The following is a 56,992-nucleotide window of genomic DNA, read 5'->3' on the forward strand; positions in this document are numbered from 1 at the left end:
TAAAAGAAAAAGGCAAGCCATGTCTGCGTGGCTCGGCTTAGCGCAGTTCGATGTTCAGCGCTTGGAAGTCGTCGGCTGCGTGGCGGCCCACCAGCAGGCGGAAGCTGCCCTGCTCGAAGTTCCAGCCGCCGTCGTAGTGGCCGAATGCCTTGGCAGGAATTCGGACCTCAACTGAGGCCGCGAATCAGGCTCACCGCTCAAAGCTTCCGGATCAGGGCTCGCCGGCGCCGGAATCGCCGGCCCCCTCCTCGTCCTCAGCATCATGGTGCTCGGCCTTGTGGCGGGCCTCCTGGAGGTGGTGCTCCAGCTTCTCCTCGGCGTCCCGCCGGCGTTGTCCGACGGTCCTCATCTGCTGGGTGGTGGGTGCTGCGTGTGCATGCTGGTGCGGACCAAGGTCCCGCGGGTTTCCTCGGCTGGTGTCGCTCATAAGGGCATCGTCCCACCACAAAGGCCGTTCAGGAAGACCTGCTGCACCCGCCTTCAAGGACGTCACATCCGATTCCACTAGTGCACTCAAAGTGCAGTATGCTGCACTCATGGACAAAAGCACATCTGCCCTTGCGGCGGCCATCGGCAACCGCGTGCGCCAGGAACGGCAGGCCCGGGGTTGGACCCTCGACCAGCTCGCAGACGCCGCCGGTGTGAGCCGCCGCATGGTGGTCAACGTCGAGCAGGGCGCCGCCAATCCCAGCGTGGGTACCCTGCTCCGGATCAGCGATGCGCTGGGCATCGGACTGCCGGCGCTCGTGGATGCCCCGCGTCCAAAGCCCGTGACCGTCACGCGGAGTGGCGACGGGGCCGCCCTGTGGAGTTCCGCCGCCGGCGGCCGGGGCGTGCTGGTGGCCGGGACGGATTCACCGGATGTGGTTGAGCTGTGGGATTGGACGCTGGGCCCGGGCGACAAGCATGAGAGCGAAGCCCACGCCCCGGGAACCAAGGAACTGCTTCAGGCCCGCCAGGGGTCCCTCACTGTGGTGGTGGCTGGCGAGACCTATGTCCTGGAGCCGGGCGACGCTCTTTCCTTCCCCGGCGACGTGGACCACTCGTACTCCAATGCCACCCCGGAGCCAGTGAGCTTCTCCCTGGCTGTCTTCGAGCCGGGCGTGGGTTCGGCCCACCACAAGGAGGCCCCCAATGCCTGACGTCAAGGTGCTCCAGGAATTTTTGGCAGGTGCGTGGGTTGATCCCGCCGTTTTCTCCCTGCGGCCGGATTACCGTGCCGTCCTGCTGGCGGTGGACGGGCTGGTTCCGGGTGCCAGTAACGAGGCTGGTGAAAAGCTGCTGCAGGAGGCAGAGGCTGCAGCCCGTGCAGCACTGGACGGGCGGGGCATTGAGGAACTGCCGCATGTGGCCGCCTGGCGTGAGGCGTACAAGTCCTTCGGCGCCAAACCGCAGCGCACTCGCAACAGCCTGGAGGCATTGCTCCGCCGGGCATCTTCCGGCCTGCCGCGGGTAAACCGGCTGACCGACCTTTACAACGCGGTTTCTGTGCTGCACCAGGTTCCGCTGGGCGGCGAGGACCTGGCCGGCTACGCCGGAGCACCCCGGCTGATCCGCGCCGCCGGCACGGAGTCCTTTGACACGGTGACCGGCGGGGATGAGGTGCTTGAGCATCCGGAGCCGGGCGAGGTGGTGTGGGGCGATGACGACGGCGTAACCTGCCGGCGCTGGAACTGGCGGCAAGGCCGGCGCACCCAGCTCCGCGACGGCACTACCAAAGCGTTGTTTATCCTGGACGCCCTCGAGCCCATGACCGACGCCGCCCTCGACTCAGCCGCCGACGACCTGGCTGCCCGGCTGAAAAATCTTGGCCTGGACGTTGCCATTGCCCGCCGTCGTCTGGCCGCACCCCATCACTCCAATGAAGGAAACTGAGATGACCCAGCGCAGCGCTTCATTTAACGTCCCGGTCCCGCCGTGGGGGCTGGCGGTCACGGCGATCCTGTCGGTCCAGCTGGGCTCCGCCCTGTCCGTGAACATGATCGATGCTGTGGGACCCGGCGGCACTGCGTGGTTGCGCCTGAGCATGGGCGCAGTCATTCTCCTGGTGATCGGGCGCCCGCCGCTGCGCTCCATCCGCCGCCCGGATGTGCTGCCGTTGCTTGGCCTCGGGGTCACCACCGGCGTGATGACCGTGGGGTTCCTCGCCGCGGTCGAGCACATCCACCTCGGCACCGCCGTCGCCATCGAATTCCTCGGTCCCTTGACCGTGGCGGCCCTTCGCAGCCACAACCGCAAAGCCCTCGCCTGGCCCGCTTTAGCGCTGGTGGGCGTGGTGCTGCTGACCCAGCCGTGGCAGGGCGACTTCAACCTCGTCGGGGTTGCCTGGGCAGCGCTGGCCGCCGTCGGCTGGGGCGTCTACATCCTGCTGACGCAACGGATCGGCGACAGGTTCACCGGCATCGGCGCGCTCACGCTCACCGTGCCGATCGCCGCGGTGGCGGCCGCCGTCGTCGGAATTCCCCAGGCCGCCGGGCACCTCAGCCTGGACATCCTGGCGGCCGCGGCAGGACTGGCCATCCTGCTGCCGGTGCTGCCGTTCGCGCTGGAAATGCTGGCGCTGCGGAGGATGACGCCTGCCGCGTTCGGAACGCTGATGGCCCTCGAACCCGCCGTCGGCGTCCTGCTCGGGCTGCTCATCCTGCACCAGCAGCCGTCGGCCGTCCAGGTCGTGGGGATCCTGCTGGTGGTCTTCGCCGGGGCCGCCGCCCAGCGGGGCGGCAAGCGCCCGGCCAAAGAGCAGGAAGCCAGCCCCGCCGATCTCGACTTCGTGGGCTGAGCCGATGTTCACTGGCCTGAGCGCCTTTCCCCTAACCCCGTTGGCCAGCGATGAGGTGGATGAGGCAGCTTTCGTGCGCCTGGTTCAACGCCTCGCAGCGGCCGGCGTGGACTCCATCACCGCGCTCGGCTCCACCGGTTCCTACGCTTACCTCGGCGGAGACGAGCGACGCCGGGTGGCCCGGCTGGCAGTGGAGCATGCGGGTCCAGTCCCCGTGATCGTGGGGATCGGCGCGCTGCGGACATCGCAGGTTCTGGCCAATGCGGAGGCCGCCGGGCAGGCCGGCGCGTCCGGGGTGCTGCTGGCGCCGATGACGTACCAGCCACTGACGGACGACGACGTTTTCGAGCTGTTCCGTACGGTCACGGCGCACTCGCCGCTGCCCGTCGTGGTCTACGACAACCCGGCCACCACCCGCTTCACCTTCAGCACGGAACTGTACGGACGGATCACCCAACTGCCCCAGATTGCCTCGATCAAAATTCCGGGTGTTCCCGGCGGTCCAGAGCGGGCCCGGGCGCGGGTCCAGGAGATCCGCGCGGAAGTACCCGAACATGTGAGCATTGGCATCTCCGGCGACGCCTATGCCGCCGCCGGCCTGGTGGCCGGGTGCGACACCTGGTATTCGGTCATCGGAGGCACGTTGCCTGCGCTTGCCCTGGGCATCACGCAGGCCGTGCAGGAGGGCAGGCTGGCCGACGCCCTGGCCGAATCGGACCGGCTCGCCCCGCTGTGGGGTCTGTTCGCCGAGTTCGGGGGCAGCATCCGGGTGGTTGCCGCGATTGCTGAGCACCTCGGCCTGGTGGATGCGTCCTGCCTCCCGCTGCCGATCCAGGGGCTGACGGCGGACCAGCGCCGCCGCGTGGCTGACGTTATCGGTTTGCTGGGGCTGGGCTCGTAAGGGTTCCACGTGTCCTTGTGCTGTCCGCCGCCTACTACCATCGAGGTATGGAATCCGCGGAACAGGTGCAGCAGCCCGCGCGTTCGCGGCGGATCACCGCGGCCATGGTTGCCGCCCGGGCCGGTGTCTCCACCGCCACCGTTTCGCTGGTAGCCAACGGCAAGACGGCGGGCCGCGTCTCCGAGGACAACATCTCCCGCGTCCGCGACGCCATCGCCGAGCTTGGCTATGTGGTGGACGGGATCGGCAGTTCGCTGGCCAAGGGCGTGAGCTCGATCGTGATCCTGGTGGCGCCGGATATCTCCAACCCATTCTTCGCCAAAGTGATCGCCGGGGTCCGCGAATCCCTGGGCTCGCAGTACCAGCTGCTGCTCTCCGTCACCGAGGCGGGCGAGTTCCCCGAGGCCGACGACGTCCGGCGGCTGATGTCGCTTCGTCCGGCCGGGCTGCTGGTGGACGCACCCAACGCAGGATTCCTCGAGGACCTCGCGTCGCCGTCGCCCCTTGTCCTGCTGGACGCCCCCGGGCTGGCGGGGTATGCGCCGTCGGTGAACCTTGACGTGGCCAGCGGGGCGCGGGAACTCGCGGCGCACCTGGCCAAGGCCGGGCACCGGGAGGTGGCGTACGTGGACAGCGTCACCGGCACTGAGACCTTCGCCCTCCGGCGCGAGGCCTTCCTGGATGAGGCCGCAACCCGGGGCATCAGCGTGGGTGCGGGGCGCATCATCAGCACCACCATCGACGTCGGCGCATCGGCTGCCGCGTTCGCCGACGCCTGGCCGGGGTGGCAGCGCGAGGGGGTGACCGCCGTCGTCTGCGGTACAGATACGCATGCCTATGGCGTACTGCAGGAGGCGCGGGTGGCCGGAGTGCGGATTCCGGAGGAGCTGGCGGTGGCCGGTTTCGATGACCTCCCCTATTCGGCCACGAGCAATCCCGGCCTCACCAGCGTCCACCTGCCCGCCACTCCCCTGGGCCTGAAGGCCGGGGAGCAGCTGCGCCGGCTGATGGAGGGGAAGCCGCTGGAGCAGGACGAGGTCACGCTGGAGAGTTCGCTTGTGGTGCGTGGGTCCACGGCTGCCGCGGAACGCTGAAGTACTGCCGCCGTCGTTCTGTCAGTGCCCGGCCGTAAGCTGGGATTATGCCAAGTAACTGGGAGAACCTGGACGCGGACCTGCGCGAGTCCGTGCAGCGGAACGTGGAGATCTACGAACGCGTCCGGCCTGCCCTGAAACTGGTCACGCGGGATGTCCTGCTGCAGATGCGGGACATGCTCAAGGACAGTGAGGTCACGCCGCTGTTTGTCACCGGGCGCACCAAAACGGTGGAATCGTTCAAGGAGAAGATTTCCCGGATTGAGGAGCCGCTGGAACCGGGCGGCCCGCCGGTCCTGAAGTTCCCGGACCCGTTCCGGACGTTGAACGACATGGTGGGCATCCGGGTCATCACCAAGCTGCCGGCGGAGAACGCCGCGGTGGCCAACATCATCAAGCGCCAGCGCCAGCTGTTCGACTGCCGCGGGGACCGGGAGAAGGACATCGGCTCCATCGAGTCCGGCACGTACGGGTATTCGAGCCGGCACCTGATCCTGCGGACCATCCAGAACGAGGCCGTGAAGGAATACCAGCAGGTCTTCAACCCGGACGCCCAGCCCAACGGCAGCTACTTTTTCGAGTGCCAGATCCGCACGATTTTCGCGCACGCGTGGAGCGAGATCGAGCACGATATCCGGTTCAAGGCGGAGGATCCGCGTGCTTGGACCCCGCACTTCGACCGGCAGTTCACCGCGACTGCCGCGATGCTGGAAACGGTGGAAACCGCTTTTGCCGACCTGCATGAACGGTATGAGGAAGTGCGCAGCTTCTGGGACACCGAGGGCGAGGGCGCGGCGCCGCTGACGCCCAACCGGATCCGGGACGTGTGGCGCACCCTGCTTCCGCACGTGGACCGCAAAGTGGACGACGATTGGGGCTGGGCCGCGGAGCTACTCGCCGCGCACGGCCTCAACCAGACCATGCAGCTGGCAGGGCTGCTCAGCGCCAACCGCATCACCGAAGTGCGCAAAGCCCTGGACCACCGCTACTCCCCCGGCCCGGACCGGCTGCTCGACGACCTGCTGCTGTGGCAGTACGGCACCAAACACATCGACCTCACCGCCGAAGAGGCCGACGCCGTCCCGCACCCCCGCCGGGACAGCCTCCTGCGCCGGCTCAAGCAGATTGAGCGGTACAGGCTCACGAAGAAGTAAGAGTTAGGTAGGTCAGCGCTTGTCGCGGTCGGCGAATTCCTCGTCCAGTTCGTAGTGGCGGAACTCGGTTTCAGGGTTCGGTTCGCCGTCAACAACCACTTCGTGGTCAAGCTGGCGTTGGACCTGGCTGTCGAGTACCTGCAGTTCCTGGTCCGGTACGCTTTCCAGGTCCTCCGGGAACGCGTCTGCCGGGGTAAGGTGCAGCTTTTTATTCATGTGAGCCCGCCAATTTCATGCTGGGAGTGGTTGGTTCAGTGTAGCGGTGCGGGGGTGAAGGACAGCCCCTTTTCTGCTCCGGATTAACTGGCCTCCTTTTCTTCCCTTAAACGCGCTGCCTCGACGCCGGCAATCCTGACACACGCGGCCCAAGCACCTCCCGCAATTCCCGCCGAGGGTCACCTTCCACGCGTGGCTTCTCGTCCAGGATCATCGTCCTGCGCTCGGGCCCGTAGTCCGGCCAGTCAGGCAGGCCAGGAGCCGCGGGCTGGCCTGTTCTGGCAAAGCCTGACCAGGCGGTGCTCATCATGTCGCTCAAGCCCTGCGGTGCCGTGCCGCGGGTGAGGAACTCCGCTTCGGGCGAGGCCAGTTGCCGGAAGACAAACGGGATGTCCAGGGCATGGCAGGCGCCTAGCTTGCCGCCCATGGCCGGGCTCCGCCACGCGAAGAGATAGGCGAAGTTGTTCCCGGCGGAGCCTTGCCGGGCATCCAGCAGCCGGTTGCTGGGCTGCCGGTAGACGACGTCGGAAATGGCGGCTTCCAGCAGTTGCTTTCCACTGGGGTCGGCACCTAAAGCCGAAGCGAGCGCCCGGGCATACTCCTCCTCGCGGCCTGGAGCGCCGGACTCGGCCAGCACCGCTGCTGCGCGTTCCGCATGGGAGGGCTCCGACGGGTTCTTCGGCCGCATCTCCACGGCAAAGGACCCCTCGTTCAGGTTTGTCCCGATCAGCAGGTCAACCTCGGAATTCAGCCCGCTCCGCACCCCTTCCAGCGGCGGAACCGGCAGCAACGGCGTCCCCACCGTCGGCTGGAACGGCAGCGGGACGGTGAACGTTTGCGCGCCGAAGCGCTGCACGAGTTTCTCCTGGGCTTCGAGCAGCTGCCCAACGGGAAGCGTCAAAAGGTCCCGAGCCTGTGCCGCGTCCAGCCCGCACAGGGCCACGAACTCACGGCTGATCCGGGAAGAATCCTCAGCAGTCCGGTACCTTTCGGCGGTTCCGCTTTGCATGATCGCCCGCCGGAACAGCCCCTTCGAAGCAGGCATTCCCAGCAGTGTCCCCACCGCCGCAGCACCCGCCGACTCACCAAACAGGGTCACATTGTCCGGGTCACCCCCGAACTCCGCGATGTTCCGCTTGACCCATTGCAGTGCCTCCAGCACATCAAGCAGCGCAACGTTCGATGAGTCGCCATACTCGGTACCCAGCAGCTCAGCCAGGTGCAGGAAGCCCAGCGCGCCCAGCCGGTAATTGATGGTCACCACAACGGTGCCGGTGGCAGCGGCGAGATTGCCGCCGTCGTACATTGCGTCACTGCCCGAGCCCGAAACATACGCACCGCCGTGGACCCACACCATCACCGGCAGCCCCGAACCGCCCATCTCTGGCGTCCAGACGTTCAGGTTCAGGCAATCACTCTCGCTCCATGCGCGGGGCTTGCGCCCGGGCGGAGCCGGAACCTCCGGGGTCTGCGGCGCCGCGGGCCCCGGCAGCGTGCCATCAAGGACACCGGTCCAGCCCACAGCAGGAGCCGGGGGCTTGAACCGCCGCGCACCCGCCGGAGAACCTGCATAGGGAATTCCGAGGAAGCGGCTGACCTCCAGCCCTTCGAGGATGGATGCAGTGCCGCGGATGCATCCTTCGGCGACGGTGACGATGGGAGAAAGGCTCATTCCGGCAAAACTCCTGGTGGCGTAGGTTCAACTGCCAGCATCGCAGCTCGCCAAGGAGCAGCACACTGGCCTTTCATCCATTGGAATCCCACCTCCTGCGCCGCGCAAGCTCAGGCAATGATGGAGGTCACATTCCGGCGCAGCCGGACGACTGGAAAGAAGGAACCATGTCCCTCAGCGTGGAGGAAATGAACCAGCAGCTGCCGGTGGCCAACACCCTGCCCGGCGAAGCTGTCCCCTACTACATGGCCTCGGGCGAAGGCGCGCGCTATGAGATCAACGGCCAGCTGGTCACCGTTATCGCCCGCGCGGCGGACACCGGCGGCATCTTCAGCGCCGCCTACGTCTCCGGCGGCATGGGTGCCGAATCGCCGTTCGTCAGCCACACGGTGGAACACAAGACCCTCTACGTCTTAGATGGCATCCTGCACGTCTGGCTCCCCGGCGAAAGCCGTATCCTCACTCCCGGCGACTCCGTGGTGATTCCGCCCAACACGCCCCACGCCTACCGCATGGCCAGCCACTACACGCGCTTCCTGAACTGGATGACGCCGGGCGGCGCCGAGGCCTACTACGAGCGGGTCGGCACCCCCATCGACTCCCACATCCCGCCCGTCCGCGCCGGCCGCACGGCCAGCCTGCAGCAACAGGCTGAGGTTGGCGCCGAGTTCGGAATCACCTTCCCCGACGTTGAGCGGGTGGAGCCTTCCTTCAAGCACGACGCCGGGCTGCCGCCCACGCTGAGCCCCTACTTCCTCAGTGCGCACGAGGGTGAGCGCCTGGTCAGCTACCAGACCATGTTCACCTACCTGTCCCGGCCCGCCAACACCGGCTCGAACTACTTCGCCGTGCACACCAAGGGCGCCAAGACCCCATACATTCCGCTGCACTTCCACGAGCAGCACACGGAGAACTTCCTGGTCACCGAGGGCCGGATGTGGCTCTACGCCAACGGCCGGGAAATGCTGCTGACCAAGGGCGACTTCGTCCACGCCCCGGCCGGCACCATCCACTCCTTCGCCCTGGACTCGCACAACACCCAGATGCTGGGCTTCCTCACGCCGTCGGTCTTCAACGGCTTCTTCGAGTACTTCAACAAGCCCACCGAGGACCACATGTACACCGAGGGCGGCGAGCCCTACATGGACATGGAAGGCTTCGGCCGCGCCCAGGCCGAGATGGACCTCACCGTGGTGGGCCCACCGCCGCAGCGCCGCGTGGCCCTGGAAATCTCCTAGCAAAGCCAACGCGGGGTCACTCCCGGCCCAATAAAGTCGATTTATCGGGCCGGAAGTGACCTCGCGTTGCTTTTTCCTAGCGGGACAGGTGCTGTTTGACCAGTTCGCGGCCGTAGTCGTTGCCGTTGGGTGTCCGCACCACGGTGTGCATGTGGAACGGGGCGGGCTCGTCGTTGTTGAGGAATACTCCGGTGTGGTGGTCGAGTTCCAGGACCACCACCGGGCTCTGCAGCCTGAAGTAGAAGGCCTCTTCGCCTTCCCAGCCGCCGATCCAGCTGAAGTATGTCTCGCTGTACCGCTCCTGGATCTCCCGGCGCCGGGCAGCCCGAGGCCCGTCCGGCAGGTAGGCGATGAAGTCCTCCACCACGGCGTCGAGGATGGTCCGGGCTTCGGTTGGCATGTCGGCCACCGGGATGCCCTCGTACGGGATCACCCGGTTGTCCTGGAAGCAGCCGCCCAGGTGCCGCTCGTCGCCAGGGTGAAGGCGCCCTTCGGGCATTGCCGGGTCCACCATGGATTCATACACGGTGGCTTCAGCCCGCAGCTCGGAAGGCAAGGCCGCCATCAGCTGCCTGGCCAGGGCGATGCGCTCCTTGAACACCACCACTCCCTGGTACGGCCCGGCGTCGATAACATCAGGTTCGGCACCCATAAACACGGGCGAGATCACCAGCTGCGTTCCGGCCACCAGGCAGTTCAGCGCAGCGTGGTGGCCGAACAGCTGCCACCCCCACGGCTCCGTCTCGGACGGTTCACCATACAGGGCGAAGTTGTAGCTGAACTCGTTCATCAGCAGCGGCAGCTCCACCAGCTCACCGAGGAAGCCGTTGATCCGCATGAGGTTCCGGATCAGCTCAAAACCGGCCGGGCTCAGTGATGCTTCCACCACGGCGAACACGGCGTCCCGCACCGGCGCCTCCAGCTCGTCGAGGCGGAGGCCGGTGTCGTGCTGCATAAACTCCGGGTTCGCCCAGCTCTGCCATTCGGGCGCGTCCACGGCGTAACTCAGCCGCGACGCCTGCTCCGCGGTCAGGGCGCCCACCAGCTTGCGGGCCGCGGCCGCCATCTCAAGGGTGGGCGCCTCCTCCCCGGCCCGCGCGGGAGCGAGCGGAAACAGCCCGGGGCGGAGGACGCCGTCGTTCGTGATGCCTGTGAACGGCTGCGGATACAGCTTCTTCCAGCCTTCGATCATGGGCCCGGCGAACGAATCCCTGGTTGCTGCCTCGGCGTACCCGCGGGCGTTTAGGCCGCGGATCTCAGCTACGCGGGGGTGGTCAGGGGCAAAGAGGTAATCACGGAACGACGACGCGGACACGGGCCTTCCCTTCCTGTTCGCTGTGCTGGTTCTGGTCCAGGTCTTCTGCCGTGCGCCGGCCGGCCGCCACGGCCAGGGCAGCCGCAGCCGCCTCCACCGAACTCCCCCGCCACGCCACGTGCTGGTCCGGGCGGACCAGGACGGCGTCGCCTCCCCATAGCTCGGAGGGTTGGGTCCCGTCATCGAAACGTCCGACGGCGGCAATCGCCACCGGGATGCCCTTGCGTTTCCCAGCGCCGACCACGGCGGCAAAGACGTCCTCGGCCCGCCTGCCGGCGAGCGCATCTTCATCCACGAGCAGCGTGAAATCCTGGCCCAGAAGGTCGTAAACCGAGGCGGACCCGTCCAGCCAGGCGTGCGGCAGCAGGGCCCCCGGGCTGGCTGACGGAAAGTACACGATGGGGTCCTCCACCGGGGCCGGCGACCCGTCCGGGACCACCGCCGGCGAGTCCCCGTAGGCGTACCCAAGGACCAGGCCCAGGGAATCGAATTCGCTCTGCTTCACGGCAAGGGCTTCGTGGGCGGCGGCCCTTGCGGAAGCGCCGGCAGGGCCGTCGGCCAGGAGCTCTGGATCAGCGAAGTGGTAGGCAAGGGCCTTGCCGTTGGCGGCGGCGTCGCTGATGGTGCGGGCTGCCACGGGACGGCGTTCCGCTTCGTAACTGTCCAGCAGCTCTGAGCCCGCCCAGCCCGTGATCACCGCGGCCAGCTTCCAGGCCAGGTTGGCGGCATCGCCCACGCAGGTGTTGAAGCCGTGCCCGCCCCAGGGCGGGTTGAGGTGCGCGGCGTCGCCCATCAGGAACACTCCCCCGCGGCGGTACTCCGGGGCCAGCAGCATGCGGGCCGTCCAGGGATCGGTGGCCAGGACCTCGATATCGACGTCGGCGCCCACCAGGGAGCGGACCATACCGCCGGCTTTGGCGGTATCCACGGTCTCCTCCGGATTGACGCCCTGGATGATGGCCCACCAGGTTCCGTTGAGGTCCATCGGCCCCAGCATGCCCGAGGTGTTGGCGCCGACCACCCAGTACTGCACGGCCGGGTCCAGGTTCACAGCTGAGGCCAGCCGCTCGGACCGGAACAGGATGCTGATGTTGGACAGGGCAGCGGAACCGCCTTCAAGCCGGATCCCCAGGCTCCGGCGCACGGCGGAGGTGGCGCCGTCGGCACCGATGACGTACTCGGCAGCGATGGTGCGCTTGGCACCGGAGGCATCGGAGACCACGGCTGCGTAGCCGGCATCGGAATCATCGACGGACTGAACGCTCCAGCCCGTCACCATTGTCACCAGCGGCGAGTCAACAACGGCAGCCCGCAGCACTTCCTCGAGCACGGGCTGCGGGACCTGCTGTCCGCACTCCGGCTGCGGGCTGTAGCGGCCGGGCTCGAGCTGGAAAGCTTTCCGGAACCGGCGCAGTTCATAGGCACCGGGACCGGTGAGTCCGGTGCAGAAGATGACGTCCTGGGCGTAGTCCACCGGAAGCGGGGAAGCCGCCCGAAGGGCATCGGCAAGGCCGAGCCTGCGCAGGTGCGTCATGGTGCGGGCGTTGGTGGTTTTGGCGCGCGGGCGGGCGTGGTCCACCGCATCGCGCGGCTCCACCACCAGGCTCGCGATGCCGCGGGAGGCCAGGTCCAGCGCCAGGAACAGGCCGCTGGGACCGCCGCCGGCAATCAGGATCTGCACCTCCGCGGGGATGTGCTCCGGGGAGGCGAAACGGTGGGCGACCATCAGGCACGGCTCCGCAGGGAGGCTTCGCCTACCGGCGTGGCCAGTGTGCCGAGCTTCTCGATTTCCACCTCGACGGTGTCGCCGGGCTGCAGCAGCCACTGCGGAGTCCGCGCGTAACCCACTCCTTCGGGGGTGCCGGTGGCGATGACGTCTCCGGGGTGGAGCGTCAGGGTCTGGCTGATCAGCGAGATGATGGCCGGGACGGAGAAGATCATGTCCCGGGTGTTGCCGTTCTGGACTTCGGTGCCGTTCACGCGGGTGCGGACCTGCAGGCCGTCCCGGAGGTCACCCACCTCGTCGACGCTGACCAGGGGTCCGAGCGGGCCGGTGAAGTCGCCGTTTTTGCCCACCGTCCACTGGGTGGTGAGCTTCTGGGCGCGGCGGGCGGTGAGATCGTTGAAGGTGGAGTACCCGAAAACTGATTCCGCAGCCTGGGCCTCGTCCGCGGATTCAACGCGGCGGCCGATGTAGGCCGCCACTTCGCCTTCCCAGTCCAGCCCGTCCTCCCCGGCCGGCACGGGAACAGGGACGTTGCCCACGGAGAGCGACGCGGTCCAGCGGCCGAACAGCGTGGGATAGGGCGGCAGGTCCTGGTCCTTGTAGCTGCCTTCGGCGGCGTGGGCTTTGTAGTTCAGCCCCACGCAGATCACGCGGGCGGAGGCGGGGACGAGCGGCACTTCGGTGACGCTTCCGCGCTCCAACGAGGTGCCGGCGTCGGCCGTCAGGGTAACGGCTTTGTCCTGCCAGCCGGCGGGGTCCGCCCAGAATTCGGTAATGGGCGCGAGCGGGACGAGGCGCGAGTCCACGAGGGCCGCGGCCCAGGATTCGCCTTGGTGAGTGATGCCAACAAACTGCATGGGAGGGCCTTTCAGGTCTTGCCCGGGGCTGGGTGCCCGGGATGTCTTAGGTCAGGGTCTGAATGCCTGGCGGCGGAAAAAATCGAGGGTGGCGTCGGCGGCCTTTATCGCAGCGGCAGGGTCCTGCCCCGGCAGTTGCCACATGTGGTCGGCGCCTTCAATCAGCAAAAGTTCGACGTCGGCGCCCGCCGCTTCCAGCGCCGCGGCCAGGTTGGCGGACTGTGCCGGCGGGACGAAGCGGTCCGCGGTGCCGTGCGCCAGGAAGAACGGCGGGGCATGGTTGCCCGCGTAGGTGAGGGGGCTTGCGGCGGCTGCCTTGTCCGGCGCTTCGGCCGGCTGGGCCCCCAGGAGGAGCGCCTCGCGCGAGCCCGGATCGTCGGCGCTGGCGACGGCGTTAGCGAGGCGTTGTTCACCCATGTGGAGAAGGTCGGTGGGCGGGTACCAGGCGGCGACGGCCGCAACGGCGTCGCTGATGCCCGCCTCATCACCCGCGTATTCCGCTGACCCGGCGGTCAGTCCCACAAGGCTGGCCAGGTGCCCGCCGGCAGAATCACCCCACGCGTAGATCCTGTCCGGGTCCATATTGTAGGAGGCGGCATTGGCGCGGACCCAGCGGACCGCAGCCTTGGCGTCCAGCAGCTGGGCCGGAAAGTGGGCCACGGAACTCAGCCGGTAATCGGCAGAGGCGACCACAAAACCGGCGTCCACCAGGCGTTCGATGGGGCTCAGGTCCAGCGCATCCGCCTGGGGGCCAAGGGAGGAACGGCCGCCCACCCGCCAGCCGCCGCCGTGGAAGTGGACAATAGCCGGCAAAGCAGCGGACTGCTCCGGGCTTGCGAGGAGGTAGAGGTCAAGCAGCAGCGGCGCTGAGCCCTCGGGGTGGGCGAATTCAACGCCCTTCAGAACCCGCCCTGCCGTCATCGTTGACTCCATGTCTTACCGCGCCGTTTCGTTCATGCGCCGGGCCACCAGTGTGGACCGCGTCACTACTCAACATTCGCGCACAGGGAGTCCGCTCCGCATGGCTGCTTTCACTGAATGAAACAGCTTCGGGGCTTCCTGCTGGTCAGCCCTTGCTGTCCCCCAGCGGGCGGCGGGCCAGCCATGCGGCCACGATGGCGCCGGAGATGTTGTGCCACAGGGAGAACACAGCCGACGGCAGGGCAGCGAGCGGGCTGAAGTGGGTGGTGGCCAGCGTCGCAGCGAGGCCGGAGTTCTGCATACCCACCTCGAAGGCCAGGGCGCGGCGGGCCTTGCTGTCCAGGCGGCCGATCTTGCCGGCGAGGTAGCCCAGGCCCAGTCCGAAGCCGTTGTGCAGCACCACGGCCAGGAACACGATGGCGCCCGCGGCCACGATCTTGCCGGCGCTGCCGGCCACCACAATGGCCACGATCAGGGAAATCACGACGGCGGAGGCCCAGGGCAGTGCGGGCAGCACCTTGGCCACGAGCTTCTTGAGGAACAGCCGGGCCAGCAGGCCGGCGACCACCGGCAGGAGGACTGTCTTGGCGATGTCCAGGACCATGCCTGCGGCGTCGATCTGGAGGTAGGACCCGGCGAGGAACAGGACCAGCAGGGGCGTAACGATCGGGGCGATCAGCGTGGAAACGGAGGCAACAGCCACAGACAGGGCAACGTCGCCCTTGGCCAGGAAGGCCATCACGTTGGAGGCGGTGCCGGAAGGCGCGCAACCCACCAGGATCAGGCCCACGGCCAGCTCCGGCTCCAGGTTCAGCGCGAGGGCGATCAGCCACCCGGCTCCCGGCATGATCACGTAGTGCGCCACGATGCCCAGTGCCACCGCCCACGGGCGCTTGGCCACGGCGGCGAAGTCCGGCGGGGTCAGCGTGAGGCCCATGCAGAACATGATGATCCCGAGCAGGTAGGGCACGCTGGGCGCCATCGGCTTGAAGACCCCGGGCGCCAGGAAACCAACGATGCCCGCGGCAACCACCAGCAGCGGAAACACCGTCACCGCGATCCGGGCGATCCTGCTTTCGGCGGCCAGGGCCGGGTTCAGTGGCGTTTCTGCAGGGGTGTTTTGGGATTTGGTTGCCTCAAGCATCCAACCATGCTCGCACCAGGCGGTAGTCCTGTGCCAGTTCGTGACTCCACCCGGTAATAGCCGCGCTACAGCCTCACCAGTCGTGGACCGTTCCGTCGATGAGGCGGTTGTAGGGCAGGTAGGCCTGCTGGTAGGGGTAGGCCGCGGCGGCTTCTTCGTTGAACTCGACGCCGATGCCAGGGTTGTCGCCCGGGTGCAGGTAGCCGTCCACAAACGTCTTGGACTGTTCGAAGACCTCGTTGGTCTTGTCCGAGTGCTGCATGTATTCCTGGATGCCGTAGTTATGGATGGCCAGGCCCACGTGCAGCTGCGCGGCAAAGCCCACCGGGGAAATGTCGGTGGGACCGTGGAAGCCGGACTTGATCTGGTACTGAGCGGCGAAGTCCATCACCTTCTTCAACGGGCTGATCCCGCCGAAGTGGGTGGACGCGGCCCGGACGTAGTCGATCAGCTGTTCCTTGATCAGGGTCTGGAAGTCATACACGGTGTTGAAGATTTCACCGATCGCCAGCGGGGTGGTGGTGTGCTGGCGGACCAGGCGCAGGCCTTCCTGGTTCTCGGCCGGGGTGCAGTCCTCCAGCCAGAACAGGTCATACGGCTCCAGCGCCTTGCCCAGCTTCGCGGCCTGGATCGGGGTCATCCGGTGGTGCCCGTCGTGCAGCAAAGGGATTTCCGGGCCGAACTCGTTCCGGACCGCCTCAAACACGGTAGGCAGGTGGCGCAGGTAAGCCCGGGTGTCCCAGTCCTCCTCCACCGGAAACGCCCCCCGCCCGGCGGGTTCGTAGTCATACCGCTCCCCCGAAGCCTGCGCCTGCGCCGCCACCCCGTACACAGCCTTGATACCAGGCACGGCGGTCTGGATCCGGATCGACTTGTACCCAAGCTCCAGGTGCTCCCGGACCGAATCAAACAAAGACGGCAAATCAGCGCCCGAGGCGTGCCCGTACGCGCGCAGCCCGTTCCGGGACGCCCCGCCCAGCAACTGGTACACCGGCATGCCCGCCATCTTGCCCTTGATGTCCCACAACGCCATGTCCACCGCCGCGATCGCTGCCATCGTCACCGGGCCCCGGCGCCAGTACGAGGAGCGGTACAGGAACTGCCAGGTGTCCTCGATCCGGTGCGGGTCCTTCCCGATCAGCAGCTGCGCAACGTGCTCCTTCAAGTATGCGGCGACGGCGAGCTCACGGCCGTTCAACGTGGCGTCACCGATACCGGTCACGCCATCCTCGGTGGTGATCCGGAGCGTCACGAAGTTCCGGGAGGGACTGGTCACAAAGACGTCAGCAGCAATGATTTTCACAGCAGATACAGGCTTTCTTGATCGGAAGGGGTCAGGATGCGGGGGTCAGCGTTGGGTGGTTCCGCTGGGGGTGGTGCCGAGCAGGGCGAGCTCTGCCCGGCGGGGAAGGCCTTCCCAGTCCCCGGCAGTGCTGACGGCGAAGGCCCCCATCAGGGCCCCCCGCTGCAGCCGGCCGGCCACGTCCTCGCCGTCGAGCAATGCGGACAGGTAACCGGCGGTGAAAGCATCTCCGGCACCCACCGTGTCGATGCTGGTGACAGGCACTGCCGGGGCTTCCCAGCGGCCGTCCCGGGTGTGGACGCACGCGCCGGCGGCACCGCGCTTGACCACAACTTCGCGCACTCCCAGTCCAAGGAGTTGGCCAGCCATAACCCCTTCCTGCGTCTCAGGGTCCTGGCCGCCGTCGGGCGGGATGGCTACCAGGTCAAGTTCGTCGTCGGAAGCAATCAGGATGGTGGCGTGCCGGACGAGCGGAGTGAGGGCCTCCCGGGCCTCGTCCCGGGACCACAGTTTGCTGCGGTAGTTGACGTCGAGGGACACCACCAGCCCGTCGGCAGCGGCGCGTTCGGCCGCGAACTCCACGGCCTTCCGCGACTCTGGGCTGAGCGCAGCCGTGATGCCGGTGAGATGAAGGATGCGGGCGCCCTGTTGCAGGGCACGGTCCGCATCCTCGCGGCTGAGCGTTGATCCGGCGGACCCGGAGCGGTAGTAGAAGGCGCGGGTGACGTCCGCCGTGCGTTGTTCGAGGAACATCACACCGGTCGACCGCGATGGGTCCTCGCGCTGCTGCAGTTGCACGCCCTCTGCCCGGAGCTGGCGGAGGATGAATTCGCCATGGGGATCTTCACCCACCACGCCTGCCCATCTTGCGGTGTGGCCCAGCCGGGCGACGGCCGCGGCCACGTTCGATTCGGCTCCGGCAACATGCATGGCCAGGGCGCCGCCGGCGGACAGCGGCCCGGTTGAGCGCAGCGAGACCATGGACTCACCGAAGGTCAGGAGGTCCACGCCAGGGAGGCCGGCGTCGGCAGTCACCGTTGGCTCTCCATGGCCCCGCCGCCGGAACCGGCAGCCAAGGCAGCAAAGCGGCGTGCCCGCTCCCGCATGGCGGCGAGGTCGCCCCCGGATGCCGAATCACCGAAAAGCGGGCCGCCTAGTCCGACGGCGATGGCACCGGCGGCCCAATATCCCGCCGCTTCATCGAGCCCCACGCCGCCTACCGCTATAAAGGGGATGTCCGGGAACGGATCGCGGACTGCCTTGAGATACCCGGGTCCCCCAATGGAGGCAGGGAAGAGCTTTACCGCCGTGGCACCGCGGTTCATCGCTTCGAAGGACTCGCTCGGGGTCAGGGCACCGGCCAGCACGGGGATGCCCCGGCCCGCTGCTTCTTCGATGGACGGCGCGAGGGACGGCGTGACCATGAACTGGCCGCCCGCGGCCGCAACGTTGTCCACGTCCTGTTTTGTCAGCACCGTTCCGGCACCTACGAAGCAGCCGGCAGGCGCCGCAGCCCGCACCTCACTGATGGCATCGAGGGCCCCGGGAGTGGTCAGGGCGATTTCGACATATTGGAAACCCTCCTCCATCGCGGCGAGGGCCGCCTTCCCGGCTGCCGTACCGTCGTTTCCCCGTACGATCGCCAGCAGCCGTGTCCGCCGCACGCCGGCCAGCAGTTCCTCGGGGGCCAGGGTGTTCTCCATCAGGGCCTTCTCCTTCATAGGGGTTGCTCTTCTCAATACCCGTGCTTTTGGCCGTCACCATTCGGCAAAGGCACCGTCCGGCTGGCGCCAGACCGGGCCGCGCCAGGCATGCCCGCGCTTGTCCGCGGCACGGACTACGGCCTCATCGATTTCAATGCCCAGGCCGGGGCCGGTAAGGCGTTCAATGTGCCCGTCCACAAACTTCAGCGGCGACTTGTCCACCACGTAGTCCAGGACTTCCGCGCCCTGGTTGTAGTGAATGCCGATGCTCTGTTCCTGGATGAGGAAATTGGGAGTCGCAAAGCCCACCTGCAGGCACGCGGCGAGCGCCAGTGGACCCAGCGGGCAGTGCGGCGCAAGCTGCACGTCGTAGACCTCGGCCAGCGAGGCGATCTTGCGGACCTCGGTGATGCCTCCAGCGTGGGAGAGATCCGGCTGCGCCACGGCGATGCCGGCCTGCAGGGCGGGCAGGAATTCCTGCCGGTTGTAGAGCCGCTCGCCGGTGGAGACCGGCGTTGTGGTAGACGCGGTGAACTCCCGCAGCAGGTGCGTGTTTTCCGGGACCACTGGTTCCTCGAGGAAGAAGGGCCGGTACGGTTCCAGCAGCGGTGCCACGCGGCGGGCGTTGGCAAGGCTGAAGCGGCCGTGGAAATCCACGGCGACGTCCCGGTGCTCCCCCAGGACCTCGCGGGCGGCAGCCACCCGGCGGACAACGCCGTCGAGCTCTGCCACCGAGGCGATGGGGCTCATCCGGCCGCTGGCATTCATTTTGACTGCCGTCAGCCCCACCTCCAGCTGGGCGCTGATCTGGTCCGCTACCTCGTTGGGTTCGTCTCCGCCCACCCAGCCGTACATCCGGATCCGGTCACGGACGTGCCCGCCAAGCAGCTGGTGCACCGGGGTGTTGAAATGCTTGCCGGCAATGTCCCACAGAGCCTGGTCCAGGCCGGACACGGCGCTGGCCAGGATAGGGCCGCCGCGGTAGAAAGAGCCCTTGGTCATGACCTGCCAGTGGTCCTCGATCCGGAGCGCATCATTGCCGATCAGGACTTCGGAGAGTTGTTCGACGGCGGTGCGGACCGTTTCGCTGCGGCCCTCGCAGGTCGCTTCGCCCCAGCCGACGATTCCGCTGTCGGTCTCGATGCGGACGAACAGCCAGCGCGGTGCGACGAGGAAGGTTTCGATCCTGCTGATGAAAGTCACTGTTGCCTAGCCCTTGGTGGCACCGGCGGTGAGGCCGGAGACGATGTACTTCTGCGTGAAAAGCGCAATGATCATGATGGGAATGGTCACCACTGTGGCCGCCGCCATGAGTCCGCCCCAGTCGATGCTGGCGTAGGAGACGAAGTCGAAGATGGCCACGGGCAGTGTTTTGGTGTTGGAGCCGGAAAGCACCAGGGCAAACATGAAGTTGTTCCACGAGAAGATGAACGACAGGATGCCCGCGGTGGCGATGCCGGAGACGGCGAGCGGCAGCGTGATGAGGCGGAACGCACCGATCGGGGTGAGGCCGTCCACCTGGGCGGACTCTTCCAGCTCGAGCGGCAGGGAATCGAAGTAGCTCATCATGATGTAGACGATCAGCGGCAGCGCCACGAACATGTGGCTGAGGATCAGGACCTCGAACTTGCCCACCATCCGCAGGTTGGAGAACACGTAGTACCAGGGCACCAACAGGGAAACGCCCGGGATAACGCGCGCCATCAGCACCACGAGAGCGGAGCGGTACATGGTGAACCGGCTCATGGCATAGGCCGCGGGAACGCCAAGCACGATTGACAGCGCGGTGGAAACGAACGCCACCCAGAAGCTGTTGAAGATGAAGATGAAATAGTTGTTCCGCTGCAGAACGTTGGCGTAGTTCTCACCCGTGGGCGAGAAGATCAAGGCCTTGGCGGTGTCATAGATGTCCACATTGGTCTTGAAGGAAGCCAGGAGCATCCAGAACAACGGCGCAATCAGGAACAGCACCACCACGATGAGGGCCACAACACGGAAGACCTTATAGAGGCGGGTGGGCAGGGGCTTCCGACGGCGGCGGATCACCTGGGGAGCCGCGGCGGAGGTTTGGCTGGGGGTTGTAACGGTCATTTGCTTACCGCTTTCTTGCGCATGGTCAGCAGCCACATGGAGCCGATGATGATCATGAAGAACAGGATCAGCACCGCTGAGGACAGCCCGTACTGGTTGTAGTCGAAGCTCAGGCCGTAGGCGTAGACGTTCAGGGTCTCCACCTCGTGGAAGGACCCGCCGCCCTTGCCCTTGGTGGCGTACAGGATGTCGAAGGTCTTCAGGGCGTCGATGCCGCGAAGCAGGATGGCGACAACAACGGTAGGCATCATCAGCGGCAGGGTGATGAGGAAGAAGCGCTGGAAGGAGTTGGCGCCGTCCACCCGGGCAGCCTCATCAGGCTCATCGGAGAGCGAGGTCAGGCCGGCAAGAAGGATCAGCACCACCATGGGGGTCCACTGCCATACGTCCATAAAGATCGTGGTTCCCAGCGCGGTGTCCTGGCCCGAGAGCCAGGGCTGAGGCGGGATGCCCACCATGCCCAGCAGCTGGTTGGCGAAGCCGATGTTCGGATCGAAGATCAGCCGCCACATCATTCCCACGGCAACCGGCGTGGCCACCAGCGGCAGCAGGATCGCCACCCGAACCCACTTTTCACCGCGGAACGGGCGCCAAAGGAGCAGCGCGATGCCCATGCCGAGCACCACCTCGCAGACCAGGGCCACGCCGGTGAATGACAGCGTACGGGCCACTGCCGGCCAGAAACGTTCTGTGTCAGTGAGGACTGTCAGGTAGTTTTCGAACCCAATGAAATCCGTTTTGGCGCGGACAGACCCCTGCGAATCCGTGAGGCTCAAGTACAAGGTCCACGCCAGCGGAAAGACAATCAGGACGCCGACAAAGATCATGGCGGGTGCGGCAAAAAGCCATTTGCGGTGCCGGTTCGCCCAGGCGGAGAAATTTCCACCCATGCTGGGAGGGCGTCCTGCGCTTCGGGCCGGGGCGCTGCCTGGCGCGTTCATTACAGACATGGTTCACCTAAGAGTTTGGGGTGAGGCAAGAGCGATGACCCGGCGGGACGGCAACGGGGTACCGTCCCGCTGGGCTCTGATGCGCTTTAGGGGTATGAAGCGCGGCGGCTGTTACTTCTTTTCGCTGTCCAGGAACTTCTGGAAGGAGTCATCGGCCGAGTCGGCTGCCGAGGAGGCGTCGGCGCCGGTGATGCTGGCGACGATCGGCTCCCCGACGATTTCGCGGGCCTTGCCTACCGTGACAACCTCGGGCCGGTCGTGGCCAATACCGTTCTTGGCGCTGACCGCAATGGCATCGGCCAGGTCCTTGGGGTACGTCGAGGTTCCTTCCGCGTTGGACCAGACGGAAGCGCGGGGTCCGGGGACGCCGGCCTTCTGCGCGGCCAGGGTGCGTTCCTTGCTCGTGGCCCACTGGATGAACTTCCAGGCGTTGTCCTGGTTGCTGGAAGCCTCGTTCACGGCCAGGCCCCAGGAGGGGATGTTGTAAGGCTTGGAACCCGCGGGACCTGCGGGCAGCGGCGCAAACCCTACCTTGTCCGCCACTTTGGATTTGGCCGGATCTGTGGCGTTCTTGTAGAGCGAGTCCGCCTCGGTGTAGAAGGCCGCCTTGCCCTGCGTAAAGATTGCCATCGCCTCGGGCCAGCTCATGTCGGTGCTGACGTTGGCGGGACCGTAGTTCTTGATCAGACCGCCGTAGTAGGCGTAGGCCTTCTTCGCGGCGTCCGAGTTCACAGCGGACTTGCCGCTGGAATCCGTGAAGTCACCGCCGAAACTGTAGAGGAAACTGGAGAACTGCGTAACCGCCGCGGACTTGCCGGTGCGGGCAACAAAACCGGCTACGTCCGGGTTGGCTGCCTTGATGGCCTTAGACGCAGCTTCGAGCTCGTCCATGGTCTTGGGAACCTGGAGTCCGGCTGCCTGCAGCAGGTCCTTGCGGTAGTAGAGGACTTCGCGTTCGGTGATGATCGGGACGCCCACAACCTTGCCGTCAACAGTAGTGGCCTTGACCGGGCCCTCCTGGTAGTCCTTCCAGTCCCAACCTGAGTCTGCGGAGACCTTGTCCGTCAGGTCTGCCAGGTAGCCGTTCTTCGCGAAGGCTTTGCCTTCCTGGAGCGGGCGGTACATCATCACATCGATCTCATCGCTGCCGGCGTTGAGCTTGACGTTGTACTGGTCCGAGAGCTGGTCTTCGCCGAGCTGGGTCAGCTCGACCTTAAGGCCGCTGGACTTCTCAAACTCCGGAATAGCTGCCTTGATGCCTTCAGTCCAGACGTGGTTCGCCAGGGTCACCCGGACGGTGCCGGATTCCTTGGCATCGCTGCTGCCGCCGCCGCCACTGCAGGCGGTCAGTCCGAGCGAAAGCGCCGCAGCGACAGCCGCGTACTTCACTACAGAACGTCGCTTCATTACGACTCCCTTGCTTCGAGAGGGCTGGACAAAAAAGTCAGCCCGCTTACAGATGCATCTTTACATCTGCTTTGGGAGTCAGCATAGACAAATAAAACAGACATAGACAAGGCCTTGGCAAGCACCCGTATGATTTATCTATGAAAACCCCAAAGGCGGAGTCTCCAACAAACCTGCACGCTTCACTCGTGCAGAGTTTGGGGCTTGCTATTGCTGAGGGGCGTTTTCCCGCGAACTCAGTCCTGAGGTTGGATGAGTTGGAGGCACAGCACAACGTGTCCCGTTCCGTGGTGAGGGAGGCCGCCCGCGTGCTGTCCTCCAAGGGCCTGCTCGAGTCACGCCGCCGGTTCGGCACAGTGGTGCAGCCTGAAGCATCCTGGAATCTCTACGATCCCGAAGTGATCCGCTGGCGCCTTGCCTCGTCCCGTCGGCTTGAGCAGCTGCAGTCACTCAACGAACTCCGTGGAGCGGTGGAACCGCAGGCAGCCCGACTTGCTGCCGAGCGGGCATCGTGGGACGCGGGCAGCGAGCTGGTAGCCCTCGCGGCCCGGCTGTGGGCAGCCGGCCAGCGTGGAGACCAGGAAGAGTTCCTACTGCTGGACGTGGAGTTTCACGCGGCCGTACTCAATGCTTCGGGCAACGCCATGTTCGCACAGTTGCAGAACCTGGTGACGGAGGTCCTGACTGGCCGCACGCAACATGGCCTGATGCCGCACCTCCCCCATCACGAAGCGTTGCAGCTGCACATGGATGTGGCCAGCGCCATCCAGCGCGGGGAGGCGGCCGCAGCTCATGCCGCCATGAGCAGGATCGTGGAGCAGTCCACCGAAGAGATGAGCCAGATCTGGTCCAGCAGCCACTACGGCGGCAATGCGCCGCCTGCCGCTTCAGGCAAGGCAGGAACCTAAAACCTCAGACCCGCGGCGTCGCGGGGAGCGGGCCGGGACGCCGCTGTCTGCGGTTGTTACTGTACCTTCGCGGACGCCAACTCCTGGGCCAGGAAATCCAGGACGGGCTGCGCCTCCGGGCTGCCCGCCGCGTGGTTGAGGTGCCCGTGGACGGCGCCGCGGGCCAGGAAGTAGGACACCGGAACACCGGCCTGCTCCAGGTTGGCGGCGAACAGCTCGGAGGAGCCGCGGACGTCGTCGTACTCGCAGGCGACGATGGCCGTCGGCGGCAGCCCTGACGGGTCGGCATAGCCAGGCATCGCGTAGGAGGACGCCATGCTCACGGGACCGCCCACATAGTTCTCCGCATTCCGCAGGCAGTCCTCGATCGTAAAGCGGAGGTGCCGCGGCAGCGTCGCCATCACCTCCTCGTCCAGTCCGCCCGCGGGCGGCGGCAGTTCGGCATGGAGGAAGGGATACGCCAGCAGGAGCTTCGCGGGGAGCGGCTTGCCGGCGTCGGTCAGGTAGAGCGCGGCGCCCACGGCGAGGTTGCCGCCCGCGCCTGCGCCGCCCAGGCACAGGAGATCCGCATCCAACCCGAGTCCGGCGGCGTTCCGGCGGATCCAGAACCATGCCGCCAGCGCGTCCTCGTGGGGCACCGGAAAGTGCACTCCGTCGCGGGCCAGCCGGTAATCGACGGACAGCACCGGGATCCCGCTTGCGGCGAGTACGCGGCCCAGATAGTCGGATTCGGGCATATCAAGGCCGCCGCTGACGAAGCCGCCGCCGTGCAGCCACACCAGCGCTGGCCCACCGGTGGAGGACGGCTCCCCATAGATCCGGATATCCACCGGCCCGCGCTTGCCCTCTGCGATGACAGTGCGGATGGGCACGTCGGGCCCCATCTGGCTGGGCAGGGTTTCCGGACCTTCGGGTGCCGCCATGTACAAGGCGAAACCAGCGTCAGGCGCGAGCGTCCCGCCGTCGGACGGCACGGACGATCCCCCCTGCCGGGCTGTCATGACCGGCCCAGCTTTTCGGTGAAGAAACCGACGGCGGCCGCGAGAATGTTGTCCAGCTGGTCTTCCGCGCCGAAGAAGCAGTGGTCGCCGCCCTTGATGGTGACCACTTCATGCTCAACGCCTGCTGCCGCGAGCGCCGCGGCCAGGAGGTCGGTCTGTGAGTGCGGCACCAGGCCGTCGCTGTCGCCGTGGATCAGCAGGAACGGCGCCGCGCCGGCGGTGACGTAGCTGACCGGGCTTGCCGCAGCCAGCAGCGCGGGATCGTCCGAGCCGCCCACCAGCATGTACTCGGGCTGCAGGGACATTCCGGCCGGAACAGCTGCGGTCAGCGCCGGCGGGAAGAGCCCGTCAGGGGTGTTCATCGGCGGGATTTCCACGAGCGAGGAGACCCCGTAGAAGTCGACGACGGCGCTGACGCGGCTGGAGTGCCCCTGCGCACCGAGCCCGCCGTGCAGGTCCTCCCTGGCGCCAGTCAGTCCGAGCAGCGCGACAAGGTGCCCGCCGGCGGATTCGCCCCAGGCGCCGAACCGTTCCGGGTCCACGCCGAGGTCCGCCGCATATTCGCGCAGGTAGCGGACGGCCGCCTTCAGGTCGTGCAGCTGCGCCGGGAACGGCGCCTCCAGGCAGTGCCGGTAGTCCACGGTGGCGCAGGCGATTCCGGCCTCGTTGAGCAGCCGGAACACTGAGTCCGGTGCAAAGGTGGGCGGCAGTTCGCGGCGGTCGCCCAGCTGGAAGGCCCCGCCGTGGACCCACACCACCAGCGGCACGGGCGCGGCGGCCTGGCGCGGCAGCCAGATGTCCATCTTGAGCGGCCGGAACCCGATGGCCCGCGCATACGTGACTTCACGGTGGACGGCGGAGATGTCCGAGACGTTTTCGGGCAAGCCCGGGGCGTCGAAGACAGGGAACGGGGGAACGTCCACACCACCGGGCCGGGCAGAATCGAAGGGTTTGGTTTCGTAGACCTCGGTGGCTTCGTTGACACTCATGGTGCGCTCCTTACAAGTTGGGGGTCTTTGGCAAGCTGGGGCGTTTCACCAGTGCCGCCGCGGGCGGCGGCAAAGTGGTGCTTTCCAGGTCCGACGACGGCGGGAGGCTGGCCGGGCAGGCGGACGTCGGCGATGGTCCCGGCCGGGACGGTGGCACTCAGCTGCAGGCCGCCGTCGTCCGCTGTCCACTCCACTTCAATCAGGCCGTGAGGTCCCTGATGCGAAGTGGCCGCGGAGGCCAGGCCGGCGCCGGGGCGCGGTTCGATGATGATCCGTTCGTAGCCCGCGCTGCCGGGAGCCTGGCGGAGGCCTGCGGTGTAGCGGTGCAGGAAGGACACCACAGCGCCCTTGCTGTAGTGGTTCAGGGACTGGTGCGGGGTGCCATCGGCGTCGATGCCGTTCCACAGCTCCCACATGGTGGTGGCGCCGCGGTCGACCATCACCAGCCAGGAGGGTTCAGAGTCCTGCATCAACAGCTCGTAGGCGAGCTCCAACTCACCATTGTCAGCCAGGACGGGCAGCAAATAGGGCGTAGCCAGGAAGCCGGTCCCCACGTGCGTTCCTTCGGCCCTGATCAGTTCGACGAGCTGGGCCGTCACGGCGGCGCGCCGTTCCGGGCTGACGAGGTCAAACGCGAGGGCACGGACGCAGTTGGCCTGGCTGGATTGGGTGACGTGCCCGGCGGCGTCGACGTATTCCGTTTCCCAAGCCTGCCTTACGTTCTCGGACAGTTCGGCGAGCGCGGCGGCTTCCTCCTCGCGGCTGAGAACATCGGCAATCCTGGCCAGCAGGGCGGTGGTGTTCCGGTAGTAGGCGGTGGCCACGATGCCGTGGTCGGCGGAGCGGGCGGCGAACAGGTCCGGTTCCGGGCCGTCCGGTTCCATCCATTCGCCCCAGTGGAAGCCTGTGTCCCAGAGGTACTGCTGGTGTGGCGCCGGTGTTGGACTGGCGGCCTGGCGGTCCTGGTGCCGGCGGGATTCCGCGGAGGTCCGGACGAAGTCCACCCAGCGGTTCATCGCGTCCCAGTTCTCGGCGAGGATTCCGGCATCGCCGGTGGCCAGATACAGCTCCCACGGCACCATGACAATGGCGTCTCCCCAGCCGGCTGAACCGTTAATAAAGGCCATAAAGTCCGCCGACGTGACCTCGGGACCGGGCGACGGAGAGATGTTGGCAATAACGCCGTTCTCCCATTGGTCGGCGCGGACGTCGTTCAGCCATTTGCGGGAGAACCCGGTGACGTCGAAGAGATATGCAGCAGTGGGTATAAACAGCTGCCAGTCCCCTGTCCAGCCCGCCTTTTCCCGCTGCGGGCAGTCGGTGGGGACCTCACAGGCGTTGTCCCGGAAGCTCCACTGCACAATCTCGTGGAGCTTGTTCAGCCGCTCATCGCTGCAAGTGAAGGTGCCCAGGGGCTCCAGGTCCGTCTGGACCAGGCAGGCGGTAATGTCCTCCCGCGCGAGGTCCGTCGTGAGGCCGCGCAGTGACACGTACTGGAAGCCGTGGGTAGTATGCCGCGGTTCGAATACTTTTCCCGGATCGCCCGACGCCGCCACCTCGTCAACCTGGCCTGCGGACAGGAACTGGCCAGGGTGGCGAAAGTCGAGCGGGCGCAGGTGGTCTTGGGTCACGTCACCGGAGGGGCCGAGCGCCTCCCCGTACACAAGGGTGACCTTCTCCCCCGGCGCGCCAAGCCTGGTGAGGCGCACCCAGCCGTGGATGTTCTGGCCGAAGTCCACCACCTGGTGGTCGTCTGCCAGGCGGGTGATGGACATGGGCTCGAGCACTTCCACCACCCGCGTGGCTGGTGCCACGGGCCCCGTCAGCGTTTCGTAGCTTCCGTCTCGGGCGACGGCGGCGCTCACCTGGGGCGCGTTTGCTGCCGGCACCCGGAAGTCCACCCGCTGGCCGGCCATCAGGTCCGCGCTGAGGATCTCCGTTGGCGAAACCAGCCAGGACTCATCGGTGCCGATCACCGTCCTGCTGTCCCCGGACTGCAGCTCCAGCTGCGCAAGGAGGGCTGTGTGCGTGCCGTACATGCCGGCGTCGCGCGTGAAACCGAAGGTCCCGCGGTACCAGCCGTCGGTGAGCACTGCGTGGAGGGTGTTGGTTCCGGGGCGCAGCAATGCGGTGATGTCGTAGGCCTGGACCTGGAGGGTGGTGTTGTAGCTGGTGGAGCCAGGGGTGAGTTGCTGGTCGCCAACCCGCTGTCCGTTGAGGAACAGCTCGTAGATGCCGTGGGCGGTGGCATAGATGCGGGCTGACTCCGGGGTGACCTCCAGCCCGAAGGTTTTGGACAGGCGGTAGCCGGGCCGTTCCCCGGGAGCGGGAACAGCCCGCTCCTCCGGCCCGATCCACTGTCCGGTCCAGTCAGAAGGGTGCAGGAGTCCCAGTTCCACCGGCATCGGTTCGGACCAGGCGCTCTCCGTTTCGATGCCGTTGGCATCCGCGGCCCACGTCCGCACGCGCCATTCGAACCGGCTGCGCGACTGCAGCTCGGGACCGGAGTAGGGCACCAGCAGGTGCTGCGCAGACTCCATCCGGCCGGTATCCCAGCCATTGCTGGCTGTGATCTGGTATCCGGTCTGGGCTGTTGCGCCGTCGGGGAGGGTCCAGCTGATGCGCGGCCGGGTGGTGGTGATGCCCATCGCCTCGCGGAGATGCTCCACGCGAAGCCGGGTGGGGCTGGCGGAGGCGAGGAGGGATTCCTCGACGCCGGCGTCGAGACTGGTGGAGGTCATGCAGGAGGCTCCTGAACGTGGGGCAGCTGGAGTTCCAGCTTCGTTTCCGGCGGGCCGCCTTCCACAGACATCTTTCATTGGTTGGAATGATATTGTGTTCCAGCTCACGGACTCCGGTCCGCACCTCCAACCGCGCAAGGACCTTCGGCCATGACTGTCACCCCGGACACCGACAGCACTCCCGCCCGCGGGAAGCGGCCCAAGCAGGGCGAACCGGTGATTGACCGGGCGCTGAGCCTGCTCGCGGTCTTTTCCGACCGCCGTCGCGCTTTAACCCTCTCGGAACTGGCCCGCCACGCCGGAATGCCCGCGCCCACCGCGCTGCGCCTCATTGCCCGGCTGGTTGCATGGGGCGCACTGGAGAGGCTCGACGACGGCCGTTACGTTGTGGGGGTCCGCCTATGGGAGGTGGCATCCCTGTCACCGCGCGGCCACGGCGTGCGCGAGATCGCGCTGCCCTACCTGGAGGACCTGTTCGAAGTGACCCGCCACCACGTCCTGCTGGCCGTGCGGGACAACGAGGAAGCGGTGTTGATCGAGCGGCTGTCCTCGAAGGACGCCACGGAAGTGGCGTACCGGGTGGGCGGACGCGCGCCGCTGCGGAGCACTGCCGTCGGGCTGGTTCTCCTGGCCGGCGCGGACCAGCAGTTCCAGGAGGCCACGCTGCGGAAGCCGCCGGAGCACGAACCCGGCGTGGAGCACATGCCCGAAGGCCAGCTGCGCCGGACCCTGTCTGATGTGCGGCGCACCGGGATTGCCATGATCCGCCGCTCCGCACCCTCGAAGACGGTGTCCGTGGCGTCGCCGATCTTTGACGCGCAGGGGTCCGTGGTGGCCGCCCTGTCCATCGTGGTGCCGGACGGCTCAACACCGCCTAACGTGCTGGCCCCGGCGGTCCGGGCCACGGCGCGTGCCGTGTCCAGGAACCTGGGCCACCTGGCCGAAGTCAGCCCTGACGTGCGGACACACTCGGAGGGGTAGGCGGCGGAAATGCTCGGTGTGGGCCGCCGACTTGGTCAGTGGTGCAGCTGCATCCGCTGGAGGACAGTGGCGGAGATTTCTTCAACCGACATTGACGCGGAATTTACGTAGGGCACGTGGTTGACCCTGTACATGTCCTCGGCGTTCCGTAGCTCATAAGTGCACTGGCCCAGCGAGGCGTAGTCGCTGCCCGGCCTGCGTTCCTGGCGAATCTGGCTCAGCCGGACGGGCAGGGAGGTCAGCCCAAAGCACTTGTTCACAAAAGGCAGCAATGGTTTCGGCAGGGACAGGCTGCCGAAATCTTCCTCCACCAGGGGAAAGTTGGCGGCGAGGATGCCGTGCTGCAGCGCCAGGTACATGGTGGTGGGGGTTTTTCCGCACCGCGAGGGAGCGATGAGGATCAGTTCGGCCCGCTCTAGCGCACGCACCGACTGGCCGTCGTCGTGCTCGATGGCGTACTCGACGGCGGCCATGCGGGACTGGTAGCGGACTGCGTCACCGACACCGTGGGCCTGGCCGGGCTGCCCGCTGGCGGGGACGTGGAGTGCCTGTTCCAGTTGGCCGATATGTGCGCCGAAGAGGTCGAAGAAGTGCCCTTGGCTCCGGGAAAGAACGGTGCGAATATCGTTATCGACCGTGGTGGAGAAGATGATCGGCCGGGGTCCGGCGGCGGCCAGCCGGTCGATGACGGCGACCACTTCGTCAGCCTGCTCCACCGTGGTGATGAACGGGATGGTCCGCCGCTCCAGGTGCCGGGTGGGAAATTGCGTGAGCAAGGTATTGCCCAGCGTTTCGGCGGTGATGCCGGTGCTGTCGGAAAGGAAGAACACCGTGGGGGCGGACGAGCTGCCCGCCCCCACGGTATCCATCCGGTGTTGGTCCGCCACTTAGACCGCTGAGCGCGTTCCGGAGCGGGCCAGCCGCAGCCAGGTGTCGGTGACGGCGTCAGGGTTCAGCGAGATGGAGCTGATGCCCTTTTCCAGGAGCCACTCGGCAAAGTCCGGGTGGTCGCTGGGGCCCTGCCCGCAAATGCCGACGTACTTGCCCTTGGCACGGCAGGCGGCAATGGCCATTTCCAGGAGCCTGGTTACCGCCGGGTTCCGTTCGTCGAAGCCTTCGGCCACCAGTGCCGAATCGCGGTCCAGGCCCAAGGTCAGCTGGGTCAGGTCGTTGGAGCCGATGGAGAAGCCGTCGAAGTACTCGAGGAACTCATCGGCGAGCAGGGCGTTGGCGGGCAGTTCACACATCATCACGATCTCGAGATCGTCCTCGCCGCGGCGCAGCCCGTTGGCGGCTAGCAGCTCGGTCACTCCCCGGGCCTCGTCCAGGGTCCGCACGAACGGGACCATGATCTTGATGTTGGACAGGCCCATTTCGTTGCGCACGAACTTCAGGGCTTCGCACTCAAGCTCGAAGGCCTGCCGGAACGAGTCCGAGAGGTACCGGGACGCGCCCCGGTAGCCGATCATCGGGTTCTCCTCGGTTGGTTCGAATGCGGGACCGCCCAGCAGGTTGGCGTACTCGTTGGACTTGAAGTCCGAGAGCCGGATGATGACGGGTTCGGGGGCAAACGCCGCGGCGATGGTGGAAATGCCCTCGGCCAGGCGCCGGACGTAGTAGTCCCGGGGCCCGTCGTAGGCAGCCGTCTTCTCGCGGATCTGGCGGACGGTGTAGTCCGAGAGGCTGGCCGGGCGTTCGATTTCTCCCGCCACTGCCAGCAGGGCATTGGGGTGGATACCGATCTGGCGGTTGATGATGAATTCGAGGCGGGCCAGTCCAACACCGTGGTGCGGAAGCCGGGCGAAGCTGAAGGCCTGCTCGGGGGTTCCCACGTTCATCATGATCTTGACCGGCGCCGGCGGCATGGTGTCCAGGCTGGTCTCGTTCAGTGTGTAATCCAGCAGGCCCTCGTAGACCAGGCCCGCCTCGCCCTCGGCGCAGGAAACAGTGACCGGTGAGCCGTCAGCCAGGACCCGGGAAGCATTGCCGGTACCGACGACGGCCGGGATGCCAAGCTCGCGGGCAATGATGGCTGCGTGGCAGGTGCGCCCGCCGCGGTCGGTGACGATGGCGGCGGCCTTCTTCATAATGGGTTCCCAGTCCGGGTCCGTCATGTTGGCCACCAGGACGTCCCCGGCCTGGAACGAGGCCATCTGGTCGATCGAGGTGAGGACCCGGACCTGGCCGGCGCCGATGCGCTGGCCGATGGCCCGGCCCTCCACCAGGACGGCCGAGCGCTCGTTCAGGGTGTACCGGGAGATGGTGCCGGTGGCCTTCCGGGATTCGACGGTCTCAGGACGCGCCTGAAGGATGTAGAGCTCGCCGTCCACCCCGTCCTTCCCCCACTCGATGTCCATGGGGCGGCCGTAGTGCGCCTCGATGGCCATCGCGTGGCGGGCAAGCTCCTCGACTTCTGCATCCGTCAGGCTGAAACGGCGGCGAAGGTCCTGCGGCACAGGAACGAAGTCCACTGTCCGGCCCACCTCGCGGGATTCCGTGTAAGTCATCTGGACTGCTTTTTCACCGAGGCCGCGCTTGAGCACCGCCGGCCGACCGGCGGCCAGGGCGGCCTTGTGGACGTAGAACTCGTCGGGGTTGACGGCGCCCTGGACCACGGCCTCGCCGAGGCCGTAGGAAGAGGTGATGAAGACGGCGTCGTTGAAGCCCGTTTCGGTGTCCATGGTGAACATCACCCCGGAGGCGCCGACGTCGGAGCGGACCATGCGCTGGATGCCGGCCGAGAGTGCAACTTCTGAATGCGTGAAGCCGTGGTGCACCCGGTAGGCGATGGCGCGGTCGTTGTAGAGCGAGGCGAAGACATCCTTGATGGCGAGCAGGATGTTATCCACGCCCCGGATGTTCAGGAAGGTCTCCTGCTGCCCGGCGAAGGAAGCATCCGGCAGGTCTTCGGCCGTGGCGCTGGAGCGCACTGCCCAGGACACGTCACCGCCGTGGTTGTCCGTCAAACGGTGGTAGGCGGTCCGGATCTGCTCCTCGAATCCGGCTGGAAAGGGGGTGCTGCTGATCAGGTCCCGGATTTGCTTCCCGGCCAGGGCCAGGGCGGTCACATCGCCGCTGTCCAGGTCCTTAAGGATCTCTTCGATCCGGGTGTCGAGGCCGGACCCGCTCAAGAAACGCCGGTAGGCGTCTGCTGTGGTGGCGAAACCGTCCGGGACCTTGACCCCGGCGGAGGCGAGGTTTCGGACCATTTCGCCGAGCGAGGCGTTCTTGCCGCCGACTTGATCGAGATCGGACAGGCCGAGGTCCGAAAACCAAAGAACGTCAGTCATAGGTGGTGCTCCTTCGTTGGGCACGCTCTGACAAGCGCTGAAAAAAGATGTGATGCAAGGTTGGGCGGGTAAGTCGCCCAGAAGCAACTGCATGTGACCTATGCGACACTCTGGCCATGTAACGAAGAGTCACCAAAGAGGCTAATTCGTGCTTGCTGTCGCGTGGCACACCGACAATGTTGGCGCGCACATGTGATGTCGGTTTCAGGGATCCAGACTTGCCAGGGTCTTCGCGCTGGACTGGGCCGCCCCGGAACTGGGGCGGCTCAAGTCCTGAACGTCCATCCTGATCAAGTCCACATACGCGACGGCCCGTGATGGATGCCAGCCGGAATGCGGCAGCGCCGAAACCGCGTGCCGCCGCACCCCCGCCTAGAACGGTGGTGGCTCTGGCTGTTGGAGCATATTGAGGACTTTTCCGTGGTCCGCTGGTTCGGTGGTGTATTTCCGGCCCAGCGGTGAACGCCATTCCAGGTCCCCGGAAGGGGAAGAGTGTCTGTAGCTCCACGCGCCGATGGATTTCAGCGCATGATGCCTGCGGCAGAGCATTGCCAGGTTACCGGGATCGGTCGTCCCGCCGTCCTGCCACTCGACGGTGTGATCGGGCTCGCAGACACTGGCCCGGCGGGTGCATCCCGGGAACCGGCAGGTCCCGTCACGGCACTGCAGATACCGGCGCAACGCCTTCGGTGGACGATATGCCCGCCGCCCCACACCCAACGCCTCCCCGGTGGCACCGTCCGTGAACAGCAGGTACCAGGCAGGCGCCAGCGCCGCCAAACGCCGCGCCGTGGCAGCATCAAGAGGGCCATACCCTTCCAGTTCAGCCGTCCCAAACTCAGCGCCCGGCGGTCCGGCCGCGCCAAGCCCAGCCGCGCCAAGCCCAGCCGCACCAAAACCATCCACTCCAAACCCAGCTCCCGGAGGCCCCGCCGCGCCAAGTCCGGCTGCCCCAAACTCAGCACCCGGGGGTCCGGCCGTACCAAGCCCCGCTGCCGCGGAGGGCACTGTGGGAGGTTCGGCGGGTATCGGACCGCCGTCGGAACCGGGGCTGCCGCCCATAACCTGTCCCACCGGGATAGTCACCACGATCTCAGGGCAGAACACCCCGAATTCCACCCCGTCAGGGCCCCAAAAAAGCTTGTCGGACCCGCCCGTTTCAGGGCCACCCAAGAGGCGGTAGGCCAGTGACTCGGCGCGGAACTCCGACAGCGTAGGCGCATCCACAGCAGCGCCGGCTTCAGAAACAGTGCCAGGTCCAGGAGCAGCGCCGGGTCCAGGAGCAGCGCCGACTTCTGCACCGCTGGATCCAGAAGCCGAGCCGCGCCCAGGAAGATCTTTGAGCTCCGCTACCCGTGCGCTGGCCAGCCGTGCGTCACGATCGAGTCCGCTATAGATTGCCATTCCGACCTCCGCGGTGAGGAACGCCGAGAGCGTGCACATCCCGTCCGGCTCGGCCCTGAACCACACACCGCGCTCACGCCGGGCCGCCTCCTTGCGGGCCGCCAGGCTTTCAGGATGCAACTGTTCACGCAACCGCCGCAGACAGGCCCGCAATTCAGCCGGCGTCCGCCTGCGCCCGTGCCGCGTCCGCGTGCGCCGCAACGCCACCGACGCGAACCGTTCAACCTGCCCGGCAGGCAGGGAACGGGCCTGGTCAACAATGATCCGGGCATGCACCTCGGAAATGTCGCCGGCCTCCAGGGCCTCAAGGACCTCCCAAAGCGACCCCGTCAGCTCCGCCGCATCATTAAGCACCCGTGCAGCCGTGCCCTCCGAAAGCGCACACGCCGTTGACACTTCGGTGACAGCAAGCGCATGCACCTCATCCCCGCCAAACCGTACCGGCTGGCTCTCCTCCCGTGCGGGAGCTTCCTCGGCAATAGCTTCCTCGACCCGGGCAAGCGCCCCCTGCTTCATGCCCGTAGCCCACGCGATCAACCTGTCAGCAGACTGCACCATCCGGACCGCACCATCCGCCGTCAGGAACGCGGGAACCGGGAAACTCACCGTCCCCGCCAGGAGCGAATCCTCCCCGTCCGTGAACTCAACAGCCGGAACCCACGCCTCCTCATCAATGACGAACGGCTGAACCTCCACGCTGCACCCCCTTCACGGAACCACCGTCCCTCCTCCTCGGGACACCTTCAGACTAGGGGTGGGGTCTGACATTCATGCCGCCAACCGATCCGGGCCGCGGCATGCAGCCTCGTGCTGCCGGAAAGGGGTCCAGGGTCAGTACTCGCCCTTGATCACAAAGTAGGAGCCGCGGATGACGCCGGCGAGCTTGGATTTCTGGCGCGCGAACTTGAAACTGGATGCCAGTTCCTCGGGAACGTCCATCCCGTCGGAGAGCTTGAACCCGACCGCCCGTTTCCCGCCTTCCTCAAGGCCGTACATCACGTTGATTGCCAAGCCGGACTCATAAAACACGTACGCCATGCGCAGCCCGTCCACTTCGAAGGAGGACACTTCGAGTGGACGGGACGCGATGACGAGATTGCGCTCGGTGGAGAGGATGTTGTGCACATAGGCCACCGTCTCCGGCGCCTCGGCGGCAGGGGTGACGGTGAAATCGTGGTCGTACTTGTTCTTGTAGTACCGCGCTTCGTTGGCGCGCAGCCCCGCCAGCGCTTCCGCCACGGGTGACGACTCCAAACCAACGGTGGAGACGTCCTTGAAATCAACGGTGTACGGCAATGGGTCCTCCTGGGAGTTTTCCTTCGCAGCCTAGACCAAGTTCTCCACCAGGGACACGTCACGCACCGCACCCTTGTCGGCCGACAGCGCCATGGCGGCGTAGGCGCGGAGGGCCGGGGAAACGTAGCGGTCCCGGTTCTTGGCCTTGTACCCGCCATTGGCTTCCAGTTTTTCGCGCCGTTCGGCAAGGACCTCGTCCGAAACCTGCAGCTGAAGGGAACGCCGCGTGATGTCAATGCTGATGATGTCGCCGTCCTCCACCAGGGCGATAGCGCCGCCGGAGGCAGCCTCCGGTGAGATGTGCCCGATCGACAGGCCCGAGGTGCCGCCGGAGAAGCGCCCGTCCGTGATGAGGGCGCACTTCTTGCCCAGGCCGCGGCCCTTGAGGAACGACGTCGGATACAGCATTTCCTGCATGCCCGGTCCGCCGCGCGGACCTTCGTAGCGGATGACGACGACGTCGCCTTCCTTGACGCCCTTGTTCAGGATCTTTTCCACCGCTTCGTCCTGGGACTCGCATACGACTGCCGGGCCTTCAAAGACCCAGATGGACTCGTCCACGCCGGCCGTCTTCACTACGGCGCCGTCGACGGCCACGTTGCCGCGGAGCACGGCCAGTCCGCCGTCCTTGGAATAGGCATGCTCCACCGAGCGGATGCAGCCTTCTGCGGCGTCGGTGTCCAGGGAGGTCCACTGGTTCGACTGGGAGAACGCGGTGGAGGAGCGGACGCCGCCGGGAGCCGCATGCCACAGGGCCTTCGCCTCTTCCGTGGCCTTGCCGCCGCGGATGTCCCAGTCATCCAGCCAGCCGTCCAGATCCGCCGAGTGCACGGAGTGGACGTTCTTGTGCAGGAGGCCGCCGCGGTTCAGTTCGCCGAGCAGCGCAGGGATGCCGCCGGCGCGGTGTACGTCCTCCATGTAATAGGTCTTGTCCTTGGCAACGTTTGGGGCAACCTTTGCCAGGCAGGGCACCTGGCGTGACTTGGCGTCCATCTCGGCCAGTCCGTACTGCACGCCCGCTTCCTGGGCCGCGGCCAGCAGGTGCAGGATCGTGTTGGTGGAGCCGCCCATCGAGATGTCCAGGGCCATGGCGTTGTCAAAGGCCTCGGCAGTGGCGATGGAGCGCGGCAGAACTGAGTCGTCGTCGCCGTCGTAGTAGCGCTTGACGAGCTCGACGACGGTGGCGCCGGCCTTCTCGTACAGCGCCTTGCGTGCGGTGTGGGTCGCCAGCACGGAGCCGTTCCCCGGCAGGGCCAGGCCGATGGCCTCGGCGAGGCAGTTCATGGAATTGGCGGTGAACATGCCCGAGCAGGAACCACAGGTGGGGCAGGCGTTCTCTTCGATGAGGTTGATGTCTTCATCGGAAATGGACTCGTCCACGGCGTCGGCAATCGCGTTCACCAGGTCCAGGGAGCGTACGGAGCCGTCGGTCAGGGTCACGCGTCCGGCCTCCATGGGACCGCCGGAGACGAACACTACGGGGATGTTCAGGCGCAGCGCGGCCATGAGCATGCCCGGCGTGATCTTGTCGCAGTTGGAGATACAGACCAGGGCGTCGGCGCAGTGTGCGTTGACCATGTACTCCACGGAGTCGGCGATCAGGTCGCGGGACGGCAGGGAGTAGAGCATCCCGGAGTGACCCATGGCGATTCCGTCGTCCACGGCAATGGTGTTGAACTCGCGCGGCACGGCGCCGGCGGCGAGGATGGCGTCAGAGACGATCCGGCCCACAGGAGCGAGGTGGGTATGGCCGGGGACGAATTCGGTGAAGGAGTTGGCCACGGCGATAATCGGCTTGCCGATGTCTGTGTTGGCGACGCCGGAGGCGCGCAGCAGTGCGCGGGCGCCGGCCATGTTGCGGCCATGGGTGACAGTGCGGGAACGGAGTGCAGGCATGCTACCGATCCTGCCGTGCCCGGCGCTCGTGCGGAAGACAGTGCTGATACTAGTAGTGGGAGTACCAGAGTACTAGTGTTGATTCCCGTGAAAGATGCCGGGGACAGACGCAAGGAGCTGGGCCTGTTCCTGCGGGCGCGCCGGGACCAGGCACTGCGGTCCGAGTATGGATTACCGCCAGTCGCCCGCCGGCGTGAGAGAGGGCTGAGGCGGGAGGAAGTGGCCTTCCTTTCCGGCGTCAGCGTCACCTGGTACACATGGCTGGAGCAGGGCCGGGACATCAGGCCCTCCCGCGAAGTCCTGGAAGCCGTGGCCCGCACCCTGCACCTTTCGGAAACCGGGCGTTCCTACGTCCTGTCATTGGGCGGCTATTCAGTGCCCGTCACAGCCGGTCCGGTCGCGGCCGACGCTCCCGCCCACATCCAACGCCTCCTCGACGCGTTGGGCCCGAACCCCGCCTTCGCGCTGGCACCTGACTGGAGCGTGACCGGCTGGAACAGGGCCTACGCCGCGCTGTATCCCAACATCGCCAACGTCGCCGCGCCGGAGCGGAACCTGCTCTGGCTGGTCTTCACGGACCCATACGTCCGGGAGCTGCTCCCGGACTGGGACGTCACCAGCAGGCGGTTCCTGGCCGAATTCCGGGCCGAAGCGGGTCAGCGGCTGGGCGATCCGGATGTGGCCTACCAGGTGGAGCGGCTCAAGGACACCAGCCCGGAATTTAAGGAAGGCTGGGACCGGTACGACATCCTCGGTTTCGAATCCCGCGAACGGCTCTTCCACCACCCTTCGGTGGGAGTGCTCCGGCTGGAACACCACCAGGTCTCGCCCTCGGACCGCCCCGACCTGCATCTTGTGGTCTACACCCCGGCGCCCGGCAGTGACGCCGCGGTGCAGATCCAGCGGCTGCTCTCGGCCGGCAGCTAGGCCGAGAGCTGCCCCCGGCAAGCCTACGAGTCCGTGTGCCTGCCCTTCAGCTTGTCCAGGATCCGGTCCACCATGCCAACGCCCGGTCCCAGGGTTTTGTGGAACAACTCGGAATGCGGTGCGCTGGGGTGCGGCCTGGTGGGTGCCAGCTTTTTCGCTTTCTCCACCTTTTCGCCGAGGTCGACGAGTTTCTCCCGGGGGATGTGCAGCCGGAGCTTGGGAAACTGTTCAGTCTCCTCGTCGTTGGCGTGATGGCTCAGCTGCGCCTCAAGCTCATTGACCAGCTCCATAAAGGCCGGTTCGGCAGGCTCCACCTTCTCCAGCCGCTTCATGAGCTTGACGATCTCGTCGTGCTCCTTCTTGTCATGTTCCACTTCTTCCTTGCCGTTGGGCACGTGGTCCTCGACGGCCGGATAAACGTACATTTCCTCGGCAACCGCGTGACGCATGACCTCCGCGATCAGGGTGTCCGCCAGGTCCCGTGCGCCGTCCCCGGACGCACTCCTGATCTGCGCTATCAGCGCAATCATGTCCTGGTGATCACTGGTCAGGATGTCCACAACGTCCACGTTCGCTCCGGCGGAATTGGTATCACTCATGAGCTTGCCCTCCTCCTGGATCGCTCCCTGTAAGCGACGTAAGAGGGTCAAAATACCATGCGGCAACAGGGCGATCCATAGGTGGAAAGTGCCCCGGATCAGGCTACCTAACGCGCCACCTTAAGCTGCTCGAGCAGGTCCTCCCACAGCGCGGCACTAGCGATCCTGTTGTGGATCACGGTTCCCGAATCAGCAACGATCCCGGCCATACCGGGGCCTGGCACAAACGGCACCAGGACACTATCGCCCAGGGTCAGCGTGCTGCCCAGCTGCACAAAAGACGGAACGTCCAGCAGCCGCTCCGCCAGCCAGGACCCCACCGGCGATGCGGCAGCCAGCTCGTTCTTCACCGCATCCACTGCAACGGTCATCTGGGCGTACTCCTCGCACGGGATCCGGACCAGGGGCATCCCCGACGCCATCACCTCCGCAACGGATGCGGCGTCCGTGTCCGAGTTGTATTCCCCGCGGTCCGCTTCGGCCAGTGTGCCGCCCACCCACACCAGCGCCGCACGAACGGCGAGCGCCGGGTCCAGCCGCAGCGCCGCAGCAATATTGGTCAGCGGTCCTCCGCACAGGATCGTGGTCCGCTCACAGCGCGCGGAGGTCTCCACGATCTCGCGCGCCGCGGCGCTGACCTGCCACGCGCCGGTTCCGGGAGCCTCGGCACCCGTCATCACCCGGACGTCGTCGATCCCCATCAGCTCCAGCAGCTCCTCGGCCAGTTCCGTCCCCCGGCTGGCTGTGGTTGCAGGGTCGGCTCCTGCTGCCTTGGCAAGTCCCGGATCCAGGGGTGAGCTCGTCACCAGGACCGTCGCGTCCGGGCCGCACCGCAATAGGATGTGCGCCAGGGCCACAAGCCCGTCGGGATCGCCGCCGAAGTCGTTATCCACGACCAGCAGCTCCGGCAAAGCCGCCACGCCTACGCCCCGGCCGGGACGGCCAGCACGGCAGGCACGCTGAAGCTGTGCGTACCGGCACCGACGGTGCGCTGCCCACCGCCCGGAAGTACGACGTCGGCCTCCACTCCCCCAGGTACCGTTGCCTCGAGGCGGAACGCGCCGTCGTCGTGCTTCCATTCCACGCGGACCGTTCCGTGCGGAGTCTTCAGCGAGGTCTTGGCCCAGTCGATGCCCCCGCCCGGCACCGGCGCGACCCGCACCTTGCTGTAACCGGGTGCGAGCGGGCTGATGCCCCCAACAGTCTTGTGCAGCCAGTCGGCTACCGCACCCAGGGCGTAGTGGTTGAAGCTGGTCATCTCGCCCGGGTTGATGGTGCCGTCCGGGAGCATGGAGTCCCACCGCTCCCACACGGTGGTGGCGCCCATGGTCACCGGGTAGAGCCAGGACGGGCAACCCTCCTCCAGCAGCAGGCGGTAGGCCTCCTCGCTGTGGCCGGTGTCCGTGAGCGCGCCGGTGATGAACGGGGTGCCTGCGAAGCCGGTGGACACCCGGTAGTTGTTCTTCCGGACCAGCTCGGCGAGGCGCTCCCCGGCGAAGTCGACGTGCTCGGCGCTGGGCAGGATCCCGAAGGCAATAGCCAGGGCGTAGACGGTGGTGCAGTCGCTGCGGATGGTGCCGTCGGCGGCCACGTAGTGCTCCAGGTACGATGCCTGGACCCGGGCGGCAAGGTTTTCGAAGTACTCGGCATCGTCCTGGTGCCCCAGCAGCCGGGCCGTTTGGGCCGTGATGGAGGCGGTGCGGAACATACACGTGGTGGCAACAACCCCGGTGTCCGCCTTCGCGTCCCACGGCTTGTCCGGATCGGCGTCCGGGTCCAGCCAGTCGCCGAACTGGAACCCTGAATCCCAGAGTCCCGTGGGCGAGAGCAGGCCTTCCACCCGGCGGGTGTGGGAGGACATGGATTCGTACTGATTCTGCAGCACGGTGAGGTCCCCATAGGCCTCCCACAGCGCCCACGGCACCCAGACCGAGGCCTCGCTCCACAGCGCTGACGATTCCGGCGCCGGGAACTCAGGCGGCTGCGGGCAGTACTTCAAAGCATCCGGCACGGTGATGGGCACCAGGCCGTCCGCCGCCTTCTGTTCCGCGGCAAGGTCAAGAAGCCAGTCCTGCAGGAAACCCTTGACGTCGTAGAGGAACGCCGCGGTGGGCGCGAAGACGGCGATGTCCCCGGTCCAGCCGAGCCGCTCGTCGCGCTGCGGGCAGTCCGTGGGAAGGTCCAGAAAATTGCCCCGCAGGCCCCAGACGATGTTGCGGTGCAGCTGGTTGACCAGTTCGTTGGAGCACTCGAAGGTACCGGTACGCTCCAGCTCGGAGTGCACCACCACCGCCTCAAGTGAATCGGCGGTCAGGGCTCCGGGCCAGCCCAAGACTTCGGCGTAGCGGAACCCGTGGAAGGTTTTGGTGGGCTCGAAGGAGTCCTCGCCGCCGGACAGGATGAACGTGTCAGTGGCCTTGGCCGACCGCAGGGGCCGGACGCCCAGCTCGCCGTCCTCCAGCACCTCGGCGTGGCGCACGGTAATGGCCTGCCCCGCCTCACCCCGTACGGTGAACCGCAGCCAACCCACCAGGTTCTGGCCGAAGTCCACCAGCGTTTTGCCGGAGGGTGAAGCGAAGATTTCGACGGGACGCACGACGGCGGTACGCACCACGGGCGGGCCCACCGGCTCAGCCAGCCGGCCGGCGTCGAACTCCAAGGTGCGCACCCCGGCCCACGTTCCGGCGTCGAAGCCTGGCTCCGCCCAGCCCGGCTGGTTCCGTCGGGCGTCGATGGTCTGCCCGTCGTAAAGATCGTTGAATATGGTGGCGGAGGGGCCGGACTGCCAGGAGGAATCCGACGCAACGGTCTGGACATGTCCGTCCTCGAATTCGATGTCCAGCTGTCCGAAGAAGCCCAGCTCGTCCCCGTAGAGGTTGGACATGCCGTGCCAGGCGAGCCGGCCCCGGTACCAGCCGTTACCCAGAGAAACCCCGATGACAGTTGTAGGCCCCACGAGCGCCGTCACGTCGTAGCTGCGGTACCGGAGCCGCCACTCGTAGGAACTCCAGCCCGGGCTCAGCACATCCTCGCCCACCGGAACGCCGTTGACCAGGGCCTCGTAAACCCCGAAAGCGGTGGCACGGAGCGTCGCCTTGGCCACCGCGCCGTGCCCTTCGGCCAGCCGGAATTCCTTACGGAGCAGCGGGGCGCCGTCGAACTCTTCGTCAGGGGTGATCATGGCGGCGTGCCAGGGAGTCGAAGTCATGCGGGATGTTCCGTTCTGCAGTCTGTGTAAAAGATATTTAGGCGTAGTGGCAGGCGACGTCGGAGCCGCCCACCGTGCGCAGGGTCGGGCGTTCGGTGGCGCAGAGCTCGGTGGCCAGCGGGCAGCGAAGACGGAAGGGGCAGCCGCCGGGTCCGGGCACCGCGGCCGCTCCCGTCCGCACCCCCAGGGACTCGCGGGCCTCCCGGCGCGCGGCCTGCTCGGCGGGCCGGGGTACCGGGGACGCGGCAACGAGGGCCTGGGTGAACGGGTGCCTGGGGTTATCGGTCACGGCAGCCGCTGGTCCGCTTTCCATCACCTGGCCTCGGTACAGGACCACAACGCGCTGGGCCAGGAACTGGACCACGGCGATGTCGTGCGCGATGAACAGGTAGCCCAGGCCGCGCTCGTCCCGCAGGTCGGCCAGGAGGTTCAGCACCTGGGCCTGGGTGGAGAGGTCCAGGGCGCTGACGGCTTCGTCGCAGACCACCAGCTTGGGGTCGCAGATCAGGGCGCGGGCCACGGAGATGCGCTGGCGCTGGCCGCCGGAGAACTGGCTGGGGTACCGGTCCACCGCCTCGCGGGGCAGGCCGACGCGTTCCAGCATGTCCTCGGCGCGCTGCCGCGCCTCCGCCGCACCTACGCCGCGGAGCCGGAGCGGTTCGGCCAGGGAGGAACCAATGGTGTTGCGCGGGTTCAGCGAGGAGTTGGGGTCCTGGAAGACGGCCCGCAGTTCACTTCCCAGGGCCCTGCGCTGGGAAGCCCCGGCGGAGGTGATGTCCTTGCCCTGGTACGTGATGGACCCGCCGGACACCTTCTGCAGGCCCAGGATCGCCTTGCCGACGGTCGATTTGCCGGAGCCGGACTCCCCCACCAGCCCCACGGTTTCCCCGGGGGCAATGCTGAAGCTGACGCGGTCCACGGCGGCGGGAGCGGCTGCTGCCTTGCGGCCCCGTCCGTAGCGGACCACCAGGTCCTTGACCTCCAGCAGGGGCTGGGCGGCGGCGGGCAGCGGCGCTTCGGGGCGGACCGAGGTTGTGGTGCTCATGCGGGATCCTTTTCAGCAGTTCGGGTTGCAGCAGCCGGGGCCTCAACCAGGTTCAGGATGTGGTGGCTGGGAACGTCCGAGGCCACCCAGTCCAGGCCTTCGACGGCGAGTTCGTCGGCCTTGACGCAGCGCACCACGCCGTCGCCGGTTCCGGAGGGAAGCAGCGGGATGGGGACCAGGCAGGCGGACCCGGCGAACTGGCAGCGGGCGGCGAACCGGCAGGTGCTGGGCCAGTCCTTGGGCTGCGGGACCTGTCCGCTGATGGTGGCGAGCCGCTCGGGCATGTCCGCTGCGTGGTTTGCGTGCGGATCCGCTGCGAGCAGGGCGAGGGTGTAGGGGTGGCGCGGGTTGTCCAGGATGCTGTCCGTGCGGCCGTTCTCCACCACCTCGCCGGCGTACATCACGGCCACCTGGTCGCAGAGGTCGGCCACCACGCCAAGATCGTGCGTCACCATTACTACGGACATTCCGGTCTCCTTCACCAGGGACCGGAGCAGCGAGAGGATCTCGGCCTGCACGGTGACGTCCAGCGCGGTGGTGGGCTCGTCAGCCACCAGCAGGCGGGGACGGCCGGCGAGCGCCAGGGCGATGGCCACGCGCTGGGCCATGCCGCCGCTGATCTGGTGCGGGTAGGTCTTGAGGATGCGGGCGGCGTCAACGATGCCCACCTTCTCCAGCAGGCCCAGGGCTTCGGCCTTCGCCTCGGCCCGGCCTATCCCGCGGAGGCGCCGGACGGTGGCGGTGAGCTGGTAGCCCACGGTGAACATGGGGTCCAGGGCGCGCATCGGTTCCTGCGAGATGAGGGCGATGCCGCGTCCGCGGATGCCTTCCATGTCCTTCTCGGTGGCCGCGGCCAGGTTCCGGCCGTTCCAGAGGATCTGGCCGCCGGTCACGGAAACCCCGGAGGGCAGCAGGCCCAGGAGCGACAGTGCCGTCATGGTCTTGCCGCAGCCGGATTCCCCCACCAAACCAAGGACGGTGCCGGGTTCGACGTCGAAGGAGACGTCCGTGACCAGGCGGACTCCCTTGCCGGCACCCGCAGCGTCGACGCCCACGGAGAGGTTGCGGACACTCAGGGTGTCCTTGGCGGCGTCCTGCGAAGCCGGTGCAGCAGCGGCGATCGCCGCGACCGCTTTCGCGCGCTGGCGCCGGGCTGACGCCGAGGGCAGGTGCGAGACGGTGGCGTTGGGCGCCTTGCCCAGGGCATTGCCGATGGCGTTGGCAGCCAAGACCGTCAGGGCCAGCACCGCGCCGGTGGGGACCATCAGCCAGGGGGCGTCGTAGACGTGCTGCGAGGCGCCCTGGATCATGCCGCCCCAGCTGGGCTGCGGGATGGGCGGGCCGAAGCCGATGAAGGCCAGCCCGGCCTGGATGAGCATGCCGACGGCGAAGATCAGGGCTGCCTGGACCACGATGGTGTTGGTCAGGCCGGGCAGCACGTGCCGCAGGCTGATGCCGGCCGTGCTGACGCCGTCCACCTTGGCCGCGTCAACGTAGAGCTGGGACTGCAGGGACTTGGCCTGGCCCAGCATCACCCGGTAGATGCCAGCGGAGATCAGCACGCCCAGGATGCCCATGATCAGCGGGATGTTGGTTCCCACGGCGCCGATGACGGCCAGGATGATCACCGTGCCGGGCAGGGACATCATGATTTCGGTGACGCGGCTGATGACGTTTTCCACGCGTTCACCGGCGGCTGCGGCCAGCATCGCCAGGAGGGTTCCGAGGCCGACGGCGACAATCACCGTGATCATGGACGTCCCCAGCGTGCCGGCCGCCGAAGCGAAGATGCGGCTCAGGAGGTCCCGGCCCAGTTCGTCGGTGCCGAGCCAGTGGGCGGCGGTGGGTCCGGACAGGACGGCGGTGAAGTCCTGGTCCTCGGTCTTGAAGGGCAGCCACAGCGGCGCGGTGAGGGAGGCAACCACCAGCACGGCCAGCCAGATCACTCCGGCGATGCTTGCGGGTGAGGCGAACAGCTTGCTGCGGGAGAATTTCCTGGCCGCGCTTTGGCGCGGGGCGGCCTTGGGAAGGACGGCAGCCGCCGTCGGCTCCGCTGCATCTGCAGGTGCGGGGGCAACGTTGGGAATCATGAGGCACGCAACTTCGGGTCGAGGAACTTGGTTGCGAGTTCCAGCACCAGGTTCACGGCGACCACCACCACGGTGGCGATCACTACGACGCCCTGGACGGACGGGGCGTCATGGGTGCTGACGGAGTTCTGGACGGCCTGGCCCAGGCCCGGCATGGCGAACAGCTGCTCGGCGATGACCGAACCGCCAAAGAGCTGGATGAACTGCAGCGCGATGCCGGCCACGATGGGGAGGCTGGCGTAGCGCAGGGCGTGGATGTAAAGGATTTTCCAGGTGGGGGTGGCTGTGGCGCGGAGGGTCCGGATGTGTTCCTGCTGGAGCGCCTCGAGCATGGAGGCCCTGGTCTGGCGGGCGATGAACGCTCCGCCGCCCACGGCCAGGGTGATTACCGGCAGTGCCAGGGACAATGCCCAGTCCTGGGGTGAAACCTCGAACGGGACGTAGCCGGTGGCCGGGAAGACTGAGGACTGGACGGCCAGGAGGTAGACGAAGATGATGCCGATCCAGAACGCCGGAAGGGCTACGGCCATGCCGGCCACACCACCAATGATGCGGTCCACGGTTCCGCCGCGGACAGCCGCGGTGACGCCCAGGGCGATGCCGAGGACTGCGCTGAGGAGCGTGGCGCCGGCGGCCAGCGAGGCCGTGACGGGGAGCCTGCTGGCCAGGTCCGCGCTGACGGAACGGCCGTCGATGAGCGAGATGCCGAGGTCCCCCTGGACTGCGGCGCCGAGCCAGCTGATGAACTGGACCAGGAGCGGATCGTTCCAGCCGAGGCGCTGGTTGACTTCGTCGATGGCTTCCTGGGAGGCGCCGGCGCCGAGGGACACGGCGCCCGGGCTGCCGGGCATTGCGTGCACCAGCAGGAATGCCAGTACCGCAACCACCAGCACGGTGGCCAGCGCCATCAGCAGGCGCTTGGTGATGAATAGTGCCATGGTGACCTCCATCGGTCAGGCCCTGCCGGGCGGGCCCTCCTCCTTGGTTGGGAGTGCCCGCCCGGCAGGTGCGGGTATCAGCTGGCCGGCTTGTAGGACGAGAGGAGCGGGTAGGCGTTGGTTCCGGCGAACTCCACCGGCGCCACCTTCTTGGTGTTGTAGCCCTGGTTGGTGAGGGCCTCGTACAGCGGGATCATCCAGCCGGATTCCACCAGGCGGTTGTTCAGCTTGGTGGCGGCGGCCTTGACGGCGGCATCGTCCTTCGCGGCGGCCAGCTCGCCGGTGGCTGCGCTGAGCTGCTCGTCGGTGGCTTTCTGCACGTTGGTGAAACCGTTCAGGATGGCGCCGTACATCACGCCCACGGGGTTGTCCCAGTTCAGCGGCGCGTAGCCCAGGGGCGTGGTGGCGACGGCGGCGAAGGCTTCGTCCGTGGACGAGGCCATCTTCACGTTCATGGTGATGCCGACGGCGGCGAGGTCCTTCTGGACGGCCTGCAGGTCCGTCTGGGTCTGGGCGCTGGCGATGATGGTGAAGTCGAAGCCGTTCGGGTAGCCGGCTTCGGCCAGCAGGCTCTTGGCCTTCCCGGGGTTGTAGGCGAACGTGGTTTCGATGTCCTTGCTGAAGCCTGCGGAGTCCTTGGGCAGGGCGTTCCAGGCCGGGATGTCACCCTTGTGCAGGGCATCCACCAATGCCTGGCGGTTAATGGCGTACTGGATGGCCTGGCGGACCTTTTCCTCGGCGAATGCGGGGGCGGTCTTGCCGATCTTGTCGAAGGAAATCATGGTGTTGACGGTCCCGCCGATCTGGGACACGCCCACACCCTTGGACTTGGCGAAGTCAACCGTGGAGGAGGTCAGCATGGCCACGTCCGCCTGGCCGGAGACCAGGGCGTTGGCGCGGGCCTGGGGGTCCTGGACCACGCTGAAGATCACCTTTTTGAAGGCGTACTTGGAGGCTTCGGGGCTCTTCTCGTTCTTCACCAGCACGTACTTGTTGCCCTTCACAGTGGAGGCATCCAGGGTGTAGGGGCCTGAACCGTCAGGGGTGGCGGCGAGGCTGGCGGAGTCAGTGACGCCGTTCTTGCCCACGATCATGCCTGTGGTGGATGCCAGGTTCTTTTCGAAGCCCGGCTGCGGCGCGGCGAAGGTCAGGGCCACCTGGGTGGGGCTGACCGCGTCCACGGACGTGATTTCCTGCGCGCCGCCCTTGGCGACGGCGGAGTAGGCGCTGAGCGCAGGATCGGACCGGCGGTCCAGGTTGGCCTTGACCAGTTCGGCGTCGAGCTTGGAGCCGTCCGTGAAGTTCACGCCGTCCTTGAGGGTGAGCGTCAGGATGGTGTTGTCCCCGTTGTAGCTGAACTCCTTGGCCAGGCCCGGGCCTGCCGAGCCATCGGGCTGCAGCGTCATCAGGCTCTCGTAAAGGCCCTCGAAGAACTGCCGCTGGGCGGCTGAAACCCGCAGCGGATCGAAGCCGAACGAGGCCGAGTCACTGTCGATGGCGAGCGTCAGGGAGCTGGTGTCTGCCTTGGCGGTGGCCTGGCTGGAGCCGCCGCCGCAGGCGGTCAGCGATCCCAGCAGGAGCGCTCCGGCCAGAACGGCGGAGCTCGCACGGGCGGTGGAGTTCAGGAGTTTCATGTAGTGCGCCTTTGCATTCTGATGTGACAACGGAGGGAATGTCTTGGGGCTGGCTGCTGGCCGGCTCCTTCCAAGCATCAAGCGGTGGCTGCAGGCGCTCACATGAGAATGTCATTGATTGAAAAAGTATTGTGGCCCCGGTCACGCGGGCGGTCAGGATGGAAAGCCAGGGCAGAGAGGCCCCGTGCGCTGTACGTCGGCGCTGAACCGAAAGGAACTACATGACCACCGCATCAGCATTCCCGCAGGACTTCCTCTGGGGCGTCGCCACGGCCGGGCACCAGGTGGAGGGGAACAACGTCAACAGCGACACCTGGTTCCTCGAACACCTTCCGGGCAGCATGTTCTCCGAGCCGTCCGGGGATGCCGTGGACCACTATCACCGCTACCGCGAGGACATCGCCCTGATCGCCGACCTCGGGTTCACCAGCTACCGCTTTTCCATCGAGTGGGCGCGCGTTGAGCCGGAGGAGGGGCTGTTCTCGCAGGCCGAACTGGACCATTACCGCCGCATGCTGGAGGCTTGCCACGAGCGAGGCCTCACCCCCGTGGTGACGTTCCACCACTTCACGTCCCCGCGCTGGCTCCTGGCCTTGGGCGGGTGGGAGGGCCCGCGCACCGCTGAGCTCTTTGCCCGCTACTGCGACCGGGTGATGGCGCACCTGGGCGACCTGATCGGCGTCGCATGCACCCTGAACGAACCCAACCTGCCGTGGCTGCTGGAGTCCTTCGGCATCGGCGGCGTGGCCCCGGAAAACCGCGGTTCAGTACCCGTGTGGGCGGCGGCAGCCGAACGCCTTGGCGTCGACGCCAGCACCGTTGCCCCGTTCCAGTTCTGCTCCACGGAGGCCGGGTTCGAGGTGAAGCTGGCGGCGCACCGGGCGGCTACCGCAGCGATCAAGGCACACCGGCCGGAGCTGCTGGTGGGCTGGACGCTTGCCAACTCCGACATTCAGTCCATCGACGGCGGCGAGGAACTTGCGGAAAAGGTCCGCCGCGGCGTGAACGAGCGCTTCCTCGAGGCGTCACGCGGCGACGACTTTGTGGGCATCCAGACCTACGGCCGCACCGTCTACGGCCCGGACGGGCACGCAGCGGCGCCCGAAGGGGTTCCCACGAACCAGATGGGCGAGGAGATCTACCCGCAGGCCCTCGAAGCCACCATTCGGGAAGCCCACCGGATCGCGGGCATTCCCGTGATGGTCACGGAAAACGGCCTGGCCACCGAGGACGACGCCCAGCGGGTGGACTACCTGCGTACCGCGGTGGACTGCGTGGCCTCCTGCCTGGCGGACGGCATCGACGTCTGCGGCTACATCGCCTGGACGGCCTTCGACAATTTCGAGTGGGTGTTCGGCTACGGGCCGAAGTTCGGCCTCATCGCCGTAAACCGCGAAACCCAGGAACGGACGCCCAAGGAGAGCGCCCACTGGCTGGGCCGGCACGCGCAGCTGTGCACAGCTCAGGCAAACGACGCCGAGGTCAGCAGGGCACCCCAGCCGGCCTGACCGCCGTCGTGCATTCCACCGGCGCCCGGTGCACGTCCGCCTCACCGTGAACGGAACCGGTGAGGACCTCCACAACGGCGAGCTGGCCGGTGGTGTCCGGGACGCCGGGGAACTGGACCTGCGGCTCCTCAGCCGGCACCACCGGCTGGGGAGCCGCTGCGCGCATGCGGTAAAGGGCGATGGCGGAGATCAGGAACCAGGCCACGTTGGTGACCACGGAAGGCCAGGCCTCGTGGAGGGTGCCGTTGATGATGAAGGCGACGGCGCCGAACAGGTTTGCGGTCTGGAAGCCTTTGCCGGCCTTCAGCCAGCCCATGGAAACGGCGAGGTAGGCAGTGAGGATCGCAACCGCGCCGGCCCACCCGGCGATTTCCCACAGCAGTTCCATGGTGTCCTTTCAGGGCCTGCCAGCCGGAGCCGGGCAGGGGTGATGAGGGTTTTGAAGGTTGGTTGTGCCGGACAAACCGTTGACTCGAGCCCGGGAGGGCGAGGACCTCGTTTGTGGGTCGGCGGGATAATCATACCTGCCGGAAGGGGCGGGTAACTCCACCTCTGCGACTGCCGCCTTCAGCCCTCCACAGCGTGGATCCTGCAGGCCAGCGCGTGTGACTGTCCCGGCGCCAGGACAACCAGGTCCTGGCCGGAATTGAAGGCATCGGGCGGGCAGGTCATGGGCTCAACAGCGAGCCCTTTCCGGCCCCGCAGCTCCCCTGAGTAGAGCTGCAGCCAGGGGGCATCCGTACCCGTTGATTCCACCACCGCCGAAAGCTGCCGGGCCGGGTGCCGCAGCCGGACGTCCCATGTCCCCTCGGGGAGGGCAGTGAAGGCGTGGTCGAGTTGCTGCCCAGCCAGTAAGCGGGCCTGGGAGAAGTCGAAGTCCGTGCCCGTGATGTCGCGGAGCTCGGTGGGCTGGAGTTTTTCATCCGTCATCAGAACCTTGCCCCCAGGGAAGGTCAGCTCACATGTGGAGATGTTCTCGCCGCCCACGGTGATGTAGGGGTGGGAGCCGCAGCCATAGGGGGCGGGGGCGGTTCCCTGGTTCCTGGCCCCGAGTTCGATGGTCAACCCGGTTTCGGCGTCCAGGGCGTAACGGGCCGTCAGCGCGAGCTGGAACGGGTAACCCGGTTCGCCGTGCAGCAGGTGCGTCAGCATCACCTCGGCATCCGAGCGCCGTTCCACCTGCCAGGCATTCCACAGGGCCAGCCCATGCAGGGCGCTGCCGGTGCCCGCCTCGTTCACCGGCAGTTCGAAACGCTGCCCGGCAAAGCTGTAGGCGCCGCCAGCCACCCTGTTCGGCCAGGGCATCAGCACCTTTCCTGCATAGGCCGGGGGCAGTTCGTCCGCCGGGAAGGGCAGGACAAGGTCCGTGCCACCGAAGGACATGCTCACCAGCCCGGCCCCCACACTCGCGACAGTTGCCTCGTAGTCCCCCGCGCGAAGGACGGTCAGCTCACCGTTGGGAGAGGTCCTGGATGACATGGGTGTTCCCTTTCGAAAAGCCGGACTCAAGCCGCGGGCGGCGCGGTGGAGTCTCGGACGATCACCTGCGTGGCCAGCTCAACGCGGCGGGAATCCAGGACCTCGCCGCGGGCCTGGCGGAGCAATGACCGCAATGCGGTCCGGCCCATTTCCTCAAGCGGCTGGGACACTGAGGTGAGGGCGGGGACCGACTCCTCGCCCTGGATTGTGCCGTCGAAACCGATGAGGCTCAGCTGCTCGGGGATCCTGACTCCCTGGCGGGCTGCTTCGCCCAGGACACCCAACGCGATGCTGTCGCTCGCGGCAAAGATGGCCGTTGGCCGCTGGTCCAGCTTGAGCAGGGCCTGCAGCCCCGCAGTTCCGCTGTCGCGGCGGAACCTGCCGCCGGAAACGATGTACTGGGGATCCACAGGGACGCCGTGTGCCGTCAGGGCGGCCATATAGCCGTGCAGCCGCGCCTGGTTGCATTCAGCCTGTTCGATGCCGCCGATGTAGGCGATGCGCCGGTGCCCCAGCTCCAGCAGGTGTTCGGTTGCGGACTTGCCGCCTGCCCAGTTGGTGGCACCGACGCTGACCACGTCCGCCGGGGGCGGGTTGAGCGGGTCAATCACGACGACGGGCAGCTTGCGGCGTCGGAACGCCTGCAGTTGCGCCTCGCCGAAGGCTGATGTCACCACAATCATTCCCGCCCTGCCCTCGTCCACCATCCGCTGGGCACGCCGCTCAGGGCTTTGCGCCGTGGAAGCCATGCCCGATGCCGCCGGCCCGGTGGCGCTGATGAGGACTTCAACGTCTGCTTTCGCGGCGAACTGCAATATGCCGTCAAGGACTTCAACGGTGTAGGCGGCGGTGAGCACGTCCACCACCACCTCCACGACAGTGCTGGTCTTCGTTGCGGTGCGGCGCTGCAGGGGCGACTGGTACCCGGCCTGTTCAAGTGCGGCAAGGACCCGCGCACGGGTTTCAGGCGCCACGTCCTCCCGGCCGTTCACCACTTTGGAAACCGTGGGTGTTGAAACCCCGGCCTGCAGGGCAACAGCTGCCAGGGTGGTTTTTTCCGGCCGCACATTTGTAGCCAAGGGTCAGTCCCGTCTTTCGAAATATTTCGATAGGTTCAATACTGCATCGAAGAGAGCAACGGCGTCAACGGTGCAGTAAATCCAGCGCAATATCGCAGGAACGCCCCCTTGACTGTGATGCGCCTCACCGTTAGATTTGCTTCACCGGTCGCAAGCTTTTCGAAAAGTTTCGAATATTGCCAGTGCGGCCCAGAACCGAATTGATGCAGGCATCCGCTTCGAAGCCGAGGTGCATGCCCGCGTTACACGTTACCGGGACCCAGCGTTGAGCCCGGAGGATGAACGGAAGCGAAATGAACATTCGAAAGTTGCGCTCGGCAGCCATGGCAATTTCCGCTGCGGGAGTGGCAATCAGCCTGGCCGCCTGCGGTTCTGCAGGTCCTGCCGGTTCAAACGTGAGCAGTGACGCGGCCACCATGTGGGGTCTTACCGGCGGCAACCAGCCGGTCCTGCAGAAGTCCGTGGACGACTGGAACCAGGCAAATCCGGACAAGTCGATCAAGCTCGACTTCTTCGCCAACGATGCTTACAAAACCAAGGTCCGCACCGCCGTCGGTGCCGGCGAAGGCCCCACCTTCATCTACGGCTGGGGCGGCGGCGTACTGAAGTCGTACGTGGACGCCGGTCAGGTGGATGACCTGTCCGGTTTCCTGAAGGACAACCCGGAGGTCAAGGACCGCTATCTTCCCTCTGTACTGAAGAACGGCGAGGTGGACGGCAAAACCTACGCCCTGCCGAACAACAACGTGCAGCCCGTGGTCCTCTATTACAACAAGGAAGCCTTCGACAAGGCGGGCGCGCAGCCCCCCAAGACCTGGGACGAACTGATGGCCCTCGTGCCGAAATTCAAGGACGCCGGCATCGCCCCGTTCTCGCTCGGCGGGCAGTCAAAGTGGCCGGACCTGATGTGGCTTGAGTACCTCGTCGAGCGCATCGGCGGACCGGAAGTCTTCGCCAACATCGCGGCCAATAAGCCCGGCGCGTGGTCAGACCCGGCAGTAAAAGAGGCACTCACAAAGATCCAGGAGCTGGTTGACGCCGGCGGATTCATCAACGGCTTCTCGTCCATTGCCGCGGACAGCAACGCTGACCAGGCTCTCATGTACACGGGCAAGTCAGCCATGATCCTGCAGGGCGGCTGGATCTACCAGGGCATGAAGAAGGATGCTGCGGACTTCGTCAAGAGCGGCAAGCTTGGCTACACCACGTTCCCCACGGTGCCCGGGGGCAAGGGCGACCCCGCCAACGTGGTGGGCAACCCGTCCAACTTCTGGTCCATCTCCGCCAAAGCAACGGACGCCCAGAAGAAGGCCGCCCTGGACTACGTCAAGGACGGGATGTTCACCGATGCCAACACCGATGCCCTGATCAACTCCGGAGCCGTGCCCGTGGTCCAAGGCATCGAAAGCAAACTCGAAGCCTCGCCGGACAAGGATTTCCTGACGTTCGTCTACGGGCTGGCCAAGAACGCCCCCAGCTTTACGCTCTCCTGGGACCAGGCGCTGAGCCCGGCGCAGGGTGATGCGATGCTCTCCAACCTGGACCAGATCTTCCTGAAGAAGATCACCCCGGAACAGTTCATCACCACGATGAACGCCACGGTGGGGAAGTAGGGACCGTGGCATCTCCAGTTACTGCTGGCCGAGGGGTCCGCGACGCGGGCCCCTCGGGGTGGCTGGCCGCTCCGGCGCTGATCTTCTTCCTCGTATTTGCGGTGGTCCCGCTCATCGGGGTGGTCTTCCTGAGCTTCACCAGCTGGAACGGCCTGGGCGAAATCAAACTGGACGGACTGTCCAGCTGGACCACCGTCCTGACCGATCCCGTGACAGGCAACGCCCTGGTAGTGACGGCCAAGATCATGTTCTTCTCGTTCATCGTCCAGGCACCGGTCAGCCTGCTCCTGGGCGTCTTCACGGCGGGCGCCCAGAAATACCGTGCCGCCCTGGCCGTGCTCTACTTCCTGCCCCTGCTGCTCTCCTCCGCCGCAGTTGCCATCGCCTTCAAAGCCCTGCTGGATCCGAACTTCGGCCTGGGCCCGGGGTTCGGGCTTCCCGCCCTGGCCCAGGACTGGCTCGGGAATTCGGACCTGGTGCTGTTCGTGGTGGTCTTCGTCATCGCGTGGCAGTTTGTTCCCTTTCACACGCTGATTTACCAGGGAGGCGTGCGGCAGATCCCGGCGTCGCTCTATGAGGCAGCAGAGATTGACGGCGCCGGACGGTTCCGGCAGTTCTGGAGCATCACGCTGCCCCAGCTGAAGTACACGATCATCACCTCGTCCACCCTGATGGTGGTGGGAAGCCTGGCGTACTTCGACCTCATTTTCGTGCTCACCGGCGGAGGACCCGGCTACAGCACCCGGCTGCTCCCGCTGCACATGTACCTGACGGGGTTCAAAGCCAACGACATGGGAGCGGCGAGCGCCCTGGGCGTGATGCTCGTTGTCATCGGCCTCGGACTGGCTTTGTTGCTGCAGCGCCTGGGCGGCAAAAACCGTAATGCAAGCCAATTGGAAGGTGCCTGATGGCGTCCACAACACAACTCCCGGTTCCGCCTTCCCCGGCCGCCAGCCGCGTCGCAGCAGCACCTGTTACCCGCACCAAGGGGCCGGGACGGCTGCGTCCGAACCTTTTGGGCGGCCTGGGAGGTTGGCTCTGGCTCGCGATCATCATCGTCCCGATCTATTACGTGGTGATTACCAGCTTCAAGAACCAGGCAGGCTTTTTTACGTCCAACCCGATGCTTCCGTCAACGGAGCCGACGCTGGACAACTACAAGCTGGTACTGGAGAACAATTTTGTCCGCTACTTCACCAACAGTCTGATCGTCACGCTTGGCACGGTGCTTCCGGCCCTGCTGGTGTCCTTTATGGCCGCCTACGCAATCGTCCGCGGCAGGGGCCGGTTCCTGTCCATGACGAACAACCTGTTCCTCCTGGGCCTGGCCATCCCGCTCCACGCCACCATCATCCCCATCTACTGGATGATCACCCGGGCGCACCTGTATGACACCCTGCTCGCCCTGATCCTGCCATCCGTGGCGTTTGCCATCCCGGTCAGCGTGCTCATCCTGTCCAACTTCATGCGCGATGTCCCGAACGAGTTGTTTGAATCGATGCGGCTGGATGGCTGCTCGGACTGGGCCATGATGTGGCGGCTCGCCCTCCCCATGACCAAACCGGCGGTCATCACTGTGGGTATCTATAACGCCCTGCATGTCTGGAACGGCTTCCTCTTCCCGTTGATCCTGACCCAAAGCCCCGCCACCAGGGTCCTGCCGTTGTCGCTCTGGACTTTCCAGGGAGAGTTCAGCGTCAATATCCCCGCGATCCTGGCCTCCGTGGTCCTGGCCACGCTCCCCCTCCTGGTGATTTACGTCGTCGCGCGCCGCCAGCTGCTCGCCGGCCTCACCGCCGGCTTCAGCAAGTAGAAAGGAACTTTCATGACCACCGAAAAGCCCCTGCGCGTCGGCATGGTGGGCTATGCCTTTATGGGTGCCGCCCACTCCCACGCCTGGCGCACCGCACCGCGGTTCTTTGATCTGCCGCTGCAGCCCCAGCTGGCCGCGGTGGCCGGAAGGAATGCCGACGGCGTCCGGGCCGCCGCGGACAAGCTCGGCTGGGAGTCGGTTGAGACAGACTGGCGGCGCCTGATCGAGCGGGACGACATCGACCTGATCGATATCTGCACGCCGGGCGATACCCATGCCGAGATTGCGATCGCCGCCCTGGAGGCCGGCAAGCATGTGCTGTGCGAGAAGCCGCTGGCCAATTCCGTGGAGGAGGCAGAGAGGATGACCCTGGCGGCGGAATCCGCCGCCAAGCAGGGCGTGGCCTCGATGTGCGGCTTCAGCTACCGGCGCACCCCCGCCCTGGCGCTGGCCAAGCGGTTCGTGGAACAGGGGAGGCTGGGCGAGATCCGGCACGTCCGCGCGCAATATCTGCAGGACTGGCTCTCGGACGAAAATGCCCCCATGACGTGGCGGCTGGACAAGAGCAAGTCCGGGTCCGGCTCCCTGGGCGATATCGGAGCGCACAGCATCGACGCCGCTCAATGGGTCACCGGGCTGAACATCACCGGCGTCTCGGCACTGCTCGAAACGTTCGTGCCGGAGCGGCCGCTCGCCGGGGACCTCGTGGGCCTGGGCGGGCACGGCGACCTCAGCAACGACACTCCCCGCGGCAGCGTCACGGTGGACGATGCGGCCATCTTCAGTGCCCGCTTTGAAGACACAAAGTTCGACGGCGGTGCTGCTTCCGCGGGAGCCATTGGCGTCTTCGAAGCCACCCGCTACGCGCTGGGCCGGAAGAACGCCATGCGCCTGGAGGTCAACGGCAGCAAGGGGTCACTGGCCTTCGACTTCGAGGACATGAACGTCCTGTCCTTCTACGACGCAGCCGAATCCCCCGACGCCGGCTTCCGCAAGATCTACGTCACCGAGCCCGAGCACCCCTACGTCGGCAACTGGTGGCCGACCGGTCACGGGCTGGGGTATGAACACGGCTTCACCCACCAGGTGGTGGACCTGGTCACGGCCATTGGCGAAGGCCGCCAGCCGGAACCATCGTTCGCCGATGCCCTGCAGGTCCAGCGCGTCCTGGCAGCCGTGGAGTCCAGCGCCGCCAACTCCAGCCAGTGGCAGAAAGTCTAGAAACGATGACACGACCAATCACTCTTTTCACCGGCCAGTGGGCCGACCTGCCGTTTGAGGAGGTGGCCCGGCTCGCCGGCGAGTGGGGCTTTGACGGGCTGGAGATCGCCTGCTGGGGAGACCACCTGGACCCGCGACGGGCGGCGGAGGACGACAACTACCTCCAGGGCCGGCTGGACATCCTGGAAAAGAACAACCTCCAGGTCTTCGCCATCGCCAACCACCTCACCGGCCAGGCCGTCTGCGACGACCCCATCGACGAACGCCACCAGGGCATCCTGTCCGCCGAAATCTGGGGCAACGGCGATCCGGAGGGAGTCCGCGCCCGGGCCGCCGAGTCGATGAAGGACACCGCACGGGCCGCGGCCCGGCTCGGCGTGAAAACCGTCACCGGGTTCACCGGGTCCTCCATCTGGAAGGCCGTCGCGATGTTCCCGCCCGCCCCGGAGTCAATGATCGACGCCGGCTACCGGGACTTTGCGGACCGCTGGAACCCCATCCTTGACGTCTTCGAGGAAGAGGGTGTCCGGTTCGCGCTGGAGGTCCACCCCTCCGAGATCGCCTACGACTACTGGACCACCAAACGCACCCTGGAAGCCATCGGGCACCGCAGCAGCTTCGGGCTGAACTTCGACCCCTCCCACTTCATCTGGCAGGACCTGGACCCCGTGATGTTCCTGCAGGACTTCGCCGAACACATCCTCCACGTCCACGTGAAGGAGTCCGTCCGCCAGCTCGATGGCCGCAACGGACGGCTGGGCTCACACCTCGCGTGGGCGGATCCCCGCCGCGGCTGGGACTTCGTCACGGCAGGCCACGGCGACGTGCAGTGGAACCGCATCTTCCGGACCCTGAACGCGA

Annotated in this window: 50 protein-coding genes (1 of these 50 cut by a window edge); 17 read left to right on the top strand and 33 right to left on the bottom strand. The window is 66.5% G+C overall.

The features are described from left to right. The first annotated feature begins 19 nt into the window (after window positions 1-19). Window positions 20-175, top strand: a complete 156-nt coding sequence (locus tag QRN11_RS09545) for a hypothetical protein (RefSeq protein ID WP_285250772.1) — start codon at window positions 20-22, stop codon at window positions 173-175. Window positions 176-211: 36 nt separating this feature from the next. Here QRN11_RS09545 and QRN11_RS09550 read toward each other — a convergent pair whose 3' ends face one another. Next, window positions 212-427 (bottom strand): hypothetical protein, encoded by a 216-nt coding sequence (locus QRN11_RS09550; protein WP_142057269.1) that lies wholly within the window; start codon window positions 425-427, stop codon window positions 212-214. Window positions 428-536: 109 nt separating this feature from the next. Here QRN11_RS09550 and QRN11_RS09555 point away from each other — a divergent pair, with 109 nt between their 5' ends. From QRN11_RS09555 to QRN11_RS09580, 6 genes are read left to right on the top strand one after another with little or no spacing between them, the layout of a single operon-like run. After that, window positions 537-1,142 (top strand): helix-turn-helix domain-containing protein, encoded by a 606-nt coding sequence (locus tag QRN11_RS09555; protein WP_285250773.1) that lies wholly within the window; start codon window positions 537-539, stop codon window positions 1,140-1,142. Next, entirely contained in the window at window positions 1,135-1,875 is a 741-nt protein-coding gene (locus QRN11_RS09560; RefSeq protein WP_285250774.1) for a B3/B4 domain-containing protein, read from the top strand. Before QRN11_RS09555 ends, QRN11_RS09560 begins: the two co-directional genes overlap by 8 nt. A gap of 1 nt (window position 1,876) precedes the next feature. After that, window positions 1,877-2,779: an EamA family transporter gene (locus QRN11_RS09565; protein ID WP_285250775.1), complete on the top strand. Its 903-nt coding sequence runs from the start codon at window positions 1,877-1,879 to the stop codon at window positions 2,777-2,779. 4 nt (window positions 2,780-2,783) lie between these two features. Then, complete coding sequence (locus tag QRN11_RS09570; protein ID WP_285250776.1) at window positions 2,784-3,680, top strand: dihydrodipicolinate synthase family protein; 897 nt, start codon at window positions 2,784-2,786, stop codon at window positions 3,678-3,680. 47 nt (window positions 3,681-3,727) lie between these two features. After that, the gene (locus QRN11_RS09575) at window positions 3,728-4,774 is read left to right on the top strand and encodes a LacI family DNA-binding transcriptional regulator (RefSeq protein ID WP_285250777.1); all 1,047 of its coding nucleotides are present in this window, start codon (window positions 3,728-3,730) and stop codon (window positions 4,772-4,774) included. A 47-nt stretch (window positions 4,775-4,821) separates the two neighbouring features. After that, window positions 4,822-5,928, top strand: coding sequence for a GTP pyrophosphokinase (locus QRN11_RS09580; RefSeq protein WP_285250778.1), 1,107 nt, complete (start codon window positions 4,822-4,824; stop codon window positions 5,926-5,928). 12 nt (window positions 5,929-5,940) lie between these two features. Here QRN11_RS09580 and QRN11_RS09585 read toward each other — a convergent pair whose 3' ends face one another. After that, on the bottom strand, window positions 5,941-6,144 hold the full coding sequence (locus tag QRN11_RS09585) for a hypothetical protein (RefSeq protein WP_091419105.1): 204 nt from the start codon (window positions 6,142-6,144) through the stop codon (window positions 5,941-5,943). 106 nt (window positions 6,145-6,250) lie between these two features. After that, entirely contained in the window at window positions 6,251-7,816 is a 1,566-nt protein-coding gene (locus QRN11_RS09590; RefSeq protein ID WP_285250779.1) for a carboxylesterase/lipase family protein, read from the bottom strand. A 167-nt stretch (window positions 7,817-7,983) separates the two neighbouring features. On the opposite strand from QRN11_RS09590, the gene QRN11_RS09595 reads away from it, so the two are divergent. Continuing rightward, complete coding sequence (locus QRN11_RS09595) at window positions 7,984-9,054, top strand: quercetin 2,3-dioxygenase (protein WP_285250780.1); 1,071 nt, start codon at window positions 7,984-7,986, stop codon at window positions 9,052-9,054. Window positions 9,055-9,130: 76 nt separating this feature from the next. On the opposite strand, the gene QRN11_RS09600 is transcribed toward QRN11_RS09595, so the two are convergent. From QRN11_RS09600 to QRN11_RS09655, 12 genes are all read right to left on the bottom strand, one after another. Further along, window positions 9,131-10,369, bottom strand: a complete 1,239-nt coding sequence (locus QRN11_RS09600) for a DUF3500 domain-containing protein (protein ID WP_285250781.1) — start codon at window positions 10,367-10,369, stop codon at window positions 9,131-9,133. Then, window positions 10,347-12,095, bottom strand: coding sequence for an FAD-dependent monooxygenase (locus QRN11_RS09605; RefSeq protein ID WP_285250782.1), 1,749 nt, complete (start codon window positions 12,093-12,095; stop codon window positions 10,347-10,349). Before QRN11_RS09605 ends, QRN11_RS09600 begins: the two co-directional genes overlap by 23 nt. Then, a complete protein-coding gene (locus tag QRN11_RS09610) occupies window positions 12,095-12,952 on the bottom strand; it encodes a fumarylacetoacetate hydrolase family protein (protein ID WP_285250783.1) in 858 nt (285 codons plus the stop codon). The genes QRN11_RS09605 and QRN11_RS09610 overlap by 1 nt, the downstream gene beginning before the upstream one ends. Window positions 12,953-13,003: 51 nt before the next feature. Further along, window positions 13,004-13,873 carry an alpha/beta hydrolase gene (locus tag QRN11_RS09615; protein WP_285250784.1) on the bottom strand — a complete coding sequence of 290 codons (870 nt, stop codon included), beginning with the start codon at window positions 13,871-13,873 and terminating at the stop codon, window positions 13,004-13,006. A 145-nt stretch (window positions 13,874-14,018) separates the two neighbouring features. Further along, the gene (locus tag QRN11_RS09620; protein ID WP_285250785.1) at window positions 14,019-15,017 is read right to left on the bottom strand and encodes a bile acid:sodium symporter family protein; all 999 of its coding nucleotides are present in this window, start codon (window positions 15,015-15,017) and stop codon (window positions 14,019-14,021) included. A 73-nt stretch (window positions 15,018-15,090) separates the two neighbouring features. Beyond that, window positions 15,091-16,320 carry a D-mannonate dehydratase ManD gene (gene manD / locus QRN11_RS09625; protein ID WP_285250786.1) on the bottom strand — a complete coding sequence of 410 codons (1,230 nt, stop codon included), beginning with the start codon at window positions 16,318-16,320 and terminating at the stop codon, window positions 15,091-15,093. Between the two features lie 45 nt (window positions 16,321-16,365). Continuing rightward, the gene (locus QRN11_RS09630) at window positions 16,366-17,355 is read right to left on the bottom strand and encodes a sugar kinase (RefSeq protein ID WP_285250787.1); all 990 of its coding nucleotides are present in this window, start codon (window positions 17,353-17,355) and stop codon (window positions 16,366-16,368) included. Next, window positions 17,352-18,041 (bottom strand): bifunctional 4-hydroxy-2-oxoglutarate aldolase/2-dehydro-3-deoxy-phosphogluconate aldolase, encoded by a 690-nt coding sequence (locus QRN11_RS09635; protein WP_285250788.1) that lies wholly within the window; start codon window positions 18,039-18,041, stop codon window positions 17,352-17,354. The genes QRN11_RS09630 and QRN11_RS09635 overlap by 4 nt, the downstream gene beginning before the upstream one ends. 36 nt (window positions 18,042-18,077) lie before the next feature. Then, window positions 18,078-19,226, bottom strand: a complete 1,149-nt coding sequence (gene dgoD, locus QRN11_RS09640) for a galactonate dehydratase (protein WP_285250789.1) — start codon at window positions 19,224-19,226, stop codon at window positions 18,078-18,080. Window positions 19,227-19,232: 6 nt separating this feature from the next. Then, window positions 19,233-20,114 carry a carbohydrate ABC transporter permease gene (locus QRN11_RS09645; protein ID WP_285250790.1) on the bottom strand — a complete coding sequence of 294 codons (882 nt, stop codon included), beginning with the start codon at window positions 20,112-20,114 and terminating at the stop codon, window positions 19,233-19,235. Continuing rightward, window positions 20,111-21,004, bottom strand: coding sequence for a carbohydrate ABC transporter permease (locus tag QRN11_RS09650; protein ID WP_255470897.1), 894 nt, complete (start codon window positions 21,002-21,004; stop codon window positions 20,111-20,113). Before QRN11_RS09650 ends, QRN11_RS09645 begins: the two co-directional genes overlap by 4 nt. A 171-nt stretch (window positions 21,005-21,175) precedes the next feature. Continuing rightward, window positions 21,176-22,471 carry an ABC transporter substrate-binding protein gene (locus QRN11_RS09655; RefSeq protein WP_285250791.1) on the bottom strand — a complete coding sequence of 432 codons (1,296 nt, stop codon included), beginning with the start codon at window positions 22,469-22,471 and terminating at the stop codon, window positions 21,176-21,178. A gap of 140 nt (window positions 22,472-22,611) precedes the next feature. Here QRN11_RS09655 and QRN11_RS09660 point away from each other — a divergent pair, with 140 nt between their 5' ends. Next, entirely contained in the window at window positions 22,612-23,379 is a 768-nt protein-coding gene (locus QRN11_RS09660) for a FadR/GntR family transcriptional regulator (protein ID WP_285250792.1), read from the top strand. A 56-nt stretch (window positions 23,380-23,435) separates the two neighbouring features. Here QRN11_RS09660 and QRN11_RS09665 read toward each other — a convergent pair whose 3' ends face one another. The 3 genes from QRN11_RS09665 to QRN11_RS09675 are packed head-to-tail and all read right to left on the bottom strand — an operon-like array spanning window position 23,436 to window position 28,110. Continuing rightward, entirely contained in the window at window positions 23,436-24,380 is a 945-nt protein-coding gene (locus tag QRN11_RS09665) for an alpha/beta hydrolase (protein WP_285250793.1), read from the bottom strand. Beyond that, complete coding sequence (locus QRN11_RS09670; RefSeq protein WP_285250794.1) at window positions 24,377-25,369, bottom strand: alpha/beta hydrolase; 993 nt, start codon at window positions 25,367-25,369, stop codon at window positions 24,377-24,379. The genes QRN11_RS09665 and QRN11_RS09670 overlap by 4 nt, the downstream gene beginning before the upstream one ends. Further along, on the bottom strand, window positions 25,366-28,110 hold the full coding sequence (locus QRN11_RS09675; RefSeq protein ID WP_285250795.1) for an alpha-L-rhamnosidase: 2,745 nt from the start codon (window positions 28,108-28,110) through the stop codon (window positions 25,366-25,368). The genes QRN11_RS09670 and QRN11_RS09675 overlap by 4 nt, the downstream gene beginning before the upstream one ends. Before the next feature lie 150 nt (window positions 28,111-28,260). Between QRN11_RS09675 and QRN11_RS09680 the strand changes: the two genes are divergently transcribed. Beyond that, window positions 28,261-29,091 (top strand): IclR family transcriptional regulator, encoded by an 831-nt coding sequence (locus QRN11_RS09680; protein ID WP_285250796.1) that lies wholly within the window; start codon window positions 28,261-28,263, stop codon window positions 29,089-29,091. A gap of 35 nt (window positions 29,092-29,126) precedes the next feature. Here the strand turns inward: QRN11_RS09680 and QRN11_RS09685 are convergent, their stop codons facing one another. The 5 genes from QRN11_RS09685 to ilvD all read right to left on the bottom strand — a co-directional run bounded on the left by QRN11_RS09685 (window position 29,127) and on the right by ilvD (window position 36,977). Then, window positions 29,127-29,960 (bottom strand): pyruvate, water dikinase regulatory protein, encoded by an 834-nt coding sequence (locus QRN11_RS09685; RefSeq protein WP_285250865.1) that lies wholly within the window; start codon window positions 29,958-29,960, stop codon window positions 29,127-29,129. 18 nt (window positions 29,961-29,978) lie between these two features. After that, a complete protein-coding gene (gene ppsA, locus QRN11_RS09690) occupies window positions 29,979-32,381 on the bottom strand; it encodes a phosphoenolpyruvate synthase (protein WP_285250797.1) in 2,403 nt (800 codons plus the stop codon). Between the two features lie 372 nt (window positions 32,382-32,753). Further along, the gene (locus QRN11_RS09695) at window positions 32,754-34,481 is read right to left on the bottom strand and encodes an HNH endonuclease (RefSeq protein WP_285250798.1); all 1,728 of its coding nucleotides are present in this window, start codon (window positions 34,479-34,481) and stop codon (window positions 32,754-32,756) included. A 135-nt stretch (window positions 34,482-34,616) separates the two neighbouring features. Next, the gene (locus QRN11_RS09700) at window positions 34,617-35,081 is read right to left on the bottom strand and encodes a DUF8821 family protein (RefSeq protein ID WP_285250799.1); all 465 of its coding nucleotides are present in this window, start codon (window positions 35,079-35,081) and stop codon (window positions 34,617-34,619) included. A 30-nt stretch (window positions 35,082-35,111) separates the two neighbouring features. Next, window positions 35,112-36,977 (bottom strand): dihydroxy-acid dehydratase, encoded by a 1,866-nt coding sequence (ilvD, locus tag QRN11_RS09705; RefSeq protein ID WP_285250800.1) that lies wholly within the window; start codon window positions 36,975-36,977, stop codon window positions 35,112-35,114. Window positions 36,978-37,064: 87 nt separating this feature from the next. Between ilvD and QRN11_RS09710 the strand changes: the two genes are divergently transcribed. After that, a complete protein-coding gene (locus QRN11_RS09710) occupies window positions 37,065-37,904 on the top strand; it encodes a helix-turn-helix transcriptional regulator (protein WP_285250866.1) in 840 nt (279 codons plus the stop codon). A gap of 23 nt (window positions 37,905-37,927) precedes the next feature. On the opposite strand, the gene QRN11_RS09715 is transcribed toward QRN11_RS09710, so the two are convergent. The 7 genes from QRN11_RS09715 to QRN11_RS09745 all read right to left on the bottom strand — a co-directional run bounded on the left by QRN11_RS09715 (window position 37,928) and on the right by QRN11_RS09745 (window position 47,418). Next, window positions 37,928-38,503, bottom strand: a complete 576-nt coding sequence (locus QRN11_RS09715) for a hemerythrin domain-containing protein (RefSeq protein WP_285250801.1) — start codon at window positions 38,501-38,503, stop codon at window positions 37,928-37,930. A gap of 107 nt (window positions 38,504-38,610) precedes the next feature. Then, complete coding sequence (locus QRN11_RS09720; protein ID WP_285250802.1) at window positions 38,611-39,423, bottom strand: nucleoside hydrolase; 813 nt, start codon at window positions 39,421-39,423, stop codon at window positions 38,611-38,613. A gap of 2 nt (window positions 39,424-39,425) precedes the next feature. Further along, on the bottom strand, window positions 39,426-41,711 hold the full coding sequence (locus QRN11_RS09725; RefSeq protein ID WP_285250803.1) for a glycoside hydrolase family 78 protein: 2,286 nt from the start codon (window positions 41,709-41,711) through the stop codon (window positions 39,426-39,428). A 37-nt stretch (window positions 41,712-41,748) separates the two neighbouring features. Further along, window positions 41,749-42,756: an oligopeptide/dipeptide ABC transporter ATP-binding protein gene (locus tag QRN11_RS09730; RefSeq protein WP_285250804.1), complete on the bottom strand. Its 1,008-nt coding sequence runs from the start codon at window positions 42,754-42,756 to the stop codon at window positions 41,749-41,751. Then, the gene (locus QRN11_RS09735) at window positions 42,753-44,846 is read right to left on the bottom strand and encodes a dipeptide/oligopeptide/nickel ABC transporter permease/ATP-binding protein (RefSeq protein ID WP_285250805.1); all 2,094 of its coding nucleotides are present in this window, start codon (window positions 44,844-44,846) and stop codon (window positions 42,753-42,755) included. The genes QRN11_RS09730 and QRN11_RS09735 overlap by 4 nt, the downstream gene beginning before the upstream one ends. Then, the gene (locus QRN11_RS09740; protein ID WP_142058509.1) at window positions 44,843-45,796 is read right to left on the bottom strand and encodes an ABC transporter permease; all 954 of its coding nucleotides are present in this window, start codon (window positions 45,794-45,796) and stop codon (window positions 44,843-44,845) included. Before QRN11_RS09740 ends, QRN11_RS09735 begins: the two co-directional genes overlap by 4 nt. Before the next feature lie 65 nt (window positions 45,797-45,861). Continuing rightward, window positions 45,862-47,418 (bottom strand): ABC transporter substrate-binding protein, encoded by a 1,557-nt coding sequence (locus QRN11_RS09745; protein ID WP_285250806.1) that lies wholly within the window; start codon window positions 47,416-47,418, stop codon window positions 45,862-45,864. 221 nt (window positions 47,419-47,639) lie between these two features. On the opposite strand from QRN11_RS09745, the gene QRN11_RS09750 reads away from it, so the two are divergent. Continuing rightward, the gene (locus QRN11_RS09750; RefSeq protein ID WP_285250807.1) at window positions 47,640-48,926 is read left to right on the top strand and encodes a glycoside hydrolase family 1 protein; all 1,287 of its coding nucleotides are present in this window, start codon (window positions 47,640-47,642) and stop codon (window positions 48,924-48,926) included. Here QRN11_RS09750 and QRN11_RS09755 read toward each other — a convergent pair. The 3 genes from QRN11_RS09755 to QRN11_RS09765 all read right to left on the bottom strand — a co-directional run bounded on the left by QRN11_RS09755 (window position 48,901) and on the right by QRN11_RS09765 (window position 51,484). Further along, on the bottom strand, window positions 48,901-49,314 hold the full coding sequence (locus QRN11_RS09755) for a CBU_0592 family membrane protein (RefSeq protein ID WP_285250808.1): 414 nt from the start codon (window positions 49,312-49,314) through the stop codon (window positions 48,901-48,903). The genes QRN11_RS09750 and QRN11_RS09755 overlap by 26 nt on opposite strands. A 179-nt stretch (window positions 49,315-49,493) precedes the next feature. Continuing rightward, window positions 49,494-50,405: an aldose-1-epimerase gene (locus QRN11_RS09760; protein WP_285250809.1), complete on the bottom strand. Its 912-nt coding sequence runs from the start codon at window positions 50,403-50,405 to the stop codon at window positions 49,494-49,496. A gap of 26 nt (window positions 50,406-50,431) precedes the next feature. After that, complete coding sequence (locus tag QRN11_RS09765) at window positions 50,432-51,484, bottom strand: LacI family DNA-binding transcriptional regulator (protein ID WP_091419056.1); 1,053 nt, start codon at window positions 51,482-51,484, stop codon at window positions 50,432-50,434. A gap of 293 nt (window positions 51,485-51,777) precedes the next feature. Here QRN11_RS09765 and QRN11_RS09770 point away from each other — a divergent pair, with 293 nt between their 5' ends. The 5 genes in view from QRN11_RS09770 to QRN11_RS09790 are tightly spaced (at most 12 nt apart) and all read left to right on the top strand, a layout consistent with a single transcriptional unit that may run on beyond the window. Further along, complete coding sequence (locus tag QRN11_RS09770) at window positions 51,778-53,097, top strand: extracellular solute-binding protein (RefSeq protein ID WP_091419055.1); 1,320 nt, start codon at window positions 51,778-51,780, stop codon at window positions 53,095-53,097. Between the two features lie 5 nt (window positions 53,098-53,102). Further along, complete coding sequence (locus tag QRN11_RS09775) at window positions 53,103-54,005, top strand: carbohydrate ABC transporter permease (protein WP_142058499.1); 903 nt, start codon at window positions 53,103-53,105, stop codon at window positions 54,003-54,005. Next, on the top strand, window positions 54,005-54,910 hold the full coding sequence (locus QRN11_RS09780; RefSeq protein ID WP_285250810.1) for a carbohydrate ABC transporter permease: 906 nt from the start codon (window positions 54,005-54,007) through the stop codon (window positions 54,908-54,910). Before QRN11_RS09775 ends, QRN11_RS09780 begins: the two co-directional genes overlap by 1 nt. Before the next feature lie 12 nt (window positions 54,911-54,922). After that, the gene (locus QRN11_RS09785; protein ID WP_285250811.1) at window positions 54,923-56,131 is read left to right on the top strand and encodes a Gfo/Idh/MocA family protein; all 1,209 of its coding nucleotides are present in this window, start codon (window positions 54,923-54,925) and stop codon (window positions 56,129-56,131) included. Window positions 56,132-56,136: 5 nt separating this feature from the next. Then, window positions 56,137-56,992, top strand: partial view of a sugar phosphate isomerase/epimerase family protein gene (locus QRN11_RS09790; protein ID WP_285250812.1) — the 5' portion only. The gene runs 149 nt beyond the window's last position; 856 of the gene's 1,005 nt are visible here — the first part of the coding sequence; its start codon is at window positions 56,137-56,139; its stop codon lies beyond the right edge, outside the window.

The organism is Pseudarthrobacter sp. fls2-241-R2A-168, from assembly GCF_030209335.1.
Lineage (GTDB): Bacteria > Actinomycetota > Actinomycetes > Actinomycetales > Micrococcaceae > Arthrobacter.

Bases quoted from the DNA above. Each gene is read 5' to 3' on its own strand.
- QRN11_RS09545 (WP_285250772.1), top strand. From the start codon at position 20: ATGTCTGCGTGGCTCGGCTTAGCGCAGTTCGATGTTCAGCGCTTGGAA.
- QRN11_RS09550 (WP_142057269.1), bottom strand. From the start codon at position 427: ATGAGCGACACCAGCCGAGGAAACCCGCGGGACCTTGGTCCGCACCAG.
- QRN11_RS09555 (WP_285250773.1), top strand. From the start codon at position 537: ATGGACAAAAGCACATCTGCCCTTGCGGCGGCCATCGGCAACCGCGTG.
- QRN11_RS09560 (WP_285250774.1), top strand. From the start codon at position 1,135: ATGCCTGACGTCAAGGTGCTCCAGGAATTTTTGGCAGGTGCGTGGGTT.
- QRN11_RS09565 (WP_285250775.1), top strand. From the start codon at position 1,877: ATGACCCAGCGCAGCGCTTCATTTAACGTCCCGGTCCCGCCGTGGGGG.
- QRN11_RS09570 (WP_285250776.1), top strand. From the start codon at position 2,784: ATGTTCACTGGCCTGAGCGCCTTTCCCCTAACCCCGTTGGCCAGCGAT.
- QRN11_RS09575 (WP_285250777.1), top strand. From the start codon at position 3,728: ATGGAATCCGCGGAACAGGTGCAGCAGCCCGCGCGTTCGCGGCGGATC.
- QRN11_RS09580 (WP_285250778.1), top strand. From the start codon at position 4,822: ATGCCAAGTAACTGGGAGAACCTGGACGCGGACCTGCGCGAGTCCGTG.
- QRN11_RS09585 (WP_091419105.1), bottom strand. From the start codon at position 6,144: ATGAATAAAAAGCTGCACCTTACCCCGGCAGACGCGTTCCCGGAGGAC.
- QRN11_RS09590 (WP_285250779.1), bottom strand. From the start codon at position 7,816: ATGAGCCTTTCTCCCATCGTCACCGTCGCCGAAGGATGCATCCGCGGC.
- QRN11_RS09595 (WP_285250780.1), top strand. From the start codon at position 7,984: ATGTCCCTCAGCGTGGAGGAAATGAACCAGCAGCTGCCGGTGGCCAAC.
- QRN11_RS09605 (WP_285250782.1), bottom strand. From the start codon at position 12,095: ATGGTCGCCCACCGTTTCGCCTCCCCGGAGCACATCCCCGCGGAGGTG.
- QRN11_RS09610 (WP_285250783.1), bottom strand. From the start codon at position 12,952: ATGCAGTTTGTTGGCATCACTCACCAAGGCGAATCCTGGGCCGCGGCC.
- QRN11_RS09615 (WP_285250784.1), bottom strand. From the start codon at position 13,873: ATGACGGCAGGGCGGGTTCTGAAGGGCGTTGAATTCGCCCACCCCGAG.
- QRN11_RS09620 (WP_285250785.1), bottom strand. From the start codon at position 15,017: ATGCTTGAGGCAACCAAATCCCAAAACACCCCTGCAGAAACGCCACTG.
- QRN11_RS09635 (WP_285250788.1), bottom strand. From the start codon at position 18,041: ATGAAGGAGAAGGCCCTGATGGAGAACACCCTGGCCCCCGAGGAACTG.
- QRN11_RS09645 (WP_285250790.1), bottom strand. From the start codon at position 20,114: ATGACCGTTACAACCCCCAGCCAAACCTCCGCCGCGGCTCCCCAGGTG.
- QRN11_RS09650 (WP_255470897.1), bottom strand. From the start codon at position 21,004: ATGGGTGGAAATTTCTCCGCCTGGGCGAACCGGCACCGCAAATGGCTT.
- QRN11_RS09655 (WP_285250791.1), bottom strand. From the start codon at position 22,471: ATGAAGCGACGTTCTGTAGTGAAGTACGCGGCTGTCGCTGCGGCGCTT.
- QRN11_RS09660 (WP_285250792.1), top strand. From the start codon at position 22,612: ATGAAAACCCCAAAGGCGGAGTCTCCAACAAACCTGCACGCTTCACTC.
- QRN11_RS09665 (WP_285250793.1), bottom strand. From the start codon at position 24,380: ATGACAGCCCGGCAGGGGGGATCGTCCGTGCCGTCCGACGGCGGGACG.
- QRN11_RS09670 (WP_285250794.1), bottom strand. From the start codon at position 25,369: ATGAGTGTCAACGAAGCCACCGAGGTCTACGAAACCAAACCCTTCGAT.
- QRN11_RS09675 (WP_285250795.1), bottom strand. From the start codon at position 28,110: ATGACCTCCACCAGTCTCGACGCCGGCGTCGAGGAATCCCTCCTCGCC.
- QRN11_RS09680 (WP_285250796.1), top strand. From the start codon at position 28,261: ATGACTGTCACCCCGGACACCGACAGCACTCCCGCCCGCGGGAAGCGG.
- QRN11_RS09685 (WP_285250865.1), bottom strand. From the start codon at position 29,960: ATGGATACCGTGGGGGCGGGCAGCTCGTCCGCCCCCACGGTGTTCTTC.
- ppsA (WP_285250797.1), bottom strand. From the start codon at position 32,381: ATGACTGACGTTCTTTGGTTTTCGGACCTCGGCCTGTCCGATCTCGAT.
- ilvD (WP_285250800.1), bottom strand. From the start codon at position 36,977: ATGCCTGCACTCCGTTCCCGCACTGTCACCCATGGCCGCAACATGGCC.
- QRN11_RS09715 (WP_285250801.1), bottom strand. From the start codon at position 38,503: ATGAGTGATACCAATTCCGCCGGAGCGAACGTGGACGTTGTGGACATC.
- QRN11_RS09725 (WP_285250803.1), bottom strand. From the start codon at position 41,711: ATGACTTCGACTCCCTGGCACGCCGCCATGATCACCCCTGACGAAGAG.
- QRN11_RS09730 (WP_285250804.1), bottom strand. From the start codon at position 42,756: ATGAGCACCACAACCTCGGTCCGCCCCGAAGCGCCGCTGCCCGCCGCC.
- QRN11_RS09735 (WP_285250805.1), bottom strand. From the start codon at position 44,846: ATGATTCCCAACGTTGCCCCCGCACCTGCAGATGCAGCGGAGCCGACG.
- QRN11_RS09740 (WP_142058509.1), bottom strand. From the start codon at position 45,796: ATGGAGGTCACCATGGCACTATTCATCACCAAGCGCCTGCTGATGGCG.
- QRN11_RS09745 (WP_285250806.1), bottom strand. From the start codon at position 47,418: ATGAAACTCCTGAACTCCACCGCCCGTGCGAGCTCCGCCGTTCTGGCC.
- QRN11_RS09750 (WP_285250807.1), top strand. From the start codon at position 47,640: ATGACCACCGCATCAGCATTCCCGCAGGACTTCCTCTGGGGCGTCGCC.
- QRN11_RS09755 (WP_285250808.1), bottom strand. From the start codon at position 49,314: ATGGAACTGCTGTGGGAAATCGCCGGGTGGGCCGGCGCGGTTGCGATC.
- QRN11_RS09760 (WP_285250809.1), bottom strand. From the start codon at position 50,405: ATGTCATCCAGGACCTCTCCCAACGGTGAGCTGACCGTCCTTCGCGCG.
- QRN11_RS09770 (WP_091419055.1), top strand. From the start codon at position 51,778: ATGAACATTCGAAAGTTGCGCTCGGCAGCCATGGCAATTTCCGCTGCG.
- QRN11_RS09780 (WP_285250810.1), top strand. From the start codon at position 54,005: ATGGCGTCCACAACACAACTCCCGGTTCCGCCTTCCCCGGCCGCCAGC.
- QRN11_RS09785 (WP_285250811.1), top strand. From the start codon at position 54,923: ATGACCACCGAAAAGCCCCTGCGCGTCGGCATGGTGGGCTATGCCTTT.